This is a genomic window from Flavobacterium beibuense (genome assembly GCF_004151245.1).
Taxonomy (GTDB): Bacteria; Bacteroidota; Bacteroidia; order Flavobacteriales; family Flavobacteriaceae; genus Flavobacterium; species Flavobacterium beibuense_A.
Window position 1 is genome coordinate 1 of the sequence record NZ_JUIW01000001.1, and the last position, 57,671, is coordinate 57,671.

A 57,671-nucleotide genomic window follows, 5' to 3' on the forward strand; every position below is an offset into this window, starting at 1 on the left:
GGATAGGGTTTTTTGTTTTGTACGCGTTTTTAATACACAAAAAAAGTGTAGAAATTCTACACTTTTTTTGTGTATTTCCACACTTTAAATCAATTGTTTTATTTCTATATTAAATTTAATTGATTGTTTTTCAATTGTTTAATATGTGTTGGTGTTTCTTTTTTATTTTGGTATGATTCTTTCATTTGTATAAATGTCTGACTGATAAAACAGCTATGAAAAAGAAAAATTTATTATTAGCAGTATTATTCTCTCTTACATTATCTGTAGGAGCGACAACTTGTGTGCCTTGTTACTCAAATGTTTTTGAGATTAATCAGGAAAAGGAATATAAGAAGATAGGTGTTTCACAAGTTCCTGCTGACGTGTTAAAATCGATAAGTGCTAAATATGCTGGGTATTCTCTAACTGAAGCATTTGTTTCGGAGGATGCAGAATATAAAGTTGTTTTGTCAAAAGAAGGAAATAAAGTAACAGCATTTTACAAAGCTACAGGTGAGTTTGTGAAAGAGGCTTAAAAATATATAGTAAGGTGATTTGAAGAATCTGGTAAATTCTTCGACAGAAGGAGATGTTAATTCATCTCCTTTTGTTTTTATTAACACTTTAAAGATAGCAAAAGCATTAAATTTGTGCCTATAGATTTTAATTAGATGAGTATAAAAATTCTGGTTGTTGACGACGATACTGCTTTCTGCATAATGCTTAAAACCTTTTTGCAAAAAAGAGGATATGAAGTAGTAAATGCTTTTAATGGTAATGATGCTCTCCAGGAACTTAATAAGGGCTTTTTTGATATTGTATTAACTGATATCCGCCTTCCGGATAGTGATGGACTTGAGATACTTAAAAATGTTAAGCAATTATCCTTAAAAACTCAGGTTATTTTAATGACAGGATATACAGATATTAAAACAGCTGTTAATGCTATGAAATTGGGAGCCTATGATTATGTAGGTAAACCTATAAACCCTGATGAAATACTTTATACAATACAACAGGCACTTTTAAAATCAGAAAATAAAAATGCATCCTCTTCAAAAGCCAATACAGTAAAGAGCTCCTCTTCACTATTAAATTTTGTAAAAGGTATCAGTAACGATTCTGCGAAGCTGCATGATCATATAAATCTTGTAGCGCCAACTAACATGTCTGTTCTGATAATAGGAGACAGTGGTACAGGAAAAGAATATATTGCACAGTCAATACACCTGCAAAGTAAGAGAGCTGATAAGCCTTTTATTGCTGTAGACTGTGGCGCCATACCCAAAGAACTTGCTTCAAGTGAATTTTTCGGACATTTAAAAGGATCTTTTACCGGTGCAGTAACTGATAAGACAGGTCATTTTGAAGCTGCTAACGGAGGAACACTTTTTCTGGATGAAGTAGGGAACCTTTCTTATGAAGTACAGGTTCAGCTGTTACGAGCGCTTCAGGAACGTAAAATAAAGCCCGTAGGTAGTAATAATGAGGTACATGTAGATATACGTGTAGTTGCGGCTACGAATGAAGATTTAAACGAGGCTGTTAAGCGCGGTGACTTTAGAGAAGATCTTTACCACAGGCTTAATGAGTTTTGTATTCGTGTGCCTAAGCTTAAGGAGCGTAAAGAAGATATAATGATGTTTGCGAATCATTTTCTGGCGCAGGCTAATGATGAACTTGAAAAGGATGTAGAACGTTTCGATCAGAATGTTATTGATTTGTTTTTGAGTTATGCTTGGCCGGGCAATCTTAGGGAAATGAAGAATATCATTAAGCGTTCGGTATTATTAACCAGAGGCACTGCCATAACATTAGATGTTTTGCCTCCCGAAATGGAGCAGGCTGCTAATGAGGATATACAATCTGATTATTCTAATATCAGCGAGGAGGAAGCGATACGCAAGGCACTTGAAAGGACAAATAATAATAAGTCTAAAGCAGCTAAACTGTTAGATATTGACAGAAAAACTCTTTACAATAAGCTTAAGTTGTATAATATAGATCTTTAGGCGATTTCTGTTCTAAGCTTCTCCAATAATACGTCAATGCTGTTGCATACATTGTATATCTGTAACTGAATTTTATTCCAGTCTCCACTGTAATGTCGTTCTTCCAGAGTATCTAATACTTCAGATATATGGAAAGCTTCAATTTGTTTTAGCATTGGTATCATTTTGTGTGATACTTCTATAACCTTTTGCTCATTCATTTCTGACAAAGCTTCATTTAGATGTGTACAGTTTTCAATTGAACTTTGAATAAAAGTTTCAATAATCATTTTAAGTGATTCAGGATCATTTTGGGTAAATTGTGAAAGGCTTTTTAAATCATATAACGGTCTGTTTAGATTTTCGATTTCCTGTGTTTCTTTGTGTATGATTTTATTGTCGCCAAATATATTTGACACCAATGCCAACAGTTGGTTTACATTAACCGGTTTAGCATGAAATGCAGTAAAGCCCTTTTCTTTAAAATATTCGTCTGTCAAATCCTTTCTTCCTGATAGGGCTATAATAGGAAGATTAAAATCACTTTCCTGTAATCTTTCCAGTAATTCAAAACCATCTATACCCGGCATTTGTATATCGGTTAGAATGATGTCAAAATTGGATTTTGTAACTATATCAGGAACAGCTAAAGCATTAATCTCAATAGTTACAATAGCCTTTTTATCTGTGAATACTTCTTTAAGTAGTGATAGTTGTGTTTTGTCATCATCCACTAAAAGTATTTTTTTGTCCTTTATGTAAGAATAGGATGTATCCTCTTCGTTTGTTGTATCAATCGTAGATCGAATACCTTTTATATAAGGAATAATTATGGTAAATACCGATCCTTTTCCTTCTTCACTTTCCAAATCAATTGTTCCTCCAAGAAGCTCAATTATCCTTCTTGAAATGGTTAATCCAAGACCTGTTCCTCCAAATTTTTTCTCAATACCCGGATTTGCCTGTGTAAATTCCTTGAAAACATTAGACTGACTTTCTTTTGCAATACCAATACCTGTATCGACTACACATATTTGTATACTCTCATTTTTTTTCACAGCAGTTACTTCTACCGATCCCTCGTTAGTAAATTTTATGGCATTACTGATAAGGTTGGTGAGTACCTGTTTTATTCTGTAAGGGTCGGAAATAATTGTGGTATCAAGGTCATCTTCCACATCCCAGTTAAGCTCAATGCTTTTATTTTCTGCCGAATGCTCCAGGGTTCTGCATGTATTTTCAATGAGTGTTTTTAGGTTAAAAGAAGAGTCTTCAATTGTGATACGGTTGTTTTCAAGCTTGGAGAAGTCCACAAGGTCGCTAACCAGTTTTAGTATATAGTCGGCTGACTCTTTAATGTTTTGAAGATATTGTTTTTGTTTCGGGTTTATATCTGAATTGTCAATCAGGTCTGAAAAACCTATAATACTCCCTAATGGTGTCTGTAAATCGTGTGTAACAGTAGCCATAAGCATTGTTTTACTTCGCAACAGTTTCTCATTTTCTGTATTTAACAGTTCCAGCTGAGTACGGTATTCCTGGCTCTTGGTCAGGTCATTTATAATAATCCATGCAAACAGTATTATTATAAGTAGTGCCGCTCCGCCTATCCAGGCCATTTTGTCAAGAGTTGAAGAAATGGCCGCCTGAGAGTCGGTAATTTTGCGATACGATTTTTGAAGGATTTCATTCTCTACAGAAGAAAGTATAACCCTGAGCTGCTCGGTAATAATGCGGTTTTCCTCCAGTAAGATCTGTTCTTTCTGATTGAGTTTCCTGCGTTGGGCAAGGTCATCATTAATCATTTTGTTTACGACCTTATTGTAAGCTATGGTAAGTGAATCGTTTGAGGCAAATTTTCTTATAGAGTCAAGCATTTTAGGAGTAAGGGCTGCGTTTACAACTTTACTCCATTCATACCTTTCTTCCGGTTTTAATGGTTTGGCTTTACTAACAAGGGATTCTTTTGTTTCCTTTATTTGTTCCTTGCCCTTTTCGTATAAATTTTGAGGATTGTTTGTATTACGGTACTTTATAATACTATTTACACTAATTCTCTTTTGATTTATAAGTAATTGTATAGAGTCAAATTTTGCGGTTTGAGCGGGATCGGCTTCTTGTTTTAAGATGTCGATGTCTTTACCTATACTGTCAATTAGTTTGGAATAGATGTTATAATCACTTTCCTCACCTGTAAGCATAGCTGTCCTGCCTAATGCCTCTGATGCATAAAGATTAGTGATTACATTACTTATCTGAATGACTTTTGTGTTGTCATTTCCCGTAATGTTTTTAGATGCTGCTTTTGATATTTCGGTATAAACGAACCATACCGCAAGTACTGCAAATATAAAAAGCAGCAGGTACCCGGTTATGACTTTATATTTTACTGATTTTGTTTGATGCGCCATATAATAAAGATACCAATTAAAGTATCTAAATTAAAACGCTCTCAGGCAGTATAAAGTATAAAGAAGTATTTTTTAAGAATATATTAGCTTTTTACAATTACTCTTAAGAAGTTTATTTCTTCTTTAAGGTGTTGTATTTCTGCCTTAAGGCTTTCTACTAATATTTCGTAAACTTCTTTATTAGCTTGGTTAAACATATCTTCTCCCGGTTCAGTCTCGCTGATTATCTCATTGAACAGGTAGTTAATGTTTACGTCAAGAATCTGAACAATTTTTAAAAGCTTTACTACATTTAATCTTCTGTCATCCTTTTCCAATCTTCCGTAGTTACTTTGTGTTACATCAAGATGGATAGCCATGGCTTCTTGTGTGATTCCTTTTTCTTCTCTAAGTTTCTTAATTTTTTGGCCTATTACGTTCATGGTTTAGTTGGCAATAATTAAATTATAACTAATATTCAAGTTTGTTCGTTTGATGGTTATAAATAAGCTTTTTTAAAATGCTATAAAATATTGCAGTAAGGTGTGCAAAACCGTAACTCCTTTTAGTATTATAACTTGGGTTAAGCTACATTTATTTTATAAAAATAGAAAAGATGAGTTCGTAGAGGAAAGCTTACCCTAAATAATCGATGTAAAGCATATTTTTCCCGTTAAAAAGTAAATATATAGTTAAAAAATGATAGTTATATTTTAGATTATTTTTTTAACAATTGAATTTTTAAGCATTATAATATAAAAAAAGCCGGCTTCAAGCCGGCTTTTTTGTTTATTTATTTGAAAAGATTATTTTGAAAGAATGGATCTTGAAATTACAATTTTCTGAATTTCAGATGTTCCTTCATAAATCTGAGTGATTTTAGCATCACGCATAAATCTTTCTACATGATATTCTTTTACATATCCGTTACCACCATGTATCTGTACTGCTTCAACAGCAGTATCCATTGCTACCTGAGAAGCATAAAGCTTAGCCATTGCCCCACTTAGATCGTAGTTGTTGTGGTTGTCTTTATCCCACGCTGCTTTCATACAAAGGTGACGGGCAGCCTCAATTTGTACTGCCATATCGGCCAGTTTAAAAGCAATAGCCTGGTGATTACATATTTCTGTACCAAAAGCTTTTCTTTCCTGTGAGTATTTAAGGGCAAGTTCGTAAGCTCCTGAAGCAATACCTAATGCCTGAGAAGCGATACCGATTCTTCCTCCTGCAAGTGTTTTCATTGCAAATTTGAAACCGAATCCGTCTTCACCTATCCTGTTTTCTTTAGGAACTTTTACGTCGGTAAACATTAATGAATGTGTGTCAGATCCGCGGATACCAAGTTTTTGCTCTTTTGCACCTATTTCAAAACCAGGCATGCCTTTCTCAACAATTAAGGCGTTAATACCTCTGTGTCTTTTTTCGATATCAGTTTGAGCAATAACTAAATAAACATCAGCAGTGCTTCCGTTTGTAATCCAGTTTTTAGTACCGTTTAGTAAGTAATGGTCTCCTTTGTCTATAGCTGTTGTCTTTTGTGAAGTAGCGTCACTACCTGCTTCCGGCTCTGAAAGGCAAAATGCACCTATAATTTCACCTGATGCCAGGCGTGTAAGGTATTTTTGTTTTTGCTCTTCGGTACCAAAAGTTTCAAGGCCCCAGCATACAAGAGAGTTATTTACCGACATAACAACTGAAGCAGAAGCATCAACTTTAGAGATTTCCTCCATTGCAATTACATAAGACAGGGTGTCAAGTCCGCTACCTCCGTATTTTGGGTCAACCATCATACCAAGAAAACCAAGTTCTCCCATTTTTTTAATTTGCTCAGCAGGGAAAATTTGTTTCTCGTCTCTTTCAATAACACCAGGAAGTAATTCATTTTGGGCAAAATCCCTGGCTGCCTGCTGAATCATCAGATGCTCTTCGGTAAGTTTAAAATCCATAACTATCTAAATTGTAATGTTGTAATTTTGTTTATTTGCGCCCAAAAGTAGTTATTTAATGTGAATTTTTCAATATCAATGTTTAATTTTAGCGCATGATTGGAGAAAACTACAACGTTTTAGGGATTATGTCGGGAACTTCGCTTGACGGGGTTGATTTGGCACACATTATTTTTGCTGTTAATAATGGTAAATGGTCTTATACTATTTCTGAATGTCAAACAGTTGCCTATAGTGATGAGTGGGTTAAGCAATTAAAAGAAGCTGTAAATTATACTGATGACGAATTAGCAAGATTAAATACTGAATATACTTTGCTTTTAGCAAGTATTATAAAAACCTTTATTGAAGATAATGCAATAAAAGACCTGGATGCGGTTTGTTCTCATGGACATACAATTTTGCATCAACCTGCTAACGGGCTTACATTGCAAATAGGTAATAAAAAAGAAATTGCCGATATAGTTAATGAGACCGTAGTTTGCGACTTTAGGGTGCAGGATGTAAAAATGGGAGGGCAGGGTGCTCCGCTTGTTCCTATAGGTGATAGGCTTTTGTTTGCAGACTACACTTATTGTCTTAACCTGGGTGGATTTTCCAACATTTCTTTTGAGGATAACGGTAAGCGTCTCGCGTTTGATATATGTGCTGTAAATACGGTGCTAAATTACTATGCAAACAGTCTTGGGTTACCTTATGATGATGGAGGGAAAATAGCTGCCGGAGGAAAAATGATTCCTGAACTGTTTAATAAACTTAATGCTTTAGAGTTTTATAGTATGCCTTTTCCTAAGTCGTTAGGTTTTGAATATGTGAAAGAGGTATTGCTCCCTTTAATGGAAAGTTATAATGATAGTATACAAGATAAAATGCATACGTTTACTAAGCATGTTGCGCTACAGATAAGCAACGTGCTCAAAGATATGCCTACAGGTAAATTGCTTGTTACCGGTGGCGGGGCCTATAATGCTTTCCTTGTAAAAAGTCTCGGGGATTTATTACCGGAGAATACTGTCGTTATTCCTGATGATAAAACGATACAATATAAGGAGGCGCTTATTTTTGCCTTGCTTGGTGTGTTAAAGCTAAGAGGAGAGGTGAATGTGCTTTCCAGTGTAACGGGGGCTAGTAGGGATCATAGTTCGGGGATTGTGTTTGGGGATTAAATAATGCCTATTTTCTTTATGGCTTCAATGAGGTCGTGATCGTCTCCACTGGTTCCTTCAAGAAACATGTTTTTGAGGTTTGCCTTTCGTTTTTCGATGGCGCTTAGGGAAAGTGGTACGTAGTTGGGGATGTTTTTTGTAAGTATTCCTTCACTAAGCCTCATGAGTATCTGTCTGTCGTAGCTGTCGAGGTTGTACTTGTCAAAGTCTTTATCTCTTAGCGATTTCATGATTTTGTTACTCATGTATTTTTCGCCGTCAAAAATTATCTTGAAGGCATTTACAAACTCATCAATATCAATGTCGCTTTTACATAAAATACCTTCCGGATTAATATCTTTAATCAAACGGTCAACTAAAGACGCCTCGCTGTGCATTGTTAGTATAATAATAACACAGTCTGTAATGGTTTTTCGAATAAGCACACCTAAATCAAAGCCCGATGTTATGTTTTTTTCTTCATATGGGGGTAGGCTAAGATCGAGGTAAGCAATGTCGAAATGCTGGCTGGTAATAAGGTCGTAAGCCTGTTTGCAGTCCAGTGCTTTAGTGAATATAAGATTATGCCCCTCAATGTTTTCATCTGATAAAACATTGATGTAACCGTTAACCGTCATGGGGTGGTCGTCAACGATAAGAATTTTTAAATCTCTCTGCATATACAAATCTATTAGGACAAATTTAACAAAAATTACGGTTAAACCGTAAATGTCCTAAATCAAATTTAATATATTGCCGTGGTTATTTTAACATTTTCAGGATAGGTGCAATATTCATATCTAATAATAGACGAAGATATTAGCGCGAAAGACACGCTGGCGCAGCTTGAGGGTTTTCCTGAATATTTTTGTGCAGGGGTGGCGAGTAGTAAGGATGAGGCTGTAAACAAAATACTTGAGTTACAGCCGTTATTGGTATTTCTTGAAGTTTCCCCTAAAAATAAAAAATCACAACTGTCCCTTTCCATTATTACAGAGCTGCATCAGTATATTGACACGCTTCCTTATTTTGTAATAACGACTTCCAATACAAAGTTTGCATACGATGCTATTAAAGCAGGTGTTTCTGATTATTTGTTAAAGCCACTTAATCATTTTGAATTAAGAAAAGCTTTACTGCGTTTTGAAAAAACAAGTCCGTTGGCATCAAGAGATACTATATGTATTAAATCATACGGTGACTATCAGTTTATCTCGCTTAATGATATTGTATATCTTAAGGCTGATAATAATACAACTGACTTTTATCTGCAAAACGGTAAAAAGCTTACGGCTTATAAAACACTTAAGCATTATGAGGCAAACCTGCCATTTTTCTTCTTCAGGATCCATAATAGCTATATAGTAAACAGTAATTATATTTCAAGAATTAATACAGGTAAGGCACTATGTTATTTAAATAACAGCGATGTGTCTATCTCGTTTTCTAAAACATTTAAGGATAATATTGATACTATTATCCGAAAGATTGCTCCCGAGAATTTATAAAAAACAGCATTTTACCCTTCAAATCGGTCGAGTTACTCGTATGGGGGTGTCATTCACTAAAACTGCTGTAAATCATGGTGATAGGTAGCGTTTTCTCGCTTAGTTTTGCTTCAGAAATAAACAAATAAGCAAAACAGAATTAATTAAAAAATTTAAAAAACCCTATCCAATTTAAAAAAATTTAACACCATGAAAAAATCACTTCTTACTTTAGGTCTTATCGCTTTTGTTGGTTTAACAGCAGTATCTTGTTCAACAGATGACAGCGCATTAGAAGATACATCTGCAGATACCACGTTAACACTAACTCCAACCCCAGTAGATAATGGAGATATCGAGCTTCCGAAACCACCGGCAGGCAGAAACTAAATAAGTTAAAAAAATATATTATTTTTGAGGAAGTAGTAATAACAACTACTGCCTCAAAAATTTTGAACAACTACCAAAAAATATTCTTCTTTCTCGTTTTTTTTATCCTTGTTATTTCCTGTAAGGATAGGGAAGAAGAATTGTCTATAGAAGATAATACAATACACAGTTTCTTTAAAAAAGCAGATGATGCCACAGATAGCAGTATAAAGAAAGTATATCTTGATTCTGTAATGATAAAAGTAAAGGATTATCCGATTGAGGATAGTTTGCCTAAATTTTATCACAGGGCATGTAAAGGGTATTACAATTCTGATTTTTATGATGATGCGCTAATTTCGGGACGAAAAAGTCTTTACTTGTATACTAAAGCAAAGGATAGTCTTAATTCGGCTGAAGTTATGTATCTCATGGGGAGTATTTTCTACCATGGAAAATCTGAACGGGACAGCGCATTTGCTTATTATACCCAGTCGGAAAAATTATATCAGAAACTTCATGATTATGATGGCCTTGGGAGGAGTAAACTTTATAAGGCTTATATTTATTACAATAGTGGTGAATATCAGTTATGTGAAACCGAAGCTGTAAGAGCTTTGGCGCTTTTGCAGGGTAAAGATGTTATCGATCTGTATAACTGCCATAATCTTATTGCGGCCGCGCTTGCGGGGCAAAAAATGTATTCTCAGGCTATAGAATATTATGAGTTTGCTATGAGGCAGATAGAGTCTTTTTCTAAAGCGGGCTACAGTCAGGAATATATTAATTACTACAGGGCCAGTTGTTACAACAATTGGGGTGAGGTATATGTGGATATGGAAGAGTATGATAAAGCTATTGATTTGTATAGCAATGCACTTAAACTTATATCCGAAAAAGATTTCGCTTCCTTATATGCTAAACTACTAAACCATCTTGCTTATGCCAAATTTAAAAAAGGGGATATGAGGGATGTGGAAGCAAACTTTCTGAAGTCTTTTAAAATTAGAGACAGTATCAGTAATGCTTATGGTATTATATCGAGTGAAATAAAGTTAGGGGAATTTTATGCCTATAAAAAAGATACAGTACTTGCTGTAGACTATTTAAAGGAGGCCTACCATAATGCTAAAGAACTTAAAAGCGGAGACGATATACTCAAGGCGTTAGATAAATTGGCTTTAATTGACAAAAAGCGTTCTGATCTTTATTATTCCAATTATAAGGCTGTTAGCGACAGTTTACAATTAGTGGCGCAGGAAAACAGAGATAAATTTGCCCGTATAGAGTATGAGACTGACAGGCTTCAGGATGAAAAAGAAGCACTGGTAAAACGTAATGGTTTTATAATAGGTGTCTCTGCTATGGTTATGCTGTTTATTGGTGCGGTCTTCATTATTTACTACCTGAACTCCAGGAACAAAAAACTATTACTGGAACAGGAACATCAAAAGGCCAATGAGGAGATCTACCAGCTGATGTTCGAGCAGCAAAACAAAATTGACAAGGCAAGGGAAGAGGAGAAGAGTCGTATAGCTATGGAGTTGCATGACGGTATACTTAATAATATATATGCGGTTAGGCTGAATCTGGAGTTTATAAACAGAAAATCGGATGATGAATCTGTAGTTAAGAGAAAAGAATACATAAAACAGCTGCAAACGGTAGAGAGTGAAATAAGAAGCGTTTCGCATGATCTTAGCCGTAATGCGGTATTTCAGGATAAGAGTTTTAAAGATGTTTTGGAGTCGCTTGTTATGAGTCAGAAGAATAAATTTAAAACTGCTTTTGATGTTGCTGTAGATGGTACCATTAACTGGGATGATATGCCAAACATTCAAAAAGTAAATGTATACAGGATTATTCAGGAAGGGCTGCAGAATATTAATAAGTATAGTGTTGCCCAAAATGCTATGGTAGAAATTAATAAAAATGGCAATGCAATAAGCATTTATATTAAAGACGATGGTATTGGCTTTGATCCTGAAAAAGTTAAGGGAGGTATAGGTTTAAGGAATCTTAGAAAAAGAACTTCTGTACTTAACGGAAAACTGGATATACTTTCTTCTCCGGGGCAGGGTTCAAAAATTAAGATTGTCTTCCCTAATTAATAAGATAAATAGAGAATTCTCATTTATTTGTTTTATATATTTGTGCCGATTTAAAAATGTTCAACGAATGAAAGATTTATTAAAGAAATACGAAAATAAACAACCTGAAATAGTTTTTAACTGGAAAGACTCTGAAACAGAAGCAGAGGGATGGACAGTGATTAATTCACTTAGAGGTGGTGCAGCCGGTGGAGGTACCAGAATGAGAAAAGGGCTTGATATGAATGAAGTGCTTTCTCTTGCAAAAACTATGGAAGTTAAATTTACGGTTTCTGGCCCTGCTATTGGCGGAGCTAAATCGGGAATAAATTTTGATCCGGCAGATCCAAGAAAAAAAGGCGTTTTACAACGTTGGTATAAAGCGGTTTCTCCATTATTAAAAAGCTACTATGGTACGGGTGGTGACCTTAATGTTGACGAAATACATGAAGTAATCCCAATGACTGAGGAGTGTGGTGTATGGCATCCGCAGGAAGGTGTGTTTAACGGACACTTTAAACCAAGCGAGGCAGATAAGATTAACCGTATCGGTCAGTTAAGACAAGGTGTTATTAAAGTAATTGAAAACCCTGCTTTCTCTCCGGACGTTGATAAAAAATATACTGTAGCCGATATGATTACAGGTTATGGTGTTGCAGAAGCTGTACGTCATTTCTACTCTATTTACGGAGGTGATGTAAAAGGTAAAAAAGCAATCGTTCAGGGCTTTGGTAACGTAGGTTCTGCTGCTGCTTTCTACCTTGCAAAAATGGGAGCTAAAGTTGTAGGTATTATAGACCGTGACGGAGGACTTCTAAATGAGAACGGATTTACTTTTGAAGAAATAAGAGAGCTTTTCCTTAATAAGGACGGTAACAAGCTTGTAGCTGATAACATGATTCCGTTTGAGGAAATCAATGAGAAAATATGGAAAATAGGTGCAGAGATATTTACACCTTGTGCAGCATCAAGACTGGTAACAAAAGAGCAGTTAGATAATATGATTGCTGCTGGTCTTGAGGTTATTTCTTGTGGTGCTAACGTTCCGTTTGCAGATAAGGAAATTTTCTTTGGTCCTATTATGGAGGAGACAGACAGTAAAGTGAGCTTAATTCCTGACTTTATTTCTAACTGTGGTATGGCAAGGGTATTTGCTTACTTCATGGAGAAAAAAGTAGGTATGACAGATGAGGCTGTATTTAATGATACATCGGAAACAATTAAAAAAGCAATTGAAAGAGTACACGAGCAAAACAGCTCTAAGCTTAATATAAGCAATACTGCTTTTGAAATAGCTTTAAAGCAACTGGTATAATACATCAATAAAATTTATACATTTAATGACAGATATCTTTATCTGTCATTTTTTTATTATGACCTATCAGCAAACTATAGAATGGATGTTTAAGCAGCTGCCCATGTATCAGACTCAGGGAGCATCTGCCTTTAAAAAAGACCTTACTAATACAGTATTACTGGCCAAACATTTAAAAAATCCTGAAAACGGATTTAAATCGATACATGTGGCCGGTACCAACGGAAAAGGTTCGGTGTCTAATATGCTGGCTTCAATATTGCAGGAAGCGGGCTACAAAGTCGGGTTGTATACCTCGCCGCACCTTAAGGATTTCAGGGAGCGCATAAAGATTAACGGGGAAGATATCTCCGAAGAGTTTGTTTGCAGCTTTATGGAGAAAAACAAAGTTTTTTTTGAAGAGAATCATCTTAGCTTTTTTGAGATGACCGTTGGCCTGGCTTTCGATTATTTCACTAAAGAGAAAGTTGATGTAGCTGTTATAGAAACCGGGATGGGAGGAAGGCTGGATTCTACCAACATCATTAAGCCATTGGTTTCGGTTATTACCAATATAGGTTTCGATCACATGCAGTTTTTGGGTGATACCCTGGAAAAGATAGCTTATGAAAAGGCGGGTATAATTAAAAACAATGTTCCTGTGATTGTAGGGGAGTATAAGTCCGAAACTAAAGTGGTTTTTGAAACCAAAGCAAAGGAAATGAATGCCGATATCACTTTTGCTTCTGATAAGGACTTTCCGGAATATGAATCGGATCTTACGGGTGATTATCAGCAAAAAAATAAGAAAACTGTTTTAGCAGCCTTAAATGTTTTAAACAATCACTTTAGTATAAGTGATGCGAATATTAAAGATGGCTTTTTAAATGTTGTAAAGAACACAGGGTTTATGGGCAGATGGCAAATACTGCAACATGACCCGATGGTGGTTTGCGACACGGCTCATAATGCAGACGGGCTTAAAATTGTGATTAATCAGATTGCAAAGCAAAAATTCGATGTTTTAAGGATAGTTTTCGGGGTGTTAAACGACAAAGACCTAACCGAAATTTTACCCTTAATGCCAAAAAATGCGATTTATTATTTTTGCAAGCCAAATTTAATGCGTGGGCTCGATGCAAATATTCTTCAGCAAGAATTTGCTAAGTTTGATTTGAAGGGTAAAGTATATGCTTCTGTTGCAGATGCTTATAAAAGTGCATTGAATGATGCGGGTAAAAATGACTTTATTTATGCGGGAGGAAGCACATTTGTGGTAGCAGAAATTTTATAATTTTTTAAAATAATGTTTGCAAATACAAAAAAACGGTCTATATTTGCACTCGCAATAAGGAACTAAGCAAGGGACGAAATTGCAGACATATCGGGCGATTAGCTCAGTTGGTTCAGAGCATCTCGTTTACACCGAGAGGGTCGGGGGTTCGAATCCCTCATCGCCCACTTTTAGGGATAGTCGAAAGATTATCCCTTTTTTTATTGTATATCAAGTACCCCTTTTCCTCCATTTTACTGGCATTATGAGATAGTAGGTCGAGCATTGTAGGTGTTCGATAGATACCTTCCTGATAGTACAAATTGCCGTCGAACACCTTGTTTACAAACTCACGTTTCTGTAATGTTGTAGCCTTGTCATAGATATATCGTACATCGCTCAGCATATCAAGATTGTTATCCAGTAATTCAAAAGCTTTATTCGGATTTATACTCAACCTCTCTATGGCAGCTGTAAGGTTTAATATATGGTCGCTATATGTTGAATACCACCTGTCATAGGTATCTTTGTTTATTTCATCTTTAAACCATTTTTCTTCAACAGCGTGTAAGCGTTGCTTTACTTCTTGTAGTTCACGGTTCTTCTCAATGGCCTTTTTCCTATTGGTTTTCATTTCCTCTTCAAGAGAAGTATAACAGCCGTTTCGGATTTCTTTTATTTTCTTTTCAGGAATACTCATGAGGTTGCAGGCATTCAGAAACTGTTCATGTGCTTTGACAGCACTAATGTTATTATGTTTTGAATGCTTGCATTTGTAGTAGTAAAAATATTTACCGGATTTACCTCTTGAAGGCGCACCTGTAAGGGGTACGCCGCAATGGCATTTCACTACACCTCTCAATGGTATTTCATCATCAACAACCACTTTAACCTTGTCCGCTATTTTCATTTTGGATTGTACCATCTGCCAAGTCGCCTTATCAATAATAGGCTCATGTACGGCAGGGAAAAGTCCTCCCGGTAGATCTTTGAATGGTTCAACCCGTACAAGTCCGGCATAAACAGGGTTAGCCAATACGCGTTCTACAGCCATATTGCCTTTTCTGTCAAATCCCATTTCGTAAGCTGCTTCCTTGATTTTATACAACGGAACATCCCGCAGGAACATATCATAGATTTGGCGCACCACCTTTGCTTCAAGTTCATTTACTTCGAGGTGGCGTTGTTTGCCTTCCCCAACTTTTACGTAGCCGAAAGGTTTTTCCCGGGTCAGGAAACGGCCTTCTTTTGCACGGGCTGTATAGATGCCACCACGCACTTTTATACTGCGGTTAATATTGTCCTCTTCGGCAAGCAATAATTGTAGGCCTGCCCTGAAAAAGCTTCCCGGCGTATCGTAGTCGAAAATAATCCCTTCGGTAACGCTAATGATTTGTATGCTGTATTTTCTTTGGAACTGTTTTACCATGTTCATGGCTTCGCCCGCATCACGGCTAAAGCGGTCAAGCTGGTCAACTAGTAGGTAGTCTACCGATTTGTAGTGCTTGGCTATAAATGCCTGTAATTTTATGAAGTCGGGTCTGTCAAAAGTCTTGGCACTTTTACCTCTGTCAATAAAAGTATCCACCAGTTGGATATTGTTGTATTGTAGGTATTGGTCAGTATACATTTCCTGCCTTTCAATAGAACCGTTGCTTTGCCCAAGCTGGCTAAACCTTAAATATCTAATCGCCCTCTTCATATAATTGTTTTAGTGTCATAGCGACAATGATGTCAACCATCAAATTTACAAAATCTTGTTCTTTATGTTGCTCAATTTCAGTATTAATATCATGTATTTTACATGTAGTTGACTGTGGATTTTCCGAAAATCCATATAATGTTTTTCGGAAAATCGTAACTTTTTCCTGCTTTTGCTCTTTCATATCTCACCTCCATTGATTATATCAGCGCTACTAATTCCGCAGCATCATATTGAATGTAGGTATCTATTTTAGTGAAAGAGACCAATCGTCTACTTCTGGAATTGTATGACTTTTTATGTCCTCTCAAAGGTGTTTAAAATCTTATAGCAGTTATAATCTAAATTGTAATATTTATATATCTTGTAAACTTATATCATTATATATTAATCTAAAATTATTAAGATGAATAAACCATTTATAGAAGAGGATTTTATATCAGCTTTAAATGCTGTGCTAAGACAGTTTTATCCAAAATTTAAGTTGAGAATAAGTCGTGTTTCAAGTAGTGAGGAAAAAAAATTAGGCTATGATGGTGAAGTACATTATTTAAAACCGATCTTCATACAATTCAAAAGGAGTGCTTTTTTTGATACCACATATACGGGTAAATACAAGAAAGCTAGAAAAGCCCTAACTATTCCTTACACTTCATTTTATTCATTTAAATTACATAAAAATAGCTCTGCGAAGACAGTACAAGATATACACATTCAGCATAATATGTTATTTAATCTATCTCAATCGGAAGAGGCTTTTTACTTAGCTCCGCTTTTTCATACAAAATCTGAATTAGACGATTTTAATTTCTCTATACATCATAGTATGCCAGGTAGATTCAATTACGACATTTACGACGGTACTTATCATAGTAAAAGCTATATCGATGATTTAATTTTTTCTAACACGATTGGTGTTAAGCCACACAAAATTATTAATGATAAAGATAATCATTGCTATACCTATGACGATACATTAAAAGTGGCATTTCACAGCCAACCTGAATCACTTGAAAACAATGGTTTTAATATTATGAGTTTTTTTAATAATATAAATGCAGATGATAATAAAAAATATAGTGCAATAAAAACTTTTAGAACAGTAGAAAAAATTTGCTTAGAGAGCAAGCTTAATTTTTGGACAGATATAGATTTCTTATCGGAATTTCATTTTTCTGAAAAAATAAATAGGAAAAATTTAGAAAGTGAAGATTATAAAAAACTGGGGATTTTGATAGAATACTATCTAAAAGATCATTTTAATATTGATCAGTATGTTCTGCTAGGCTAAATACTTTGCAAGCTCCTTTAGTCAGAAGAGAGAGATAATAATACAATAAATTTTCTCTGTTCATATATGTTGTAATTAGTTCTTATTGATAATAGTATTGAAAACCAAAAGGCACTCCCTTCCTTCGTCGGGAAAGCCTTTTAGTTTTTAGTTTAGCATTGCCAATTTACAACAATGCTCCTTAGTCGCTCCGCTGCAAAACGGCAGGCTGTTTTCGTGAGATAGTCCGTCTATCTCCTCATCCTTTTGACTTCTTTTTCATTTGCCGTGCAAATGCTTCTTCTTCATGATCTTCGCCTTGAGTTTGCGGCAATAGACCACTAAAAATATCGGAGAGAGTGTTGGCAACTTCCGACAGATTGGGGTTTGTTTTTTCATTTTCAGATAATGGACTTTGTTTTATCATCGGATTAATATTGGCTGATTTCACATCGCTCTGATTTTGCAACTGGATTTCAGGTTTGATGCCATTATTCCACCATTCATTGAAAACAGCCGCACTTAAATTCTTAGCAAGCTGCAACCCATTCCATACCGAACGGGATTGATGGTCAATGAACGTGATCCCATAGATTCGGTTATCGGCTGTCCGGCGAACAACCGTATTGATACCCGCTTCTCTTAAGCCATTCTTAAATTCCGTTTCATTTTTAGTCGCCAGTATTGCTTTTTCAACAGTAGAATTTAGGGTTAACCTGCTGGGGCTGTTTTGCATATGCGCTCTAGACGCGGTAAAGTGAGATTGCATTTCAGTATAACCAGCACCTTTTCCAAATAGCGACGCCTTAAATGGATTGCTTGCTTTTTCTCCTTTTTCATTCAGCGCAAAATAGACCAGTCCCTGACGGGCTATCCCATTGTATTGGCCTTTAACTTCTTCAGTGGTAATATTGAACAATGAAAGTAGCGCATTGTAGGTGCCGAGCGTTGTATATTGATAATATTTCGGGAGGTAACGGATGACGGCTGCCATCTGGCTTTTGACATCACCTGCTTTATAGTTGACTGGCTTAAAAATAGGTTCTGTTCGGTTTTGCTTTTTTTCAACAGCACTTTTCAAGTTGTAGTTATGCTCCAATTCCCTACAGGCTGCCATAGATTTTCTTTTTTCAAAAGCATCGGAGATTTTCCTGCCTTCTTCATCTACACAGACCGTTACAATATGAATATGGCTACGCTCAATATCATTGTGTATAAATATAATGAAAGGTTGTTTGCCATAGCCCATTTTCTCCATATAGTCTTTGGCTATAGCTTTGTAGTCGTTGTTGCTTACTTTGTCGCCGGGGTCAGGATTAATTGAAATATGCACTACTGGTTTTTCTGTCTTTCTATTAGCAGCAAGGTATGCCTGGAATGAATTTGAGATTTGAGCAGTGGTAAAGGTGCCATCCGGGGATCCAATAATTTTCTGGCCTGCCAATACAGTAGCGGTATTGCTCTTTACTTTATCCATGTTGTAGGATAACGCACCAAACAAACTCTTGCCCCTGCCAATCTTTGCAACCATAGCTTACTTATTCAGATGGTTCGCTTCAAATTCGGTGGTAAGCTCAATGATCTTTTTACTAATGGCAACAAGTTCAATGGTTTGCTTTTCCAGTTTGTATAAAGCAGCTGCGGCCTTTTTTTCGGTAAAATTGCTGTACAGGATCTTAATAAGTTGGTTGTAGTTGACACCAATAGCCCGGAACTGTGCAAATAGCCCCGTCAGCTTCACGTGATAGTCCATTGCTGCTTTATCAATTTTGACAGTAGTAATCTTTTTTTGGAAAATACAGGCAGTGATAAAATGTGCCATCACTTTCATGCCCGATTGTTCAAATAAGGTCAGGAACTTTGCATTTTCCACAGCAGTCAGGCTGATGGAATAACGGAACGTAGCAGGGTCACCTTTGGGATGCCTGCCGCCTTTATGCTTTTTATAAGAACTATTTCCTTCCATCTATATTTTCTGATATCAAATAGCGGTGAATATAGTTTTTGTATGCCAGTTAAAGCAGAAAGGGACTATTATTTCCCTTATTTGGCACTATCTGTCTTTCATAAGGATTCAGTATAGAGTATCGCATTAATGCCGTTGCCAGCCAAATGCTGCCGTAATTAGACAACAATGTATATCAAAGTTTCTTTTCAGGCTATTTGCGGAAAAGTTTACGTTATGCTACATAAAAATACGGTAAGCCCTGCTATGTGGGAACTCATGCAAAGGCTGATGAAAGATGAAGTACTTAAGGATTTTGTATTGGTTGGCGGCACGGCGTTAAGCCTTAAAATCGGCCACCGCCTGAGTGTGGATATTGATTTATTCAGGCAGGATGGATTTGATGCTAAAGAACTGCATATCTACCTCGAAGACAATTATAATGCCCAGTCGGCTCACGTTTTTAAAAATTCTGTCATGACATTTATTGATGATATCAAGGTTGATTTAATTTCACACCAATATCCTTACCTAAAGCCCTTTGAGACCGTAGAGGATGTCCGGTTGGTTTCTCTAGAAGACATAGGTGCAATGAAGCTACTTGCTATTGCACAAAGTGGAAGACGAATCAAGGATTTTGTGGATATGTATCAATTATTAGAGTATAATCCATTGGTAGTCTATCTCGAAGGCTACGCGAGGAAATACGGTGCTAATCCGATAGGAGCCCGTAATGCCATTAACGACTTTAACAACGTTTCTTCTAAACAAATCATGGAATATTTCCCGGGAAAAAAAGAAGAGTGGGAAAAGATAATTGAACGGTTGTGGCACGCAAAGATTAATATCAGGACGCTATTTGAACCGGTTAGGAAAGAAGATTACGGCATTAAGCCCGGTAATAATAAACGCAGGGGGTTTAAGATTTAACCACTTGTTATCCTGTATAAAAATCAGTATTTTTACATCTATGAAAAATTCAGATGCCATAATACCTAATTTCCATCCCAAATTCTTTTGGGAGTACAAGTACGAGAAAATCGACTGGGAAGAGGCATATAAAATGGTTATCGAAAGGATTGTTGAGCGTGGTGAACAAAAAGAGGTTGATGAACTGGTGCGTTTCTACGGTTATGAAAGGGTTATTAAAGCCCTTAAAGAAGAAATTTACTTTATGCCTGATTTTGGTATTGCAAATGCTATTAAGTTCTTCCCTGAACTCACCAGAGAACAAATGTATTGTTACATAAACCGTAAAGATAAACCTTACCATTGGATCTGATACTGTAATTGAAATTGCCCTATTTCATTCTGTTTTTTTTTGCTGTTATTGATTTTAGAAGGTTTAAGTTGCATAAAGAATTTATAGTTTCTGCTGCTTTTAGACCGATGCAATAACGAAATGTTGTGTGGCCATCTGTTGGATGTTCATCGCCTTTCTCTGTGTTTCTTCCAGTATTTCAATCAAAGATAACTATCGATATAATCAGTAAATCGCTTCCGGCGATTTATGGCATGAATTGGCTTTTATAGGTTTAGAAAAGAAACTTTTCCCAAGTAAACCGATAAAAGCAAGCGAAGGTATTGCTGTCAATCCAAAAAAAGACAAAAGACTACGGCATAATGGCTTTGCTCGCTCACTCACAAACCCACCCCTTGGGACTTATTCCGTTTCCTTTTGCTTTTTCCGCATTGCCTGCACCTTGTTATTGCTTTCTTTTTTCGGTTTTCTTTTTGGGAAAAAGTTATGCGGAGCGCAAGCATAGTAGGACTGTATCAGATTAGGGAATTGGAAGGAGATACAAAACAGTTGTATCATTATTAAACTCAAAAATTATGGCACATAATTTAAATTTCAACACAGCAACAGGACAGCACGCCTTTATGAGCGTAAAGCAGCCTGCATGGCATGGGTTGGGACAGATAGTAGAAAACTATCCCACAAGCCGTGAAGCGATAGCCTTTGCAGGCTTAGACTATGAAGTGGCAAAAGCCCCGATTTTTGCAAAAGGTACAGGGCTTTTCGAGAGTTTTCCAATCCCTGACCAGTTCGCCACGATGCGCACCGATACTAAAGCCATTTTTGGCGTGGTGGGCAAAGATTATCAAATCGTGCAAAATGCGGATGCATTCGCTTTCTTCGATGCCATTGTAGGTGGTGGCGAGGACATATTGTATGAGACCGCAGGCGCACTCGGCAAAGGGGAACGCATTTTTATTACCGCTAAGCTGCCCGGCTATATTCGTGTGGGCAATGGCGATGATGTAACACAAAAGTATATTTTCCTGACCACCTCCCACGATGGCAGCGGTTCAATTACGGCAGCGTTTACCCCTGTAAGGGTTGTTTGCTCAAATACATTAAATGCGGCAATGAAAACCGCCACCAACGTAGTGCGTATACGTCACACCGCAGGGGCTAAGGAACGTTTGGAGCAGGCGCACAAAGTTATGGGCGTTGCCGATAACCTATCAATACAGTTAGAGTGCATTTTTAACCAGTGGGCTAATGTGCGCATTGAAGATAAACAGGTAAAACAGTTGATACAGTTAGCGCTTTGCCCCAACAAAGAAACCTACAACCTCTTAAAAAGAGGGGCTAAGGAGGAACTTTCAACCATGTACAAAAATGCCTGTGATGCTGCCTTCGAGTATGCAATGGCAGACGATACCCAAACTATGGCTACCACTAAAGGCACCTTGTTTGGCGCATACAATGCCGTTACGGGCTACTACCAAAATGTTCGCAGCTTTAAGAAGGGCGAGGACAAACTCAAAAGCATCTGTTTGGGTGGTACGGCACAGGCGCGGGGGCAGAAAGCCTTTGACCTTTGCGGGGATTTTGCTAAAAGCGGAACAGCTGCCCTGATACTTAACTAATAGTTAATAGCAGCTCCGTTTTACGGGGCTGTTTATATTTATAGGCACATGCTTACTTATATAATAGTTTACAAACAATTAAGAAAATAGACGCGCAGGCGTATGTGTTTACACTTATACCTTTATACGCTGTTACATGGCTGCATAATTACATAGTTACATTTATACATTAGTAAAACTGTTGAAATTTATGTATGTATGTATGTATGTATGTATGTATGTATGTACGTAGCTACGCAAATAGATAATGCTGGCAATACGCCCGTCTGGAAATACTGCATTACGCTTGTACATATATGTTGCTATGCACGTCTCGTTGTAAACATATTGTTAATGTAATAACTCTTAAAAATATAATTTGACTAGACTATTTCCATGGAAGATGCCCTAGTTTAAAATATGGATTTAAGGATTTTTTTTACGCGCGGGCAGCCCACGAGGCTGCTCTTAAGTAATTGAGCTGCTTACATTTATGTAAACATACTTTTCATGATTTTATTTTTACTGTCAAAGAATGTTGCCAGTTTAGCAATTGCCCTAACGATCACTTTCTTTTCAGGTAGTATTTTTTTTAAAAGGATTTAAAATTAGTTCGCGTTCGAAAATTTTTCATAACTTCCACTCCGGTAACAGAGAATACTCAGCTTTCGTTCGCTGCTAAACGTTAGACCTCATTGTAATAAACCGTGCCGTTCACAATAATTATTTAGCACATATATGAAATTATTTATATTAGGGAATGGATTCGATATTGGTCATGGAATCGACTGTAAATATTCTGATTTCGGGAATTACCTCGAAGCAAATAGAGAAGATGTTTTAGAAGCGATGCAAAAATTTTATTACACAGGTTCAGATTCAGAACTATGGTCCGATTTCGAAACTAGTTTAGAAAGCGATATAGATTATGATTCACTAACAGAAATAATAGGTGAGAATACCCCAAATTTTGCATCTGATGAATTTAGAGATGGTGATTGGTATGATGCTCAGATATACATAGAACAAGAGTGTGATGATTTGTTAGATAGCATACGTTCCGGTTTCGAAGATTGGATTAAATCGCTAGAAATCTCACAAGTATTACCAAAATATGTATTAGATAAATCAGCACATTTTATAACGTTCAATTACACAGAGGTTTTAGAAAAAGTATATAATATAAAATGTGCAAATATTTTGCACATTCACAATAAAACAGGGGAAGAACTGATTTTTGGCCACGGGAAAAACTCTGAAGATTTTAATGTGAAGAAAGCATTATATAGTGATGAGAATGCATTCTTAACCTACGACGAAGATGGTAATATCGAATCAAGCGAAGTCGGGCATGAAAAATTTGCCGAAAATGCGGTCAGCGCATTTTATGACAAAATGAAGAAACACACGGAAGACGTTATACATAATCACTCAGGTTTTTTCAACTCCCTTTCAAATATCAATGAAGTTTTTGTTCTAGGTCATTCCTATAATGATATCGATTTTCCATACTTTAAAAAGATATCAGAATCTATTCATACAGATTCAAAATGGACACTGTTTTACTTCTCCGACAGAGATAAACAATTAGCTGAAAAAGTAATGGATGAACTCAATGTAGCTAAACATCTACAAGATTATAAACACTGTGATTTATTAAAAATTGAAGATATTCAATTTAAATTATTTGAATAAAAAAACGAGGCATATTGCCAGTTTAATATTGTCTAAACGGTTACTTTCTTTTCAGGTACTATTTTTTATAAAAAAGCTTTTAAATTTACTAAGCATTTATATACCTTCTTTTATGCTTTTAAGGTTTTATGCTTTTACATAAAAGTAAAAGGGCGCGAAGCCCTTTCCAGTTGATGATTATTTTAAATTACCATCGCGTGATGGTAGCAAGTTGTGTTTTGAGCTGCTCGAAATGCTTTCAGCTGCTCAAAACAACTTGCCCTTGCGCAGGGGGCTAAAAAATCTCCGAAGTCGATTTTTACAGATAAAAGCCAAACATTTTTTAGTCTTCATTCACTTTCAGCCTCTTTTTCTTTCAATTTCAAATGTAATTTGTAACAATTATCCAATAGCTGCGATTCTTCCATCGGCATAAGGTCAAGGGCTATTTGAAGTACTTCGGCAATAGTAAGTGCCGAAGCCAACTTCCTGTCATCACCGCTTTCTTCCATAGCATATAAGGCGGTAATACATACTTTTACAATATCCATAACAGCCAGATTAAGATCATTGTAACCACTAAAGAACAGTTTGGCCGTATACATATCCTCGCGGTTATGATACGGTTTGAGCATATTAAACTCCGTTGCTTTGGTTAGGAGGGAAGCAAAAACTTCCAGTTCCTGTAATTTTTTAATTTCCATAATTGTACTATTTAATGGGGTGAGAATCTATTTCTTTACGGAACTCTTCTTTTTTGGCATTGAGATAGTCATTGAGTTCCTTTAATGTTTGTCCGGTATCTCCGGGAAGCAGTTGCTTAATTAACTCAAGTACACTCACAAGGTGTCGGGTGGGATGACTAACAAATCCGCTGTTTTCGGACTCTGAATTATACAGCGCGTGTAGCGAGATTTCAATAAGATCTTCAATGACGATAAATACATCAAAGTAGTTACTGTAACGGAGCTTACATTCATAGCCTTCAGAATCAGTCAGCATATAAATAGGAAGTCCTATTTGCTCCAATCGTTTGGTCAGCGATATATCGCTTTCGGGATTTTTACTGTCATTCGTTTCCATCACTTTCATTTTTAGATTGTTGTTTATTCTCTTTAGCAAGCTTTTCAAGCCTCTCGATTTCCGACTCAATCAGGACGGTAGCTTTTTCATGGAAAAGTCGGCACCTGCGTTGCAATAGTTCCGTGCTTACAAAATCCATTGGGCCGAGGTGGGCGCTCCTAAGTTTGCTGATGTGCTTGGAGAGCAGCTCAAACATTTTGATTTCCTCTTGGGAATTCCTTGGAAAAAACTCTCTTACCAGGGTGCAGAACAGCGAACAGATATCAAACAGATAACCGAGGTTAAAATGAATGGGTCGGTAGCCCAGAAAAGTATTGATAAGTGCCAGTGCCGTGTTTTCCATCGCAACCTGCATCATGGCTTCCTGTACCGGTTCGGTGTCAATGCCGTCTACCATGCCTTGGGATTGCAGGAACACTTCCGAAACACGGTTGCGATTGTGCCAGTACGCTTTTATGTGCTTTACATTACGCTGAGGTTCTTGCTCAAAGGCAATGCAGGGAGGTACAACATCGTGTTCATAAAGGTTGATGCCCTTGTGCATGGCATGATAATAGAAATACTTACTTTCGGCGGTAAGCTGCCTAACAGTAGTCGCTTTGTGTATAAACAGCGTGACGGTGTACTGTCCTTTGCTTTTCTTTTTGATGATGTCGCTAAGGTCGGCCACTGCGTTCTCCTTACTGTGTATCGTGTACACCAGTAAATAGTAATGGGTGTGTTGCCTGGTTTTTACCTCTCCGCTAATGGCATTGCTGTACATTTTGTTTTTGTGGTGGATACCGAAACAGTACAAACCGGAGAGTTGTAAATTGTCCATAAGGAACGATTTAACGAACTGAAGCCCTTTGTCTTCAGTAAAATCATTGTCATTTTTTATAACCTGCTCTTGCATAACTGAAACTTTTTTAATTGAACATTAAGTGAAAAAGCTTATTTTTGTTTTATACATGGCAAGTAAAGAAGTTATGGTAAGGTACCGAACCACAGCGTGTTGTACTTTACCACTTTTAGCTTGTATTTTACCAACTAATAAATAGCTTACAGAATTTTCAATACTTTTGAATTATGGACACACCTACAAAAAACCACATAGGAAGAAAAATTAGCCGTATACGTGAACTTCGCGGTATGAAACAGGAAGCACTAGCAATTGCGTTAGGAATAAGCCAACAGGCTGTTTCTAATTTTGAGAATAGCGAAAGTATTGAAGATAACATGCTAGATAAGATTGCCGAAGTTTTAGGTGTAAGTGCTGAAGCGATCAGAAAGTTTTCTGAGGAGGCAGTATTTAATATCATAAATAATACATTCCAGGATAGCAGTTCAAATAACAATAATTATTTGTGTACCATTAATCCTATAGATAAGGTTATTTCTTTATTTGAGGAAAAAGAAAAGCTTTACGAAAGGTTACTACAGGCTGAGAAAGATAAAGTAGCTTACTTAGAGAAGTTAGTTAATAAGTAACACTTAAAGATTATCTATGGTATCAGACTCATTGGCTTCTCGATATTGTTAATAATACTTTTTCTATGGTACAATTCCAGACAATTTCACGGCCTAGGCATTTACGATACGTTTTTTTTATAGACAGTAATTATCCTTATGACAAGCTTAGGGATCTTATGTCACAGCTCCAAAAATACTGGGGAGGGCGTTATAATCCTATTGTACCCGTTGTGGCCGGAGAGATTGAAAAGAATTATCGAGTGTTATTAGCATACTACGATCCTGATTATGTGTTCTACTCTGACGGCGTTGAACTTGAAGCTATTCAAAAACTAAGACTTTTTAATCCTAAAGGTTTTTACAATCTTGATTCCATACCACGAGAAGAAAATATCTACGGTGTTGATTCCATGTATTTTCTTTCACTTTTTGATCGAAGTGAGAGAATTATCATGCCTTCAGAATTATGGCGAACTAAAAGTTTATTGTTAGATTATCTCGACTTAAATTTTGGCATTAGGTCAAATGGGACAGTAAGTGATTACAATATTTCAAAACAGTATCACCAAATAAATTTTAATGAAAAGAATTTTGATACTTTTCATGAAATAGTCTTTAAAGAGAGGCCGATTAATCGGGCATTACTTTCTAGAAATAATTTAAATACTGTTATTTTACGAAGTTTAAAAGATGCTCAATATAACGACTTTGTTTTAGTTATAGCAAAAGACACTTCGTCAATTTCGGATCTTTTATATTTTTGGAATCGTCTATTGTATCAAGGAGACAATACATATTTTGTGACTCTTGAACAGCTTAAAATTCTTGTCAATGATAAGTTTTTTGGCAGTTTACTTTATCGAGAAGCATCAAGCGATTTTATCAAGGTTTGCTCGACTTCATTCTCGAAAGCAGATTTAAAAGCCTTAATAACTGAGCTTTTATTACCTATCTCCGGAGGCAAGCCATTTATATATCACGATTGTAGTAGCTTTCCATACAAAATATTAGATGCTAACGGATTGTATGAAAGTGATTTTGGTGAAAGCGAAAACTTGCAAACATTTGTTGGTCAAAAAGCTCAATACGCAATTCCTATGTTGAGCTTTACTAATAATTTAAGCTTTTATCCACAAAAATGGGCGATTGACATAATAGTAAGATGCTCTGTGGAAGACAAAGCTAAAACACTTCTTATGCCTTTTACATATGACATTTACAATATCTTTCCCCATTCTGAAGGGAGGATTAATCGTCGTAGAACTGTTACTTTGTTTATTCGCGGTCAACGCAACTCAAGTCATTTAGATATTTCTATTCCTGAAACAAGACAGATAGTATCTCAACTTATTAGCAGACCTATAATACAAGGAAAGACTTATGAAACAAAATTCATAGAAACATCATTACATGATGATAGCCGTAGGCTTATTTCTTTCATAAAGTTATTTAATCATGATTTTAAAACTATTGCTGACTTTTTTTCTGATAACTTTTGGGTATCTCTTTTAGAAGAATATGCAACTACTAATAGATCAGCAGGGAGTGCTTTTACTTTTGTCGATTTAAAGTCGCGTGCTTTTAATAAATTGGTAGAAGCGGGTTATGTCTTTAAATCAAAAGAAGAATCGAGGTTTAATGAAGAAAATCTAGAACTGGGATTGAAAAATACATTGACAGAATTATGTAACTACCAAATGTTTTTCAAGGGCTATTTATTAAAATGTAAGCAATGCTCGTCTACATTCTATTATTATTTAAATGAAGTTGACGAAACAGTTAAATGTAAAGGATGTCTTCAGAGTTTTACGATGCCTGTAGAACCTAATTTCGCGTATAAACTTAATGATCTTATTAAGAATAATATCTACAGGTCACGGACTGAGAGGGATGGAAATCTGACGGTCATAAGGACATTAGCCAGTATATCTGCACAAAGCAGAAGATCTTTTGAATTCAGTCCACAAATCAATTTGTACTTATCATATTCGGACCGCAAACCTTATACAGATATTGATATTTTTTGTATATCTGATGGTAAGCTTATAATTGGAGAAGCGAAACACTCAAGTGTTGCATTCTTTGATAAAAATGGAGATGGTTTAAATTCACTACAAGTACTAGCAAATATTGCAAAAGATATCAGACCTGATAAGATTCTTATAACTTGTTATGACGATGATTCGAATAAACTTAAAAATGCTGGTAAAACCTTAGAAGGATTATTCTATATGGATTCATATGCTCCTGAAATTCAAGTCAAATTGCTGCCTAAGCCGGATGATTTTGCGTTGGGGGCACATCAATATTTTTATTATTAGTCTTTATAAAGCCTGCAGTATGTTAACCTGCAGGCTAACCAACTTTTTGGACTAATTCTGTTTTTTGTTTTTGTTCATTTCTTTCTATTTGAACTTATCTTCAGAGTAAATCTAAAGGTCTACTACCTAAAAGAATCTGTTCAGCCGTTTTTTCAGCATTTTGCAACAAAACATTATAGTAGGCAGCTAAATCTTTTTCTGTTTCTTCATTTCCCAAATTGAATCTAGGGTCAATCTCTCCAGATTCATAAAAATAGATTTCTGTCATAGTATCTAATAGTAAAAAAAGTCTAATACAATTTTGTCTGGTGGCAAATTCTTCTTCAATTAATAAATGTGACGCCACATGCCTATTAAAATGAGAATGAGCATTACCATTAGTTGTTGGTCTATAAAAATGTTCATTTAGAATCTTGTCACAAATTTGAATATACACATCATGAAATAAAATATTTGTTGGATTAGGATTTCTTAAGGCGGACTTTTTAAAAAATTTTCGAACGTCTTCAAATTCGGGTTTAACTTCACTTTGCTGAAATCCCATCCATCGTATAATGATACCTTCGATAAGAGGTATAAGAGTAAAATAGCAGCTTATAAAGTTTGTCCTGTAGTAAGATAAAACTGCTGCATCTATTAATTTGCCAAACTGCTTGAAATATTCAAATTTTTCGATCCTGCCTAGCTTTTGCAGAACTCTCATTTTAGGATGCATAGTTAATTTACCTACATGATTTAATATTGTTTTCTCGGATGTAGGTAATTCATTTTTTAGTTGTTCTAATTTGTGAAAATCAGTCATAGTAGAAAAAATGGGAAGAAGCAAAGCGTAGTTCCCCAATATTTTATTCAATTCGATAATTTTAAGAATATCCTTAACTGATGTCGAACCTACATGTCGTTTTTCTTGATCTTTTTTCCTATCTTTTCTTGCATGATCTAAGTTAATTGAATAGGCTTTTAAGCAACATGATCTCCATTTTTCTTCAGAAACATTAAACGCTTGTTTTATAAATTCCATGGATTCACCCAAAAGTTTTCTTCTGTTTATTTCCTGTGCGATTTCTGATGTTTTCATTATTAGATTCTATCTATGTAAATTTAAATAAAATCATCAACAAAATCTTCCGGCATACTGTCAGGATTTGTATTTTCATTGTGCCAAGATCATGCCCCAGAAGTATGCCCTTTTAGCTATTTGTATTTTGTATAAACTGAAGATTCTTTCATTTTATACTGCACCTTTTCCATTACGAAACGGTAAAAAAAGGCAGCTAAGTTATTGCAGGATCTATTTATTATAGTAGGAGTGGAGCTAGGGAAGTATTTGGCTTGGAAAAAGTTTACAAGAGTTAGAAGGAATATGATTATTTTAGCATTCTTTAAAGATTAAGAATCTCTAATCTAAACCATTCGAACAATGTCAGAAGAGCAGAAAAAAATACTGGAACAACAGCTTTGGAATATTGCTAATACTTTAAGAGGTAAAATGAATGCTGATGAATTCAGGGATTATATTCTAGGCTTTATATTTTATAAATACTTGGCTGAGAAAATGGAAATCTATGCTAATTCCATTTTAAAGCAGGACAATCTTCAGTTTCGGGAAATAAAAGAAAATACTACTAAAGGTGAGGAGTACATAAATGCTATACGCGAAGAGGCTCTTGAAACCTTGGGTTATTTTTTGAAACCTTCTGAACTATTTAGCGAAATAGCTAAGCGTGGAAGCAGTGATAGTAATACATTTATACTTGAGGATCTCCAAAAAATTCTTATCAATATACAGTTGAGTACTATGGGGACTCAAAGTGAAGAAGATTTTGATAATCTCTTCGAGGATATGGATTTAAATAGTACCAAACTGGGAAAAACTGCCGAAGCAAGAAATGCTATTATTGTGAAGGTGCTTGTACATTTAGATGAAATTGATTTTAAACTTGAACATACTGAGCTTGATGTACTAGGCGATGCGTACGAGTACCTGATCGGTCAATTTGCAAGTGGTGCAGGCAAAAAGGCAGGCGAGTTTTATACACCTCAAGAGGTTTCGAAGATTTTGGCTAAGATAGTTACTACAGATAAGAATAGATTAAAGTCTGTATATGATCCTACCTGTGGCTCGGGTTCTCTATTATTGCGAGTAGCCAGGGAAGTGAAAGATGTTACCAACTTTTACGGGCAGGAAATGAACCGAACTACCTACAACCTTGCAAGGATGAACATGATATTGCATGGTGTACATTACTTGAAGTTTGATATTAAACAAGAAGACACTCTTGAACATCCACAGCATTTAAACGATATGCCGTTTGAAGCGATAGTCGCTAATCCTCCGTTTTCGGCTAAATGGAGTGCTAATCCTTTATTTTTGAGCGACGACCGATTTAGCCAATACGGCAAATTAGCTCCGGCAAGTAAAGCAGATTTTGCTTTTGTTCAGCATATGATCTACCACCTTGCTGAAAATGGAATAATGGCTATTGTTTTACCACATGGTGTTTTATTTAGAGGAGCAGCAGAATTGCATATTCGTAGATACTTGATTGAACAAAAAAATTACTTAGATGCCGTAATAGGTTTACCGGCCAATATATTTTATGGTACGAGTATTCCTACTTGTATATTAGTGTTTAAGAAATGTAGAGAGACACCAGATGACATCTTATTTATTGATGCAAGTAAGGAGTTCGACAAGGTAAAAAATCAAAATATGCTCCGTGAAGAGCATATTACCAAAATTGTTGACACTTACCGCAATAGGACTGTTATAGAAAAATACAGTCATTTGGCAACTTTGAAGGAAGTTGCGGATAATGATTACAATCTGAATATTCCGAGATATGTGGATACTTTTGAGGAAGAAGAGGAAATAGATATTCAATCTGTAATGCGTGAAATCAATGAACTAGAGGCTAAAAGGGCCGAACTCGATAGTGAGATTGAGGTTTACTTTAAGGAGCTTGGACTTGTTTTTTAATATCCTTAATGTAATTACTAACGAAAATTGAATAGTCGAGATGGCAAAAGAAAATAAAAGTAAGGGCAATGTTCCAAATTTGAGATTTCCAGGGTTTGAGGAGGAATGGAAAGAGGTAAGACTGGGAGAAATAGCAACGTTTCAATCTGGTTATGCTTTTAAAAGTGAACACTTTTCTGAGGAAGGCATAAAACTAGTTACCCCCAAGAATTTTACAAAAAATGGTTACGGTAACTTTGAAAGTAGTATATCAAAATGTTCAGTTGAAAAACCTCCAAAAAACTTTCTTTGCAGTAAAGATGATTTATTAATTCTGCTAACAGATTTAACCCCATCATGTGAATTGCTTGGAAAGCCTTTATTAGTACAGCAAGAGGATGGTGAAATATGGCTAAATCAACGAATTGTTAGACTAGATTTCTCTACTAATGTTTCAAAACACTGGATTCTCCAATTTTTGCAAACTGATAGGTACCATAAAGTAATAAAGGAGACTGCTACAGGATCCACAGTCCGACATAGCTCTAACAAGATAATTGAGAATATTAATTTACAGATTCCTAATCTCAATGAACAAGATAAAATTGCATCATTTTTTTCTCTGATAGACCTTCGAATTCAAACCCAAAACAAAATAATTGAGGAATTAAACGTATTAAAAACTACCATTACCAAAAGAATATTTTCTTGTCAATTAAGATTTAAAAATGCTCGCGGAGACAACTACGAAGACTGGAAGACAAAGAAATTGGGAGATGTGACGACTCTAATAAATAAGAGAAATAAAAATAATGAAAAGCTACCTGTCTATTCTATAAATAATAAGTTAGGATTCGTTCCGCAAAGTGAGCAGTTTGAGGGAGTTGATAGCGAAGATAGAGGTTACGATATTACATTATACAAAATAATTGATAAGAATACCTTTGCATATAATCCTGCAAGAATAAATGTTGGTTCTATTGGTTACAGTGGGAATTTGGAAAATATTATTATCAGTTCATTATATGTTTGCTTTAAAACAGAGGAGTTTGTAAATGATAATTTTCTATTTCAATATTTAAAGACAGATTTTTTTAATAAAGAAGTTCTAAGAAATGTCGAAGGAGGAGTAAGAGATTATCTTTTCTACGAGAATTTTGCGAGAATTAAATTTGATTTACCTTGCGTCGAAGAACAAAGAAAGATTGCTAATTACCTTTTGTCTATTGATATGAAAATAGATATAGAAACTCAATTTTTGAATAAATTAGAAGAACAGAAAAAGTTTTTACTGCAGCAAATGTTTGTATAGAAGCTTATACAAACATTTGCTGTAACAAATATTTCTTTTGCATTTCCAATTGTTCTAAAGTTGCTTTTTCAATTTGAATTTTTCCGTCAATTGTATTAAGGAATTGTGAAACTACTTTTTGCTCCTCCAGAGAAGGAGTCTGTACTTTTATTTTTTCTATAGTAGTTTTTGATAAACTTGGGACGCCAGATGCCTCATTATATTCCAACCAATTAATTGTTTGAAAAAGATAAAAAATGAATTTGGGAATACAGTCTTGGAAAGAATGTGTATAAAATAGCGTATCTACAGTCCAAATTTTTCCATCATAATACATTGGCTTATCAATTGTTCCTTTTCGTCCAATACAAACTGTTTCACCGTCATTAAGAAAAGAGTCAACATATGTCATTAATCCCCCTGTTCCAAATACAGGAATATCGCCTTTTTCTAAGTGCTTATAATCTCTTCCACTTCCAATATTGAGAATATCGCCAACATATTTACTCTCCCAGTGTGGATAATCATTTCCATTACTATCTTTAAACCTTATTTTCTGGATAAATATTTTTTTGCTAGTCGCTTTAATTAAGGTTTCTAATTGTTCAATTATTTTGTTTTGGGTTTGAATACGTTCGTCTATCAGTGACAGGAATGAAGAAATCTTTTCCTGTTCTTGGATTGAAGGGGAACTAAATCTTGTTGATTTTAAAATGTTATTATATAATCGTTGAATTGTACCACCCTCTGTATTATATTTCACTATTTGTAGAATGTAATACAAAAATTCATTCGTGATATTTATATTATCATTATCAATCCAAACAATATTAGAATCTTGAAAGTAAGCATCTTCTCCGTTATATACTACAGTTCTTCCAATTGTTCCAGCAGCAGAAATTAGAATATCTCCTTTTTTAGGAAATGAAAATCGTGTTTTATAATCGGAATATAATTCTTTAGAAATAAAAGCATCAGCTTCCCTTCCAAATGAACCGATTTTAAAAAACGGAATGTCGCCAATTTGCGAAGTTTCGTCATTAAAAATTCTCCTGCACATCTTTACTTCTCCAATCTCACCCAATTTCTTCTTTTCCCATTCATCCTCAAATCCGGAAAATCTCAAATTTGGAACCTTTACACCTATACATCTCTAATGCTGTAAGAAATCACTTCCTTTAAGGTTTAATAATATTTAAATCTATAATGAATCAACAAAAACAAATTTGTGAAGTAATTGATCTGTGGAAAGCAGATAAGAAACAGTATGTAAAAAAATCAAGCTATGCAGCGTATTTACTACTTACAGAAAATCATTTATTACCTGCCTTTGGACAGAAAAAAGAAATCGAAGAAACAGATGTGCAGGCATTTGTATTACAAAAATTAGACTCCGGTTTGAGCCAAAAGACGATTAAGGATATTCTTATAGTGCTTAAAATGATTCTCAAGTTTGGCGCAAAAAAGAAATGGACTACCTATACTCCCTTCGATGTACAATTCCCTACTGTTCGGGAAAGTCAAAGCATGGAAGTCTTAAGCCGGGCTGATCAGAAAAAGATAATGAACTACATACAGGAGCACTTTACTTTTCGGAACTTAGGTGTGTACATCTGTCTGAGTGCCGGCATGCGTATTGGAGAGGTCTGCGCCCTTACCTGGGAAGATATAGATACAGATAGCGGTATAATTAACGTAAGACGTACTATACAACGAATTTATGTCATTGAAGATGGTATGCGCCGGACAGAACTAATCTTAGATACGCCGAAAACTAAAAACTCAATCCGTGAAATTCCTCTTAGCAAAGACTTATTGCGTATCCTTAAACCCTTCAAAAAAATAGTAAATCCATCATTTTTTGTATTGACCAACGATGCTAAGCCTACAGAACCCCGGACATACAGAAGCTATTACAAAAACCTTATGAGGGATTTAAAAATGCCTGAGCTTAAATTTCACGGGCTTCGGCATAGTTTTGCGACACGATGTATTGAGAGTAAGTGCGATTATAAAACTGTAAGCGTACTATTGGGACATTCAAATATCAGCACTACCTTGAATCTTTATGTACATCCTAATATGGAGCAGAAAAAGAAAGCTATCGAGCAGATGTTCAAAACTTTAAGATAGAGGTTAATTATGAATTAGGAGGTGTGAGTGTGTAAAGTTTATTTTGTTAAATTTGTTTAACAATAAATACCAACCTCCTAATTCATAATAATTTTGAGTAAGCAATCTGAACAGGTTTTAGAAGAAAAGCTAATCACCCAACTGCAAAAACTAGGATATAAATACGTTTCAATTCCAAACGAGAAATCGTTAATCATAAATCTTAAGGCGCAGCTCGAAAAACACAATAACGTTACGCTTAGTGATGCTGAGTTTGATAAGATACTGAACATTCTTAATAAGGGTTCTGTATTTGAAAAGGCTAAAACATTACGAGAGCGACAACATATAATAAGGGATAATGGAGATAACCTTTATTTTGAGTTTCTAAACGTTGAGCACTGGTGCCAGAATGAATACCAAGTGATCAATCAAATTGAACAGGAAGGAAAATACAGCAACCGTTATGATGTAACCTTACTCATTAATGGATTGCCATTAGTGCAGATAGAGCTTAAAAGGGTGGGATTGGAGATGAAAGAAGCTTTTGATCAGATAAACCGCTATCAAAAACATAGCTTCGGTGCGGGTAAAGGATTATTCCATTTTGTACAATTGTTCATTATTAGTAATGGGGTTAATACCAAATACTTTAGTAATTTCGGTACCAATCCTCAGGAATATCTTCAAACATTTAACTGGACTGACGAGAGTAATAAGCCATTAAATAATATTCTTAACGGATTTACAGATGCCTTTCTTGAACCCTGCCACGTTAGTAAGATGATATGTAAATACATCGTGTTAAACGAAACTGACAAAAGATTGATGGTCATGCGTCCCTACCAATATTATGCTGTTGAGAGTATTATAAAGAAGGTAACTGACAACCAGAAATTAAACGGTTATAATATTGAGAAGAACGGTTACATATGGCATACTACAGGAAGTGGTAAAACCTTAACCAGTTTTAAGGCCAGCCAAATTTTGTCGAAAATCCCCACAATTAAAAAAGTAGTTTTTGTGGTTGACAGGAAAGACCTGGATTACCAAACCAATCAGGAATACGATAAGTTTAGTAAAGGTTCTGTAAGTTCTGCAACAAATACAGATGACCTTATACAGAAATTTAATGATCCCAATGTAAGGATTATCGTTACGACTATCCAAAAACTAAACAATGCAATATCGGGCAGGAATCTTTTTAAAATGAAAGCTATTAAAGACCTGCGCATGGTATTTATTTTTGATGAATGCCATCGTTCCCAGTTCGGCGATACTCATAGTAATATTGTTGGCTATTTTACTAACATCCAGCTTTTTGGTTTTACCGGCACACCAATATTGGCAGAAAATGCAAACGGCGAGAAAACTACGTCGAGCTTGTTTGGTAAATGTCTTCATAAGTATGTGATTACCGATGCTATTCGTGATGAAAATGTGCTTAAGTTTTCGGTTGAGTATATCCAGACATTTAAACAAAAAGAGCATATTATAGATCTAAAGATAGAAGAGATTGATGAGGCAGAAGTGTACGAATCTTCTCAGCGTAAAGAAGCTATTGTAGATTATATCATTCAGTACCATGACCAAAAAACGCAAAGCAGGAACTTTTGTGCGATGATGTGCGTGCAGGATATTGACGCTGTTATTCAATATTATGAAATATTCAATCGTAAAAAGATTCTGGGTGAGCACAATCTGAGAGTTACAACTATTTTTAGTTATGCCCAAAATGAAGAAGAGATTGAAAATAATGTAGTAAAGCAATATAATATTGCTGCCGAACCACAAGCCGAATATGGTTATACCCCCCACAGGCGAGAACTTTTAGAGCGCTATGTGCATGATTTTAATAATATGTTCGGCATGGCTGAAAATGTCCGTGATACAGAAGGATTCTACAATTATTATAATGCTGTCGCCAAGAAGTCTAAAAATAATGAAGCTGACATATTACTTGTTGCCAATATGTTTTTAACCGGTTTTGACAGCAAGCACCTCAATACATTGTATGTGGACAAGAATCTCCAGTATCATGGATTAATACAGGCTTTTAGCCGTACTAACCGAATTTTAGACAAAAATAAGACACAGGGAAACATAATATGCTTTCGGAACTTAAAAGAAAAAACAGACGAAGCGATAGCGCTATTTAGCAATAAGGAGGCGATTGATGAAATTATTGTTGAGCCTTATGAAACCTATGTTGAAAAATTTAACCAGGCAGTTCACAAATTAATAGAATTAGTACCGGAAGTTGATAGTGTAGATGATTTATATAGTGAAGAAGATAAATTGAAATTTATATTGGCTTTTAGGGCAATGATACGTTTGCATAAAAAAATGAGCCACTATACAGAATTTACATGGGAAGATCTGGATATTGAGCAACATCTTTTTGATGGTTATACAAGTAAGTATTTAGACTTAAAAGAGACTATAAATGGCAGTCCTACTATTGAAAAAACTTCTATTCTGAATGATATCGATTTTGAGCTAGAACTAATCAGAAGAGATACAATTAATGTATCCTATATACTTCAATTGCTTATAAAAGCAAAACAGAATTCAAACGATAAAAATATTAGTGAAGAGATATTCAGCCTATTGAACACAGAAGTTTCATTAAGGAGTAAACGTGAATTAATTGAGAAGTTTATTCAGGAGAGCCTTCCTAACATAGAAGACACAGATACGATTCCTGAAGAGTTTGAAAAATTTTGGAATGAAGAACAAGAAAAGGCTTTAAAGGTGCTTATCAAAGATGAAAATCTTTCTGAGGAAAAAACTGAAAGATTAATCGAAAATTATCTGTTTGCTGAACGTGAACCACTTCGTAACGATATTTTAGATCTCAGGAAAGAAGGAAGGCCAAGTGTACTTAAATCGAAGGAAGTTGGTGATAGGATACTGAATAAGATTTTAAATTTCGTTGATACGTTTGTTAATGGGATAACCGGTTAGTTGAAAATTAGAGTGAGTACCATATTTGACATTTATACAACCAATGATTTACCTTATACTGGACACAAATATTTGGATTTACCTAGCCAATGGATTTAATTCAATGACTAATGGATTAAATTCACATTCAACAACACATTTTGAACTGTATGAAAAATTGAAACAAAAAGTTGATGATAGAGAGTTTATAATTTTAACTAATTATATTATCAAGTTAGAATGGGAAAGAAGCAAAAAATGTGCTAAGAAAAATGTAAGCGAACTTGAACGCCTTAAGAAGGAAGATCTTTTTCTATTAGTAAAACAAAAAGAAACAATAGAGAATGATGTCTTTAAAAGACAGTTTGAAAAAGTGTCCAATTACTACAAACAACTCATAGAGTCGAATAATAACCATATAAATAACATTAATAACTTCATTAAATCTTGTACTGAAATTCCAGTTTCAGATAGAGTGAAGCTTGAAATCGTCGACCGGGCAATTAGAAAAGATAAAGCTCCCTTTCTTAACAACAAGAATAACTTTCCAGATGCCGCAATTTTGTTTAGCGCAGCTGAATACCTGAAAAGAAACATGGTTCCCTTATCGTGTGCAGTATTTGTATCAAGCAATTACAAAGAGTTCGGTAATGCTTCAGATTTACCAGGGTTTCATTCAGATCTAAAAGATTTTTTAAATGAGATCAACATTGAATATCACAAGCATTTGGCAGATCTATTAGAACTGACAGAAGATCTTCAGTACAACTTAGAGGTTTTCTACGAGCATCTTAGAGAACAGGAATACTATTTCAACTGTCGCTCACCATATTGTGAAATGGAGAATGAATACGGATCATTTGGATATTTGGAAAGCGAAGTACGTATAGCTTATAATTCTGAAGAAATTGATAATAACCAATATAATTTATTTGAAGGATTAGATATTGAGAGAAATCATCGTGTAAAAATTGTTTGGGAGGGAAAGTGTATAACATGTAAAACAAATCATGTAGAGTGCCCGGGTTGTAAATCTTTACTAATGGATGTTAATGATGATAATCAATATTTCTGCAAAGGATGTGACCAAGGTTATAAAATTACAACAAGCTCAAAATATAAGGACAAAATTATATATCACATAAATGAAGATGAATTTCATTTATAAATCAACACATCAATTGGAAAGAAATGAGAATGAAAATTTGATGGCTTCAACAGAAGTTGAGACAAATCCATTTATGGTTAAAATATTAGAAAAAAATGAGTTTATACAGAAAGGTAAAACTTAGAAAAGTGTAATACATGGAAAAAATCTTGGACTTTTTCTTAGAAATAAAACAATTATTAAATAACTAAAATTAATCATATGCAACCGAGAATAATTGCAGTTTCACATAAAATGAATGGAGACTTAGATGATGATTATACTTTGTATGAAGATGGTAGTGTTCTTCATGAATATGATAGACATAGATACCCTGGAGGTTATAATCTTAAAGAGACATTAGAAGCGAAAAACATAACGGACAGTGCTAAAGAGCGTCTTCTAAATGCAAGTAGTGAAGAAGATAAAGAATTGGTAAAAGAACTTTTAGGACTTTAAAAAACTGGCTACATCAGCTAACTGATTTGCTGCATACGCAATATGAAGCATTATAAAACTACGAATTAAGTTAGGAAATTAGTTATTATAGTTCTTCCCAAACTATGCTTAAAACAGTATTATAGATAGGTGTGATTATGCAGTATTCAAAAAATTTATAATTATTATCATTTTCCCAGTTTTTTAATTCGAACCATGTTGATTTCCAAATAGGCTGTTTACTTTGTTCTTTTGAATAAATTTTTCTTTTTTCAAAGAACTCAGTGGCAACTGAATCGTCTGGAGGAGTTAGTTTTGTTCTGTCATTGATAAAATGAGGATAATTATCCGGACGTTTCCAATATAAAACTTTATTGTTGTGTGAATAAAATAAGCATATAGGATGAGATCCTAATTCAAAGTATTTATATGCTACAGAAGTGATACTGGTTTTAAATCTATCCGAAAGCTGTCTGAGTAAATCAGGGCTGAATTTTTTACCGGCGCATTCCTTCTTGAATAAGTGTTCAGGCATTAATAGTTCAGAGGCAAACTCATTAGCTTCGGTTTCTTGATGACCATTTTTAAAGAACTCCAAAGTAGCATCAGTATCGTTATGAACCGTAATTACATTTCGATGCATTTCAAAATGACCCAATTCATGTGCGGTAACAAAGCGTTTTTTGCCTTCATAAGGTATATCAGAGTTTATTGTAATAATAGCAGAATTTTTCCCGAAAACGATTCTTCCCTCCGAGTTTTTTAATGATTTTTCAACAAGTGTGGCACCTCTACCAAAGACAATTAAGTCCAACGGGATTTCTGTCGGATCATCTATACCGCAGTCATTCATTAATCTTTGTGCTGCTAATTTACCTTTTGACATTGAAACTACTTTTCTTTTTTTAATTCTTCGATTAGTTGAATTAAGTCAACATCGGACAGTACATCTCGAATTTCATCATCAGACCAACTTTCTAACTTTCTATAATGAATAGCTGGTGTTTTTTTATGTAGTAAATTGATTAATGCTTCAGACGCTCTTTCAGAATTCTCCTTTAACACTTCTTTTAACCTATCGAATGCAACATCTAGCAATTTTAAATCACGTTGCTTATTAGACATACCTAATGCCGTAAATCGGATTTTTTTCATGAATTGCCCTGAGAACTCGATTTCTTTATCTGGATCAATACCCTCTTCCATTAGAAACTGTTTAGCATATTCCGTATCATGCTGCAGCAACTCTAATTCAACTTTATCCAGTCTATCTAAGATGGTTTTGTTTTTTTTATTAGTATCCATTTGCCGCTAATTTTTGTTTTATTGTATTTCTTTTTCTTTTGAACCGCCTCCACGCATTATGAAATTCATCTTCATTAAGTCCAATAGTTGACCGTATATCTTCTGGTTTCTCTATACCATCACATAAACATTCAAATATAAGTAACTCGTCATCCGTTGCGTTGGCTTCTTCTAATAGTTTATAGAGCTGATTTTTCAATTCCTTGCCAATGATAATCTGTTCTATTGAATGGTCAAATTCTTGATTTTCAGCAGACAATAGATTTTCATCGTCAACACTTATTTCTTTTTTTGACTTCTTTAATGTATTGTTTATATGACTGTCAATTGCACCTATTATAAAATCTTCAAAATCTTGATAGTGGTCAATATTCCACTTTCGACTCCTTTTAATAAAGATTTGGTTTATAACTTCACTTATTGCATCGCGAGAAAATGTCTTTAGTTCATCATTTGCCCATTTAACTTCGTAACGCTTACGTAATATCCATGCACATCGCCCCATCAACCGCAACCAGAATTTATCCCAGTCACGATTGCTTAGCTGTTCCATTAACAGCTCGTCAGAAGCAATAACTTTTATCTCCTCCATAAAGCCTTATATATATAAAATGCTATTCAAATAAAAAAAAATACCATCTCGTGGTAAATTTTCAAAACTTAATAGCATTTATTACTAAATGATTTCAAGCAAAGTAAAAATAATAAAAATTAAACAACAAAAAGGCACTTAAATATTTGAGGCTAAAATAATTAAAACTAAAGTAAAATGGCAAAAGGTAAAAATCAACATGTCGTTCCTAAAGGAGACGACTGGGCAGTAAGAGGGGCTGGTAACGAAAAGGTTACAAAAATAGTTTCAACACAAAAAGAAGCTATAAAGATTGCAAGGGATATTGCAATTAATCAAGGTTCAGAAATGTTCATTCATGGAGAGAATGGACAAATAAGAGAGCGAAATACATATGGTAAAGATAATTTTCCACCTAAAGGCTAGAACAAATGAATGTTAAAGTAAAAATAAGTTTTGTTCTTGGCTGTGTAGGGTTGCTCTCTTGTTTGTTTCTCTCTAGTGGTGACGTGCAAAGTACAATTTTTAAAGTTGCTCTAGGTCTTGTTATTGCAAGTGCAATTGAACTTATAGTATTCATTTATGAAAACAAAAAAAAGTGGAAACTATTGGTAACCAAAATATGGAAGTATAATAAACCCGTACGTGTCACGGTAGCATATCTGTTCAGGATTGAAGACAATGGAAAGTACATGCTTATAAAACGACATAAGAAAGATTTTGTAGGTTTTCAACCTGTAGGCGGTGCTTATAAATACTTTAAAGAAGAAAATCGAGAGCTGTTTGACAGCCTGGGAATAACACCCTGCAATAATGTTCCTCGTGATAATCATACTGAGAACGATTTAAGAATAATAGTTAATAAACGTAAAAAACTAGTTGAATTTTTCAAATGGTTTAATAGTAGAAAAAATAGAGAGATTGATCCTTGGCGTGAGTTTTTTGAAGAATTAATAGAACCTGGTCTGTTACCGGCAGAACATTTTAGGCATATCAAATACGCATATATCTGTGAACACCAAGAAGGCATCCTCAAGACAGATGACTATCCTATTGATCAATTTAGACATGCAGACATATTTGAATTACGCTTAGAAACTGATGCTCAAAAAAAGGCGATAAAAGATTTAATAACTAACGAAAGTATAGCCTTTGTAACAGCAGAAGAAATTAAAAAGGGAGTAACAAATTCAGGAGTTAGAATATTACCCCACACATTTAAAATATTACCAAAATGATACCATTTCAAAATAAATACGTGCAGTTGGACGACTTACTCGACAGGATGGCTGAATCTTTGCAACTGGATAAAACGCGTTATGAATTAATGATTCAGCATTATGAAGCAATAAAAAAATGGATTGAAGCAGATGAACTTTTTTTCAAACCATTTAAATATGAACTATATCCACATGGTTCTGTTAGAATCAAGACAACTGTAAAGCCCATAGGCAAAGATGAGTTTGATTTGGACATTGCTTTACATTTGAAAATACAATGGAGTAACCATACTCCCGAAAGAATATATTCTGAATTAAAAAGACGACTTTCTGAACATTCTATTTATAAAGAAAAAATGGAATTGAAGAACAGATGTATCCGCTTGAACTATTCAGGAGATTTCCATATGGATATTTTGCCGGGCATTCAGGAAAATGAATGGGATGAAGATAAGTTGCGAATTCCAGACCGACTGTTAGGTTGTTGGGTAAGTTCTAATCCTAGGGGGTATGCCAAATGGTTTTTGGATAAAGCCAATACAGTTAAGATTAGCTTATTGGAAAAAGCATTACGAGCTGAAAATTTACCATCCAATGACTATGAGGATAAAAAACCTCTTCAACGTGCCGTGCAATTGATTAAAAGGTATAGAGATATTTATTTTCAGGATAATGATACTTTTAAAACTTCAAGTATTGTTTTAACAACTATTGCTGGTCTCAATTACAATGGAGAGGAAAGTATTTTTCTAGCCGTTGAAAATATTATAAATCAGATTCGTCAGCATACATTTTATAATTCAACGAGAATTAAGGTTTTAAATCCTGTAAATTCTGAAGAAGACTTTACAGATAAATGGGAAAAAGAACCGAGATATTATGAAGCATTCCGAGCATTTTGTGAGCATTTATATGAGCAGTGGCTGGAACTCAAAAAGGATAACGGAATTATTTCTGAAGGGCACATACTTAAAGGCTTATTTGGTGATGATTTGTATTCAAGGGCACAAATTTCGCAAGCGGATATTATTGAGAAAGCCAGAAATTCAAATCAATTAGGGATCAGTAGAAGTTCAGGAATAATTGGCGGAATTGGAGCAGCTACAACCACATCGGTTAAAGCAAATACTTTTTTTGGTGATGATGCGGATTAAAAACCTAAACAGAAATAAAACAATTGTACAACAGGTAAATGCTATTAGAGTGAAATATCCTGATTGGAAAGTAAGTTTTGATTCTTATCAACTTAAGGCAGTAGGCTCACTACAGCCTACACCTAGAAGTGAAACATACACTATTGAGATTAAGTTCCATATTTTGAAACCAATTCAAATTCGGGTACTTAATCCGGTTTTGGTAAAAAATAAAAAAGGCGAGAAAATACCACATATGTATTCGCAGGAAACATTATGCTTATTTATGCCTAAATATGCAGAATTTACGAGGAAAATGTATATTAGCGATACAATTATTCCATGGACTTCTTTATGGTTATACTATTATGAAGTCTGGCATGCTACTGATAAATGGTTAGGCGGAGGTGAACATCCTGAATAAAATTGTAATTATGAGAAAACAAGACAAATATATTTTTACTGGAGTTGCTGTAGCAGCAGGAATTGTTGGGCTTATCGATTATTTTCGGCAAAAGGAAAAGCTTAAGCGAATTGGTCAAAAGATGACTTGGGAAAATTATAATGGACTTCAGGCATTCAAGAAAATAACCGTTTTTGGAGTCATAGGAGGAATTGTAGGCAATGAAGTTTATAAATGGGAATTTGGAGAAGAGAGTAAAAAAGAATTTTCGAGCGATAATTTTCTGAAAAATTTGGTAAGAGAAGAGAATCCAAATTTAAACCCTATGAAATTGCAAGAATTGAAATCAATAACTAAAGAAGTTAAAGACAAACTTTATAATGAATTTTCAGATCAACTTGTATGCTATCCCGAAACTGTTGGTTCATTAAGTAAAAAGATAGCCATTACCAATACCTATGACTCTGATATAGTCATGCCTGTTAAAAAAGATAACCATTTAGGTAATATGAGAAATTTATCAAATGAAATTCATAATACAATAGAAGATTTATTTGAAGATAACGCAGAAGTGATAAAAAGAACGCGAGCTACAAGGCTAATATTCGAGGGAAATGAAGGTACTCATAAAATTGATATAGTATATGGTAGAGAAATTGGAAACTATAAAGACGATAAAAACTTAAATTTATACATTCGACGTCCATTTTTTTGGCAAAAAGGAACAACTTTTAAAACAAATATTGATATTCAGAAAAATCTACTTAGAAACAAGCCTAAAGTTAGGGAATTAATAAAGTTATTAAAATCTTACAGAGACAAGAACAGTTTACTTATCGAGAACACGCTTCTAGAACAGTTAGCTCTTGAATCTTTTTCTGTTTATAATTATGGTAAAGAATTTTCCGTTACCGAAAATTTCGTAGGATGCATGGAATATATTGTGGAAAGATTATCTAGGACACGAATTTTAGATTATGCTAATTCAAATAATAATCTATTAAATAGAATACATCTAACGGACAGGCAAACAGCTATTCAACAGATTAATAGTGACCTAATAAAAATAAATTCTAATCCTTGTTACATTAAAGAAATGTTTCATAAATGATAGAGGAATTCTATTAGCAATTTAAGAATATCTCAATTTTTAGTTGCTGATTGTGATAGGGGTGTAATTGCATTATCTTATGTAAACAGAAACTTGGAAGTCCACAATATACATTAAATAAGCTGCCATGTCTGTAACAAATACTGTAGTATTGTAAAAACTTCTGCTTGGTTACATTGCCTATATATCCATAATAACTTAAGTGCACTGTCGTAGCTGGCAAGTAATTGTTCAAAACAATAATACTAAAAATAACTTATGAATGCTGTTCACGGATCAATTATTGAAAATTTACAACAAATAGAAATCATTTACGAGGAAACTATTGATGCATTTAAAAAAGATAGAACAAATACTGGAGACTCAAGAGAAGTTACAGTAAGTCAATTTATAGCTAGTTTCTTTCCAATGATTATTAAGTAAAATCTACAAATAAAATCTATTCTAGAATCCAAGAAACAAATAATATCGATTGTGTTGTTCTATCTCCAAATCATCCAAGATTAATTACGCCGAAACGTGAAGTAATATTAGCGGAAGGTGTTTTTGCGGCAATCGAAGTAAACCTGATATTTCAACTTTGACAGAAAAAAGCGAATTTCATCGTGGATTATATCAAATCAAATCAGTAAAAATTATTATTAGAGATGTAGATCGATTAGAACTTACTGGATTTCCTGGCAAAGAATCAACACCGAAGTATTATGATAAAATTCCTAGTGTAATTTTCTCCTCAAAGTCAACAGAACTAAGAAAAACAGTGGATTACATTTGTGAAAATGTCAGAGAAGGAAAATTAGACTATGAAGAAATACCAGACTTAATTGTCTGCCTAGATAAAGGACTAATTTTTTATTCTCCATTCTTTTCTTCAACAGGCATTGGGCAAAATTTAGAAAGCAAATTGCCTTCAATTCCACAAAATGCATTTGTTACATATGCTTCATCGGATAAACCAATGATTTTAATTATGTTTTTGAGATACTTTCTTAATTTTACTTCACCACATTTGTTATTAACCGATTTTGTTGTTAAAAAATATTTAACTTATATTGAGACAAATTTTGTAGTTAAACTTCTTGACGCAGATAAGATGTTTATTAAAAATAAAAGCTATTACAGCTAATAGGCGTTTTTGCTAGATTACGAATTTAACTATATATTCATATTTGCGCTTTACAAGAAATTTATTTTTAGCAGAAAATAAATGGTTAGGAAGTTCGCAAGCTCGCAAAGCGCTTAAACGTAATGAATACTTCATTTTATATTTTCGAAAAATATCAGAATAGGCACAAGGTGTTCGACTACAATCCCTGACAGCCCACAAGAAAAATAAAACCTTCAATGAAAACTGGAGGTTTTTTTATTTAGAATACTTTTGGTGATTTTCAATGATTTATTGCCATTAAAAGGAAAATTATTTTACACTTAAAAAGCTTTGCTACTTTTTAGTGATATTCACGTTTTTAATTTCGCCGCTATTTTTGTCTTTTAGAGTTATTGTGGCAGTGTCTGTCTTGGGTTTTAGATTCAATTTCATTGCTTCGCATGGATCGAAATTTGAATAATCAATTTCTCCAAACTTTATTATTTCATCGCCTTCATTAATTGTATCGTTATATAGTGAATCCCAAACTATGCCAACAACTAATTTATCCTCTTTGATTACCGGCTGAACAGGCCAGCTCTTTTCGGTAAGATCTATTACTTCATTTGTGTAAGGGTTGAAGTATAGGTATCTATGAGGATAATCAATAATAACATCTCCATATTGAAGTATTTGACTGCCTATTCTTGAAATTTCACCACTGGTAGTGGTGGTTGTAATATTTTTAAATGCAGCTCCGGCAAAATTTAATTCAGGAGTCAACAGCATGTAATGTTCTTCTTGGTTTTCAACACCATGTATGCCTATAGAATATGCTCCCTTAGCCTGATGTAATACAGAAAATATATTAAATTTTTTAATTGTGTCGTAAGCAGATAATGATAAATCGTATAACCCCATCATTCCCGAATCGAACAAAACTGATTCACTCCCTACAATATCATTGTTTTTTAAATAAATATATAAATAAGGATTGCTTTGGAATTTATCTTTCAATAAATCGGTGCGATTTTCTTTATTAGTATCAAAATTTTTTCTCTTATTAGTAAAGCTTACTGTTTTATCTTTATATGAAAATTTAACTACACAATTGCGAAGCATATTGCTTCCAATACATCCGTCAACACCCAGACATTGAAAAAAATGAGTATTATTGGCAACCATAGCAGGTATTTCCTTAAAGATGATATCGCCTACCTCTACAGGTGGTAATGTTGTAAGTTTCATAGGCTGCTTCAGGTTGCTGGAGTCGCTAACGTTAAGTTCTGAACTGGATTTTAACCCTAACTCATCATACAATTGTTGAGATATGGCGCTTATTGCTCCTGTATCAACAATAAAATTATAGGTTTTACCTTTTATAATAACTTCTACTACCATTAAACCTTTTATGTCTTTGTAAGGTACGTTTGTATTATAATTTTTTTGGATAACCTTACCCGTGTTCAAGGTTTTAATGTTTTGGGCAACAGATAGATTTAAGCAAAAGAATGCTAAAAAAAGATAAAGGAATTTCATGAGTTAATTGGTTAGATTGTATATGATTTTTACATAATCTATGCCAAAGCATTGTTTCGACTTTCTTTATTTTAAAAATAATTTTTACTTAGTTCTTTTCGTTATATTAGTTTGTCTATCTCAATATGTCATGTTAAAGTCAATAAAAAGAATAATTGTTTTTTCATTACTTTTTTTACAAAGTTTTATCATTGTGGGTTGCGATAATCAGTCATTAGAGAAATGTATCATTAACGGCAAGCAGGATTATTGGTTGCTTTACGATGAAGTTGAGCCAGGATATCTTGGAGGTCCCTATTTTAAATTTAATGATGATGGAGTTTGCAGGCGCTATCAAAAAGATTTAAATAATGAGTTTACTCAAATAAACAGTCAGGGAGATGTGGTTTTTTATGACACTGCCTGGTCTGTATCAAAAGATAGTATTTTGACTTGGGGCGAGCACTCTCTCGATATTGTTGATTATAATGAAAATACAATTACCCTCTATTTGAACAGGCAGGATAGATTTTTGTTTTTATTTAGGGTTAATGAAAATTCAGCAAGAAAACCACTCCAATATTATATTGATAAGCGTAAAGAATATCCTGAAAAGTATCCTGAACCTTATTCAAAGTTGTGATTTTAATCCTAAAAATAATTTTTATTCATATCTTCCAGCATTCCTATTTGTTGAGGTTTCCAACCAAGTATGCTTCTGGTTTTTTCGCTTGAGGTATAACCATCCATACCTGCAAAATGAGTAAACCAAGTAAAATGTGCTTCTGCCTCATCATGATTTAGGCTTTTTAGAGGTAGTGAAATGCCTTTGCTAATAGTTTTAGCAATTTCTTTAAACGGTATTCCTTCCTCGGCTACAGGGTGAAAAACTTTTTGCTCAGGTTGTTTCTCGACAATAAGTCGGTATAGGCTGGCGGCATCCTCTCTATGTACAGCAGGCCACCTGTTAAGTCCTTCACCTATATAGCTACACTGTCCTTTCTCTTTATCCATTTCTATAACAATAGGAATAAATCCGTGGTCGTTTTTACCGTGCACAATAGGAAGGCGAACAATATAGGTGTTCACTCCTTTAGCCAAGGCAGCTAATGCCGCTTCTTCTGATGCTGCCCTAGGAACGCTTGTAGAGCTCGCTGGCTTGTCGTCTTCGGTAATTGCTTTTTCGCTACGAAGTATACCTACAGCCGAAGTAATAACCAATGGTTTTTGTGTTCCTGCAAGTGCATCGCTAAAGATTTCGATTATTTTTCTGTCTTCTTCACAACTATCCGAATACTTGGAAAAATCATGATTGAAAGCGGTGTGGATTACGGCATCGCAGGAAGTTGCTCCTTTACGGATAATATCAGGGTCATGTATGTCTCCCATAAGTATATCGGCCCCTGTTTCTTTTAGCTTTTCAGCTGAACTTTCCGATCTTACCAGTCCGAGCACTTCCATGTCGGCATTTAATAATTCATTTACTATTGCTGAGCCTACAAAGCCTGAGGCTCCAGTTACAAATACGCGCATAATTTTAAGTTTTTAACTGTAACAAAGCACGTTAAAAACAAGGTGATAAACGTGGTCATTTGACCATAATTGAAATTATCGGTGCAGTTGTGTGTGGCGTATTCTGGTAAGTGTTTTAATTGACATGCCCAGATAGGATGCTATCATCCGTAAAGGCAATCGGGACAATAAATTTGGAAAACGTTGGATGAAGTCATCATATTTTTCTTCAGGTGTGCCACTAAGTGTGGTTAGTATGCGTTGCCTGCTGTAGTATATGTTTCGGGATATAATTTGCTGCGACAGCTTACGGAGTTCAGGGATTTCATTCAGTAATCTGTTAAAGTCATCCTTTGTCCATAATAGTACTTCTGTAGGTTCAGTGGCTCCTATGTTTATTAAGGAAGGGGTTTCCTTGTCATAGCTTTCTACGTCAAGTGTCCAGGTGTGTTCGGGCGAAAACTGTACTATGTGTTCGTTGCCGTTTGCATCTGTACTGTACATACGAAGCAGTCCTTTTGCTATAAAAACCTTATGGCGGCAGATATCTCCTGCCTGTAATAAAAGTTCGTTGCGACGCAGTGTTTTAATTGTCGCAGTATTGCCAATATTCCGGATGATATCTTCCGTAAGGGAGGTATTGGCTATTAGGTATTTTTCAAATTCAGGATGCATTATATAAAAGTAATAAATTAAAGCATTGAATAAAAAACTCCGGCAATACCGGAGTTGAAAAACTGTAAGTTTTTTGATTGATGATGTTATATAGCGACTTCGGTTACTCTTTCTTTCGGATTAACCATTGAGTCTACCCTTTGTATAAGTAAGATGGATACAAGGGTTATAATACTTATTACATAGCCCAATATATCATAATTTATTAGCGGACTGGTTTTGGTTTGCTGATGAACTATAAAACCGGCACAAACAGCGGCAATACCTCCGGCAATTTGCTGTAACGATGAGGTAATGGCCATATAGGCTCCCCTGTCCTGAGTTTCGGGTACAGCCGTGTTTAAGGTTGTAGAAGGAACCATCCTGCTCATAATTCCCATAAACAATATCATGTTTATTATTATAATTTGCCATACAGGAATAGGAGGTAGGTTAGTATATATTAAAATCATGATTATTGAAATTAATGAACCTACGGCAAAAAGCTTCAGCTTACTCACTTTGTCACTTAATCTACCTATCATTGGCATTATGATTAAGACCGATACTCCTGTAAAAAAGAATATTATCGGGAGCTCCTCATGGCTAACATGAATGTTGTTTACTAAGTAAGCCGTTCCAAATGGCTGCAGCATAAATCCGCCAACTGAAAGTATGGCAATAGCGGTAAAGCCTACCTGATATCTTTTGTTACTTAATGTATTGAACAGGTGTAAGAATGGGCTTTTATCCGATTGTAACTCCAAATGTTTGTTTATAGGTTGTAGTTTAATAACAATTACGGCAAGTGTAATTACTGCCAGTACTACAATCATCAGGAAAGAAGAGTGCCATCCCCAGTTATTTGCAAAGTACAAGCCTAATGGGATACCTAAAATCTGACTGCTGGCAAAAGCCATTTGAATAAAGCCCATAACACGTCCTCTTTGTTGTAGAACAAATAAATCTGTTACAATAGCGAGTGATATGGATCCTATAACCCCTCCAAATAGTCCTGTGAATATCCTTGCGGCAACAAGCGTCCAGTAACTGTTTGCCATGGCACAGAAAAATGTTCCCAGAATAAATCCGGTATAGAAGAATATAAGCAGTTTTTTTCGGTCAAACTTATCGGCAAAGCCTGCTGCCAACAGGCCCGATGTTCCTGCGCTGAAGGCATATGCCGAAACAGCAAAGCCAAAATTTGATGTAGACATATTTAGGTCTTTCATGAGTATATCTCCTAAGGGAGAAATTACCATGAAGTCCAGGATTACTGTAAACTGTGCAATTGCCAGTAAGGCTATCACCAGTTTTTGATGCGGTGTAAACTTAGGGATTTCTGATTTTGATTTCATTTTTTGATTGATGATTGATTTCGTTTTATACTAATTCTGCACAGTTATGGCCGGCAGAAACTACCAGCTCTATAATGTCGTTAGTATTTATATTGTTGCTAATAACTCTTAACACGCAGTCAGTGTCGTCACAGTCTATACTCCAGTCCTGTATTTCAGGATGATTGTTTAGTTTTTTTGTGACTTCACAATTGCTGCAATGTTCAGTTATGTCGGTTTTAAAAACGTGTATTTGGGGTTGGTCCTGTTTCATTTTTTATTTTTTTAGTCCTTTTATCATTATGTCAAATGTCTGTTTTAGTACTTCATCGGTTAATACAAATCTTTTACCACCCATGCTTTTACCATCACGATTAAAGTTTATCAAAGCATATAAAGGTCCGTATGCCGCACACCAGAATATTTCCGGAGGCATAGGTGTAAGCTCTTTTCTGTCAACTGCATTTTTAAAAAAATTCATCATGAGCTGCTTGAATTTTTGGAGCGCTTCAGTCTGCATTATTTCTTCAGCAAAAGGGGAGTGTTTCATTGCTTCAAAGCAGGAAACTTCGGTTGGGTATTTTATGGCATAACCAGCCCGGTTTTGCCATTGTTTCCACATACCTTCTTCAAAAGACATGTCGGCACTGAAACCATCCACTACCATCTCGAAAAATTTGTCACCCAGTTTACCCCCTACCTGCTTTATTAGATCATCCTTGTCTTTGTAATATATGTATAGGGTAGCTACAGATATATTGCATGCCTTTGCCAGCTTGTTCATACTAAAGCCGTCAAAGCCATGTTTTACAATTTGTTCAATAGTCTTTTTATAAACCAGTTCTTCTTTATCGGTATCCCTTGTCCTCATGTGGTAGTTTTTCTGATGACAAAAATAATTAAATAAATGAATGTTCATTCATTTATGACAACAAAAAGTTGTAAAATAAACAAAAAACGCTCTCAATGTGAAAGCGTCTTTTGTTTATAAAATATCTAATGTGCGTTCTAGTGCCATGCCTCTGGAACCCTTTATCAATATTGTTTTTTGAATGGGTTTTATATTGCTGAGGTATTCTTTAAAGTTCTCGAAAGTATCAAAAAAGAAAAGATGGTTACTGCTAATTTTATTAGCATAAAAATCTTTGCCGATAAAATATGTTTCCACCTGATGCTTATCAGCCATCTTGTCTACAAGTTTTTTGTGCTCATCAAGACTTTCGGTGCCCAGTTCAAACATATCTCCCAAGATTGCAATTTTTGATTTTGCATCCAGCTGTAAAAGATTATCCAGGGCGGCATTCATGCTACTTGGATTAGCATTATAGGCATCCATAATAATGCTGTTGCTGTTTTTTTCTATCAGCTGTGAGCGGTTATTGTTAGGGATGTAATTTTCTATAGCGTCCTTGATTTTTTTATCGCTTATTTTAAAGTAAGTGCCTATGGTTATTGCGGAATTTATGTTGTTTGCATTATAAATACCTATTAGGTTAGAGTGTATGTCCAGATTATTATATTTTATTGTAACCATAGGGTTGGCATGAACTGTATCAATCCTAACATCACAATTATAATCATCTACTGCAAATGTAAAGCGTGACATGTCTTTAGTCTTTTCATCCTGAATGGAATCGTCAAGGTTTACAAAAACCGTTTTTGTGTGTGATTTCAGATATTCGTAAAGTTCGCTTTTTCCCTGAATTACACCTTCAACACCTCCAAAACCTTCAAGGTGTGCTTTACCAAAATTGGTTATATACCCAAAGTTAGGTTCTGCAATGTTGCATAAAAATTCAATTTCTTTTTTATGGTTTGCGCCCATTTCCACAATGCCTATCTCTGTTTCATTAGTGAACGAAAGCAGGGTCAAGGGAACACCTATATGATTGTTAAGGTTGCCTATAGTCGCTGTGGTGTTATATTTTTTGGAAAGAACCGCATTAATAAGTTCTTTGGTTGTGGTCTTGCCATTGCTGCCGGTTAAGGCTATTATTGGCAGGCCTAATATATTTCTGTGGTGATTGGCAAGCTGTTGTAAAGCCGTAAGTCCGTTATCAACTAAAAGTATTCTGTCGTTTGTTTTGTATTCGGGATTGTCTACTACGGCATAAGCGGCTCCTTTAGCAAGAGCTTCTTCTGCAAAAGTATTTGCGTCAAAACGATCTCCCTTTAATGCTACAAACAGGGAATTGGCTTCAATTTTTCGGGTGTCGGTAGTAACCGAACTGCATTTAATGAAGTACTGGTATAGTTCTTCTGTAGTTGTCATAGGTGTATAAAAAAATAAAGCCCTAAGATAGGGCTTTATTTTTTTATTTATAAGAAATTAATCTTTTGATTAACCTTTGTGTCTTGCTGTTTTCTTAGTAGACTTAGGACCTACTTTAGACATTGCACATCTGAATCCGATGAAGTCAGTTGCCATATCTTGTGGGTAGTATCTTCTTTGAGCAGGATCTAACCAGTAAGCTCTGTCTCTCCAAGATCCACCTTTGTAAACTCTTACGTTGTCATTGATAAGGGTACTCCTCTTGTTAGATTTGTCCCATTCTCTTATCATGTTTCCTAAGCTGTCAGTTTCTACTGTGTGCTGAGGAGAGTCATACATCTGGCTTGTAGTGTTTACACCTTCTTCAGAAGATCCTCCGTAATCGTAGAAACGAGTAGACTGTCTGTCACCATCTCTGTAGTTACGGTTATCACTCTTCGTGTAGTTTTGTCTTAGGTAAACATCTTCTTCAGTAACAGCAGTTCTTGCAATTTGACCTGGAAGATTTCTGTACTGGATTCTACCGTTACTTAAAGTGTCATACTCTATAGTTTCAGAAGTAACAATTTCTGCTCTTCCGTCTTCACCAATTTGGTTTTTCATGTAAACGTTACCTCTGTAGTAGTTGAAGTCACTTGCTTCATCATCTATAATAGGACGGTATACATCGGCTACCCACTCGGCTACGTTACCTGCCATATCGTAAAGACCAAAGTCGTTTGGTGGGTAAGATTTAACCGGTGCAGTAATATCTGCGTTGTCATCAGACCATCCTGCAATTCCTCCGTAGTCACCTTTACCTTGTTTAAAGTTAGCCAACTGGTCACCTCTTTTCTGTCTTTTTCCAGAACGAGTGTATTGACCTTTCCAAGGATATTTTTTGTTACCACGGTAAATGTTGTACTCACGGTTACCTACAAGTGCGATAGCAGCATATTCCCACTCAGCTTCAGTTGGAAGTCTGTACTCAGGTGAAATTAAACCTGAAGTTCTTTGAGCATATACGTTAACAGCCTCTTCGTCACCTGATTGTTTGTTGTTACGACCTCTTAGAACAACCTCTTCGTTACCTCCGTAAGCTTTAGTTGGGCTTTCAAGGTAAGTTTCAGTGTCAAAGTTGTTTTCGGCAGTTACGTCAAGAATTTTTGCATCTCTTTTAAGATAACCTTCTTTTTCAAGAATAGACTCATTAACGCGGTTTGTTCTCCAGTCACAAAACTCAACTGCCTGAATCCAGTTAACTCCTACCACAGGGTAGTTAGCGTATGCCGGGTGTCTTAGGTAGTTATTAGTCATGGTTTCGTTATAGCCAAGGGCACTTCTCCATACTAATGTATCAGGTAGAGCGCCTACATAAATGTTTTTGTAGTTCTCTTCTGTTGGTGGGTAAACTTTCTTCAACCACTCAAGGTACTCCATGTACATTACATTAGTAACCTCGGTTTCGTCCATATAAAAAGATTGAACATGCTGTTGGTTTGGAGTGTTATTCCAATCATGCATTACATCATCCTGAACTCTACCCATGGTAAAAGTTCCTCCTTCAACCTCTACAAGTCCCGGAGCTGGCTCCTGTTGTTTGTAGTTAGAGTTGTGTTGGAAACCACCCTTTTTGTCATTGATTTTCCAACCAGTCGCAGAGGAAGTATTGCTACCGCCTTTCTTGCTACAACCGGTAAAACCAACTGCTACTGCAACTGCAAGTAGCAATTTAAAAGCTGTAATCTTGTTAATCTTCATACTTTTTGCAGGTAATTAATTTCGTGGCGCAATATAATAATTAACCATTAAACCGCAACACGTTTTTAAAATTTTTAATAAAATTCCAAAATTATGTTAATAGTGTCTTTAAATAACGCATGAATTGAAGTAATATTGCAATCCTGATAAATAAAAAAAATCTTTTTATTACCGTAATATATTTTTGGTATTTACGTTGTCACAATTGATGAAAAATAGAATACTCTTTATAATACTGTTTTTTTCTTTGCTGTCTTATGCTCAGCAGGGTACTGTAAATATTATCTGGAAGGATAATGCAAAGTTTCCTTTAAATGAGGGTAATTCAGTAAATATCCCACAGTTTGACTATTCTAATATGGAGTACAAGGATGATACTTCTGAGCTTTTTTTCAGGCAAAGATTTCCTGTTTCAGGTAGGGTAAACCCTGCTTCTTTTCAGATTACTAATATAGTTTATGAGAGTATTTCGGCCGATTTACTGGGTGAGCTTTCTATAAATAAAATTCCGACTTCAATTAATCAGAAGCTTGAAAGTGCCCATGCCCGTAATAAATGGTATGCAGAAATGAGGTTTTCTCCTATTATAAAAGATGGCTCGGGCTATAAAAGGGTTAAGTCATTTTCTTACTCCTATAATATAGGTGGAGGGGCATTTAATTTTAAGGATACCCAAATTATAACGAATTCGGTTTTGGCTTCCGGTGAATGGCGCAGGTTTTATGTGGAAAAATCGGGGGTGTACAGGATATCAAAAAGTTTCCTGCAACAAATAGGTGTTAATGTAAATGTAGATCCGCGAAAGATTAAGATATATGGTAACGGCGGCCGTATGGCTCCGTTAAAAAACAATATTGCTTATCCTGATGATCTGGCTGAAAATGCTATACTGTTTGTAGGAGAAGAGGATGGTAATTTTGGGGATGGTGATTATATACTTTTCTATGCAGAAGGTGTGGATAACTGGAATGATGAGAGTGGTACCAATAATAATTTATATGCTAACAAGACATATTATTATGTTACTTCTTCCGGGACAGACGGTAAAAGGATTAATGATGTTGTTCAGCCAACAGATCCTGCAACGGTAACGGTTACTTCTTTTGATGATTATTATTATCATGAAGAGGACTTGGTAAGTATTGCAAGACTGGGCAGAAAATGGCATGGAGAACAGTTTAATGTTAACAATAGCCAGGACTTTGAGTTTTTTGTTCCCGATATCGATTTGACTTCGCCTGTAACTATTAACGTAAGTGCTGCGGCTACTTCGTTAACCGCCACGACAATGGGAGTTAAGGCAAATGGACAAAATGTAGGTACTGTTACTTTTGGTTCCTCGAGTGGTAGTAATGTTGCCAGAGAAGGAATGAATTCTAATCAGGGTTTTGTTGGGACTTTTACTCCTGCCGGGGGTACAATTACTATAAACCTTACTTATAATAATAATGGTGTTCCCGGGTCTAATGCCTGGTTAGATTATATTGTTATAAAGCCTAAGCGCTTTTTAAAAGGTAACGGAAAGCAATTCAGGTTTCAGTATGATGCTGCCGGAGGTAATACAGGAGTTTTAGAATATCAGCTAACCAATGCATCGGGTATAAGTGCGGTTTGGGATATTACCGATATATATAATGCAAGAAAAGTTACCAATGAATCTAATCAGGGACAGTTTTCTTTCAGGGCTCAGGCCGGTGAGGTGAGAAAATATATTACAGTTGTTCCTTCAGATTATTATTCTCCGTTAAGGGATAGTCAGACGGCAGTTGCTAATCAAAATATAAAAGGTACGATTTTTAATAATTCACAAGGGCAGTTTCAGGATATCGATTATCTTATAGTTACACCTGCCTATCTTAATTCGGAAGCAGAGAGACTGGCTAATATACATAGAACAAGTTCAGGTTTGAATGTAAAGGTTGTTAACCTTGAAAACATCTATCAGGAGTTTTCTTCAGGTAAACAGGATATTGCAGCGATAAGAAATTTGGTTAGGTATATATATTTTAATGCGTCTTCAGATGATAAACGAATAAAATATGTATGCCTTTTTGGTGATGCCTCTTTTGATTATAAAAACAGGATACCTAATAATACTAATATTGTTCCTACTTTTCATGCCTATGGAGGTAGTATATCTAATTATAGTACATCTACTACATTTGTTTCGGATGAATTTTTCGGGTTAATGGATGCTAATGAGGGGTCGATTACCGATAATGCTGAATCTGCAGATGTCGCAGTAGGGCGTATGCTGGTAACCGATGCTACTGATGCCAGGGAGATGGTAGATAAAGTTGCGGCTTATCTGCACGAAGAGTCCTATGGCAGATGGAGAAATGAATATATTCTCGTGGCTGATGATCCGGATGAGGTGGTTTCCGACTTTGTTCCTCAAATGGAGGGTGTTTATAATATGGTTGTTGCTAATAAGCCATTTATTAATGTAAGGAAAATATATTCTGATGCTTATATTCAGGAATCTTCTTCCGGAGGGTACAGGTATCCTAAGGCTAAGCAGCAAATAATAAGAAGTATAAATTACGGTTCGCTTATCGTAAATTATCTCGGTCACGGTGGTGAAGACGGTATGGCGGCTGAAAGAATTTTTGAAAAATCCGATGCGCAGGAGCTTAATA

54 protein-coding genes and 1 tRNA gene (1 of these 55 running past the window's edge) are annotated in these 57,671 nt (G+C 35.1%); 31 read left to right on the forward strand and 24 right to left on the reverse strand.

The window, feature by feature from the left end:
- Positions 1-215: 215 nt before the first annotated feature.
- On the forward strand, positions 216-518 hold the full coding sequence (locus tag NU09_RS00005) for a hypothetical protein (protein ID WP_129749200.1): 303 nt from the start codon (positions 216-218) through the stop codon (positions 516-518).
- A gap of 135 nt (positions 519-653) precedes the next feature.
- Positions 654-1,994 (forward strand): sigma-54-dependent transcriptional regulator, encoded by a 1,341-nt coding sequence (locus NU09_RS00010; protein ID WP_129749201.1) that lies wholly within the window; start codon positions 654-656, stop codon positions 1,992-1,994.
- Here the strand turns inward: NU09_RS00010 and NU09_RS00015 are convergent.
- The 3 genes from NU09_RS00015 to NU09_RS00025 all read right to left on the reverse strand — a co-directional run bounded on the left by NU09_RS00015 (position 1,991) and on the right by NU09_RS00025 (position 6,312).
- A complete protein-coding gene (locus NU09_RS00015; protein WP_129749202.1) occupies positions 1,991-4,384 on the reverse strand; it encodes an ATP-binding protein in 2,394 nt (797 codons plus the stop codon). The genes NU09_RS00010 and NU09_RS00015 overlap by 4 nt on opposite strands.
- Before the next feature lie 83 nt (positions 4,385-4,467).
- Entirely contained in the window at positions 4,468-4,806 is a 339-nt protein-coding gene (locus tag NU09_RS00020) for a helix-turn-helix domain-containing protein (RefSeq protein ID WP_129749203.1), read from the reverse strand.
- A 363-nt stretch (positions 4,807-5,169) separates the two neighbouring features.
- The gene (locus NU09_RS00025; protein WP_129749204.1) at positions 5,170-6,312 is read right to left on the reverse strand and encodes an acyl-CoA dehydrogenase; all 1,143 of its coding nucleotides are present in this window, start codon (positions 6,310-6,312) and stop codon (positions 5,170-5,172) included.
- 95 nt (positions 6,313-6,407) lie between these two features.
- Between NU09_RS00025 and NU09_RS00030 the strand changes: the two genes are divergently transcribed.
- Positions 6,408-7,478 carry an anhydro-N-acetylmuramic acid kinase gene (locus tag NU09_RS00030; protein ID WP_129749205.1) on the forward strand — a complete coding sequence of 357 codons (1,071 nt, stop codon included), beginning with the start codon at positions 6,408-6,410 and terminating at the stop codon, positions 7,476-7,478.
- Here NU09_RS00030 and NU09_RS00035 read toward each other — a convergent pair.
- Positions 7,475-8,137 (reverse strand): response regulator, encoded by a 663-nt coding sequence (locus tag NU09_RS00035; RefSeq protein ID WP_129749206.1) that lies wholly within the window; start codon positions 8,135-8,137, stop codon positions 7,475-7,477. The genes NU09_RS00030 and NU09_RS00035 overlap by 4 nt on opposite strands.
- 105 nt (positions 8,138-8,242) lie before the next feature.
- On the opposite strand from NU09_RS00035, the gene NU09_RS00040 reads away from it, so the two are divergent.
- The 6 genes from NU09_RS00040 to NU09_RS00065 all read left to right on the forward strand — a co-directional run bounded on the left by NU09_RS00040 (position 8,243) and on the right by NU09_RS00065 (position 14,158).
- Positions 8,243-8,965, forward strand: coding sequence for a LytR/AlgR family response regulator transcription factor (locus tag NU09_RS00040; RefSeq protein WP_129749207.1), 723 nt, complete (start codon positions 8,243-8,245; stop codon positions 8,963-8,965).
- A 189-nt stretch (positions 8,966-9,154) separates the two neighbouring features.
- Entirely contained in the window at positions 9,155-9,334 is a 180-nt protein-coding gene (locus tag NU09_RS00045; protein ID WP_129749208.1) for a hypothetical protein, read from the forward strand.
- A 62-nt stretch (positions 9,335-9,396) separates the two neighbouring features.
- Positions 9,397-11,424, forward strand: a complete 2,028-nt coding sequence (locus tag NU09_RS00050; protein WP_129749209.1) for a tetratricopeptide repeat-containing sensor histidine kinase — start codon at positions 9,397-9,399, stop codon at positions 11,422-11,424.
- Between the two features lie 67 nt (positions 11,425-11,491).
- On the forward strand, positions 11,492-12,718 hold the full coding sequence (locus NU09_RS00055; protein ID WP_129749210.1) for a Glu/Leu/Phe/Val dehydrogenase dimerization domain-containing protein: 1,227 nt from the start codon (positions 11,492-11,494) through the stop codon (positions 12,716-12,718).
- A gap of 58 nt (positions 12,719-12,776) precedes the next feature.
- A complete protein-coding gene (locus NU09_RS00060; protein WP_129749600.1) occupies positions 12,777-13,991 on the forward strand; it encodes a bifunctional folylpolyglutamate synthase/dihydrofolate synthase in 1,215 nt (404 codons plus the stop codon).
- A 92-nt stretch (positions 13,992-14,083) separates the two neighbouring features.
- Positions 14,084-14,158 (forward strand) — tRNA-Val (locus NU09_RS00065).
- Here NU09_RS00065 and NU09_RS00070 read toward each other — a convergent pair.
- Both NU09_RS00070 and NU09_RS00075 read right to left on the reverse strand, forming a co-directional pair.
- Entirely contained in the window at positions 14,149-15,672 is a 1,524-nt protein-coding gene (locus NU09_RS00070) for a recombinase family protein (protein WP_129749211.1), read from the reverse strand. The genes NU09_RS00065 and NU09_RS00070 overlap by 10 nt on opposite strands.
- Entirely contained in the window at positions 15,656-15,856 is a 201-nt protein-coding gene (locus tag NU09_RS00075; RefSeq protein WP_129749212.1) for a hypothetical protein, read from the reverse strand. The genes NU09_RS00070 and NU09_RS00075 overlap by 17 nt, the downstream gene beginning before the upstream one ends.
- 222 nt (positions 15,857-16,078) lie before the next feature.
- Between NU09_RS00075 and NU09_RS00080 the strand changes: the two genes are divergently transcribed.
- Complete coding sequence (locus NU09_RS00080; protein ID WP_129749213.1) at positions 16,079-16,963, forward strand: hypothetical protein; 885 nt, start codon at positions 16,079-16,081, stop codon at positions 16,961-16,963.
- A 238-nt stretch (positions 16,964-17,201) separates the two neighbouring features.
- On the opposite strand, the gene mobB is transcribed toward NU09_RS00080, so the two are convergent.
- Together mobB and mobA are read right to left on the reverse strand one after the other, a co-directional pair.
- Complete coding sequence (mobB, locus tag NU09_RS00085) at positions 17,202-18,473, reverse strand: conjugal transfer protein MobB (RefSeq protein WP_129749214.1); 1,272 nt, start codon at positions 18,471-18,473, stop codon at positions 17,202-17,204.
- A gap of 3 nt (positions 18,474-18,476) precedes the next feature.
- Positions 18,477-18,908 carry a conjugal transfer protein MobA gene (gene mobA, locus NU09_RS00090; protein ID WP_129749215.1) on the reverse strand — a complete coding sequence of 144 codons (432 nt, stop codon included), beginning with the start codon at positions 18,906-18,908 and terminating at the stop codon, positions 18,477-18,479.
- A 216-nt stretch (positions 18,909-19,124) separates the two neighbouring features.
- On the opposite strand from mobA, the gene NU09_RS00095 reads away from it, so the two are divergent.
- The 4 genes from NU09_RS00095 to NU09_RS00110 all read left to right on the forward strand — a co-directional run bounded on the left by NU09_RS00095 (position 19,125) and on the right by NU09_RS00110 (position 23,441).
- Positions 19,125-19,817 carry a nucleotidyl transferase AbiEii/AbiGii toxin family protein gene (locus tag NU09_RS00095; RefSeq protein WP_165357624.1) on the forward strand — a complete coding sequence of 231 codons (693 nt, stop codon included), beginning with the start codon at positions 19,125-19,127 and terminating at the stop codon, positions 19,815-19,817.
- Positions 19,818-19,857: 40 nt separating this feature from the next.
- The gene (locus NU09_RS00100) at positions 19,858-20,169 is read left to right on the forward strand and encodes a DUF6922 domain-containing protein (protein ID WP_165357625.1); all 312 of its coding nucleotides are present in this window, start codon (positions 19,858-19,860) and stop codon (positions 20,167-20,169) included.
- Positions 20,170-20,723: 554 nt separating this feature from the next.
- On the forward strand, positions 20,724-21,767 hold the full coding sequence (locus tag NU09_RS00105; RefSeq protein ID WP_129749217.1) for a DUF932 domain-containing protein: 1,044 nt from the start codon (positions 20,724-20,726) through the stop codon (positions 21,765-21,767).
- 717 nt (positions 21,768-22,484) lie between these two features.
- Positions 22,485-23,441 carry a bacteriophage abortive infection AbiH family protein gene (locus tag NU09_RS00110; protein WP_129749218.1) on the forward strand — a complete coding sequence of 319 codons (957 nt, stop codon included), beginning with the start codon at positions 22,485-22,487 and terminating at the stop codon, positions 23,439-23,441.
- Between the two features lie 329 nt (positions 23,442-23,770).
- Here NU09_RS00110 and NU09_RS00115 read toward each other — a convergent pair whose 3' ends face one another.
- The 3 genes from NU09_RS00115 to NU09_RS00125 are packed head-to-tail and all read right to left on the reverse strand — an operon-like array spanning position 23,771 to position 25,398.
- The gene (locus tag NU09_RS00115) at positions 23,771-24,124 is read right to left on the reverse strand and encodes a hypothetical protein (protein ID WP_129749219.1); all 354 of its coding nucleotides are present in this window, start codon (positions 24,122-24,124) and stop codon (positions 23,771-23,773) included.
- A gap of 7 nt (positions 24,125-24,131) precedes the next feature.
- A complete protein-coding gene (locus tag NU09_RS00120; protein ID WP_129749220.1) occupies positions 24,132-24,503 on the reverse strand; it encodes a hypothetical protein in 372 nt (123 codons plus the stop codon).
- Entirely contained in the window at positions 24,490-25,398 is a 909-nt protein-coding gene (locus NU09_RS00125) for a hypothetical protein (protein WP_129749221.1), read from the reverse strand. Before NU09_RS00125 ends, NU09_RS00120 begins: the two co-directional genes overlap by 14 nt.
- A gap of 173 nt (positions 25,399-25,571) precedes the next feature.
- Between NU09_RS00125 and NU09_RS00130 the strand changes: the two genes are divergently transcribed.
- Positions 25,572-25,973, forward strand: a complete 402-nt coding sequence (locus NU09_RS00130) for a helix-turn-helix domain-containing protein (RefSeq protein ID WP_129749222.1) — start codon at positions 25,572-25,574, stop codon at positions 25,971-25,973.
- 158 nt (positions 25,974-26,131) lie between these two features.
- Complete coding sequence (locus NU09_RS00135) at positions 26,132-28,276, forward strand: hypothetical protein (protein WP_129749223.1); 2,145 nt, start codon at positions 26,132-26,134, stop codon at positions 28,274-28,276.
- 100 nt (positions 28,277-28,376) lie between these two features.
- Here the strand turns inward: NU09_RS00135 and NU09_RS00140 are convergent, their stop codons facing one another.
- Positions 28,377-29,354 (reverse strand): hypothetical protein, encoded by a 978-nt coding sequence (locus tag NU09_RS00140; RefSeq protein WP_207209738.1) that lies wholly within the window; start codon positions 29,352-29,354, stop codon positions 28,377-28,379.
- A 342-nt stretch (positions 29,355-29,696) separates the two neighbouring features.
- Here NU09_RS00140 and NU09_RS00145 point away from each other — a divergent pair, with 342 nt between their 5' ends.
- Positions 29,697-31,256: a type I restriction-modification system subunit M gene (locus NU09_RS00145; protein ID WP_129749225.1), complete on the forward strand. Its 1,560-nt coding sequence runs from the start codon at positions 29,697-29,699 to the stop codon at positions 31,254-31,256.
- Positions 31,257-31,296: 40 nt separating this feature from the next.
- The gene (locus NU09_RS00150; protein ID WP_129749226.1) at positions 31,297-32,547 is read left to right on the forward strand and encodes a restriction endonuclease subunit S; all 1,251 of its coding nucleotides are present in this window, start codon (positions 31,297-31,299) and stop codon (positions 32,545-32,547) included.
- Between the two features lie 4 nt (positions 32,548-32,551).
- On the opposite strand, the gene NU09_RS17140 is transcribed toward NU09_RS00150, so the two are convergent.
- The gene (locus NU09_RS17140; protein ID WP_207209739.1) at positions 32,552-33,652 is read right to left on the reverse strand and encodes a restriction endonuclease subunit S; all 1,101 of its coding nucleotides are present in this window, start codon (positions 33,650-33,652) and stop codon (positions 32,552-32,554) included.
- 80 nt (positions 33,653-33,732) lie between these two features.
- Here NU09_RS17140 and NU09_RS00160 point away from each other — a divergent pair, with 80 nt between their 5' ends.
- From NU09_RS00160 to NU09_RS00175, 4 genes are all read left to right on the forward strand, one after another.
- Positions 33,733-34,659: a tyrosine-type recombinase/integrase gene (locus NU09_RS00160; protein ID WP_129749227.1), complete on the forward strand. Its 927-nt coding sequence runs from the start codon at positions 33,733-33,735 to the stop codon at positions 34,657-34,659.
- A gap of 93 nt (positions 34,660-34,752) precedes the next feature.
- The gene (locus NU09_RS00165; protein ID WP_129749228.1) at positions 34,753-37,605 is read left to right on the forward strand and encodes a type I restriction endonuclease subunit R; all 2,853 of its coding nucleotides are present in this window, start codon (positions 34,753-34,755) and stop codon (positions 37,603-37,605) included.
- A gap of 43 nt (positions 37,606-37,648) precedes the next feature.
- The gene (locus NU09_RS00170) at positions 37,649-38,752 is read left to right on the forward strand and encodes a PIN domain-containing protein (protein ID WP_129749229.1); all 1,104 of its coding nucleotides are present in this window, start codon (positions 37,649-37,651) and stop codon (positions 38,750-38,752) included.
- 201 nt (positions 38,753-38,953) lie between these two features.
- A complete protein-coding gene (locus NU09_RS00175; protein ID WP_129749230.1) occupies positions 38,954-39,190 on the forward strand; it encodes a hypothetical protein in 237 nt (78 codons plus the stop codon).
- 85 nt (positions 39,191-39,275) lie between these two features.
- Here NU09_RS00175 and NU09_RS00180 read toward each other — a convergent pair whose 3' ends face one another.
- From NU09_RS00180 to NU09_RS00190, 3 genes are read right to left on the reverse strand one after another with little or no spacing between them, the layout of a single operon-like run.
- Positions 39,276-40,055 (reverse strand): ImmA/IrrE family metallo-endopeptidase, encoded by a 780-nt coding sequence (locus tag NU09_RS00180; RefSeq protein WP_129749231.1) that lies wholly within the window; start codon positions 40,053-40,055, stop codon positions 39,276-39,278.
- A gap of 5 nt (positions 40,056-40,060) precedes the next feature.
- A complete protein-coding gene (locus tag NU09_RS00185) occupies positions 40,061-40,474 on the reverse strand; it encodes a hypothetical protein (protein WP_129749232.1) in 414 nt (137 codons plus the stop codon).
- On the reverse strand, positions 40,464-41,066 hold the full coding sequence (locus tag NU09_RS00190; protein WP_129749233.1) for a hypothetical protein: 603 nt from the start codon (positions 41,064-41,066) through the stop codon (positions 40,464-40,466). Before NU09_RS00190 ends, NU09_RS00185 begins: the two co-directional genes overlap by 11 nt.
- Before the next feature lie 177 nt (positions 41,067-41,243).
- Here NU09_RS00190 and NU09_RS00195 point away from each other — a divergent pair, with 177 nt between their 5' ends.
- The 7 genes from NU09_RS00195 (at position 41,244) to NU09_RS00220 (ending at position 46,038) form a co-directional block, all read left to right on the forward strand.
- The gene (locus tag NU09_RS00195) at positions 41,244-41,471 is read left to right on the forward strand and encodes a DUF2188 domain-containing protein (protein ID WP_129749234.1); all 228 of its coding nucleotides are present in this window, start codon (positions 41,244-41,246) and stop codon (positions 41,469-41,471) included.
- A 5-nt stretch (positions 41,472-41,476) separates the two neighbouring features.
- Positions 41,477-42,283, forward strand: a complete 807-nt coding sequence (locus NU09_RS00200; protein WP_129749235.1) for an HU-CCDC81 and SPOR domain-containing protein — start codon at positions 41,477-41,479, stop codon at positions 42,281-42,283.
- Complete coding sequence (locus tag NU09_RS00205) at positions 42,280-43,419, forward strand: nucleotidyltransferase (protein WP_129749236.1); 1,140 nt, start codon at positions 42,280-42,282, stop codon at positions 43,417-43,419. The genes NU09_RS00200 and NU09_RS00205 overlap by 4 nt, the downstream gene beginning before the upstream one ends.
- On the forward strand, positions 43,406-43,822 hold the full coding sequence (locus NU09_RS00210) for a hypothetical protein (protein WP_129749237.1): 417 nt from the start codon (positions 43,406-43,408) through the stop codon (positions 43,820-43,822). The genes NU09_RS00205 and NU09_RS00210 overlap by 14 nt, the downstream gene beginning before the upstream one ends.
- Positions 43,823-43,832: 10 nt before the next feature.
- Positions 43,833-44,912 carry a hypothetical protein gene (locus tag NU09_RS00215; RefSeq protein ID WP_129749238.1) on the forward strand — a complete coding sequence of 360 codons (1,080 nt, stop codon included), beginning with the start codon at positions 43,833-43,835 and terminating at the stop codon, positions 44,910-44,912.
- A gap of 258 nt (positions 44,913-45,170) precedes the next feature.
- Entirely contained in the window at positions 45,171-45,335 is a 165-nt protein-coding gene (locus tag NU09_RS17030; RefSeq protein WP_165357626.1) for a hypothetical protein, read from the forward strand.
- 157 nt (positions 45,336-45,492) lie between these two features.
- Entirely contained in the window at positions 45,493-46,038 is a 546-nt protein-coding gene (locus NU09_RS00220; protein WP_129749239.1) for a hypothetical protein, read from the forward strand.
- Positions 46,039-46,353: 315 nt separating this feature from the next.
- Here NU09_RS00220 and NU09_RS00225 read toward each other — a convergent pair whose 3' ends face one another.
- On the reverse strand, positions 46,354-47,538 hold the full coding sequence (locus NU09_RS00225) for a retropepsin-like aspartic protease (RefSeq protein WP_129749240.1): 1,185 nt from the start codon (positions 47,536-47,538) through the stop codon (positions 46,354-46,356).
- A 130-nt stretch (positions 47,539-47,668) separates the two neighbouring features.
- On the opposite strand from NU09_RS00225, the gene NU09_RS00230 reads away from it, so the two are divergent.
- Positions 47,669-48,160: a hypothetical protein gene (locus NU09_RS00230; protein ID WP_129749241.1), complete on the forward strand. Its 492-nt coding sequence runs from the start codon at positions 47,669-47,671 to the stop codon at positions 48,158-48,160.
- Positions 48,161-48,168: 8 nt separating this feature from the next.
- Here NU09_RS00230 and NU09_RS00235 read toward each other — a convergent pair whose 3' ends face one another.
- The 7 genes from NU09_RS00235 to gldJ form a co-directional block, all read right to left on the reverse strand.
- Positions 48,169-49,050 carry an SDR family oxidoreductase gene (locus NU09_RS00235; protein ID WP_129749242.1) on the reverse strand — a complete coding sequence of 294 codons (882 nt, stop codon included), beginning with the start codon at positions 49,048-49,050 and terminating at the stop codon, positions 48,169-48,171.
- A 75-nt stretch (positions 49,051-49,125) separates the two neighbouring features.
- Entirely contained in the window at positions 49,126-49,704 is a 579-nt protein-coding gene (locus NU09_RS00240) for a Crp/Fnr family transcriptional regulator (protein ID WP_129749243.1), read from the reverse strand.
- An 86-nt stretch (positions 49,705-49,790) separates the two neighbouring features.
- Positions 49,791-51,041, reverse strand: coding sequence for an MFS transporter (locus NU09_RS00245; RefSeq protein WP_129749244.1), 1,251 nt, complete (start codon positions 51,039-51,041; stop codon positions 49,791-49,793).
- A gap of 25 nt (positions 51,042-51,066) precedes the next feature.
- Entirely contained in the window at positions 51,067-51,294 is a 228-nt protein-coding gene (locus NU09_RS00250) for a hypothetical protein (protein ID WP_129749245.1), read from the reverse strand.
- A gap of 3 nt (positions 51,295-51,297) precedes the next feature.
- Positions 51,298-51,891, reverse strand: a complete 594-nt coding sequence (locus tag NU09_RS00255; RefSeq protein ID WP_129749246.1) for a TetR/AcrR family transcriptional regulator — start codon at positions 51,889-51,891, stop codon at positions 51,298-51,300.
- Between the two features lie 114 nt (positions 51,892-52,005).
- Entirely contained in the window at positions 52,006-53,292 is a 1,287-nt protein-coding gene (locus tag NU09_RS00260; protein WP_129749247.1) for a UDP-N-acetylmuramoyl-tripeptide--D-alanyl-D-alanine ligase, read from the reverse strand.
- Between the two features lie 69 nt (positions 53,293-53,361).
- Positions 53,362-55,032 (reverse strand): gliding motility lipoprotein GldJ, encoded by a 1,671-nt coding sequence (gene gldJ, locus NU09_RS00265; protein ID WP_129749248.1) that lies wholly within the window; start codon positions 55,030-55,032, stop codon positions 53,362-53,364.
- 208 nt (positions 55,033-55,240) lie between these two features.
- Between gldJ and porU the strand changes: the two genes are divergently transcribed.
- Positions 55,241-57,671, forward strand: the 5' portion of a protein-coding gene (gene porU / locus NU09_RS00270; RefSeq protein WP_129749249.1) for a type IX secretion system sortase PorU. The gene runs 1,412 nt beyond the window's last position; 2,431 of the gene's 3,843 nt are visible here — the first part of the coding sequence; its start codon is at positions 55,241-55,243; its stop codon lies beyond the right edge, outside the window.

Coding starts and splice junctions, on each gene's coding strand:
- NU09_RS00005 (WP_129749200.1), top strand. CDS start 216: ATGAAAAAGAAAAATTTATTATTAGCAGTATTATTCTCTCTTACATTA.
- NU09_RS00010 (WP_129749201.1), top strand. CDS start 654: ATGAGTATAAAAATTCTGGTTGTTGACGACGATACTGCTTTCTGCATA.
- NU09_RS00015 (WP_129749202.1), bottom strand. CDS start 4,384: ATGGCGCATCAAACAAAATCAGTAAAATATAAAGTCATAACCGGGTAC.
- NU09_RS00020 (WP_129749203.1), bottom strand. CDS start 4,806: ATGAACGTAATAGGCCAAAAAATTAAGAAACTTAGAGAAGAAAAAGGA.
- NU09_RS00025 (WP_129749204.1), bottom strand. CDS start 6,312: ATGGATTTTAAACTTACCGAAGAGCATCTGATGATTCAGCAGGCAGCC.
- NU09_RS00030 (WP_129749205.1), top strand. CDS start 6,408: ATGATTGGAGAAAACTACAACGTTTTAGGGATTATGTCGGGAACTTCG.
- NU09_RS00035 (WP_129749206.1), bottom strand. CDS start 8,137: ATGCAGAGAGATTTAAAAATTCTTATCGTTGACGACCACCCCATGACG.
- NU09_RS00045 (WP_129749208.1), top strand. CDS start 9,155: ATGAAAAAATCACTTCTTACTTTAGGTCTTATCGCTTTTGTTGGTTTA.
- NU09_RS00055 (WP_129749210.1), top strand. CDS start 11,492: ATGAAAGATTTATTAAAGAAATACGAAAATAAACAACCTGAAATAGTT.
- NU09_RS00060 (WP_129749600.1), top strand. CDS start 12,777: ATGACCTATCAGCAAACTATAGAATGGATGTTTAAGCAGCTGCCCATG.
- NU09_RS00070 (WP_129749211.1), bottom strand. CDS start 15,672: ATGAAGAGGGCGATTAGATATTTAAGGTTTAGCCAGCTTGGGCAAAGC.
- NU09_RS00075 (WP_129749212.1), bottom strand. CDS start 15,856: ATGAAAGAGCAAAAGCAGGAAAAAGTTACGATTTTCCGAAAAACATTA.
- NU09_RS00080 (WP_129749213.1), top strand. CDS start 16,079: ATGAATAAACCATTTATAGAAGAGGATTTTATATCAGCTTTAAATGCT.
- mobB (WP_129749214.1), bottom strand. CDS start 18,473: ATGGTTGCAAAGATTGGCAGGGGCAAGAGTTTGTTTGGTGCGTTATCC.
- mobA (WP_129749215.1), bottom strand. CDS start 18,908: ATGGAAGGAAATAGTTCTTATAAAAAGCATAAAGGCGGCAGGCATCCC.
- NU09_RS00095 (WP_165357624.1), top strand. CDS start 19,125: ATGCTACATAAAAATACGGTAAGCCCTGCTATGTGGGAACTCATGCAA.
- NU09_RS00100 (WP_165357625.1), top strand. CDS start 19,858: ATGAAAAATTCAGATGCCATAATACCTAATTTCCATCCCAAATTCTTT.
- NU09_RS00105 (WP_129749217.1), top strand. CDS start 20,724: ATGGCACATAATTTAAATTTCAACACAGCAACAGGACAGCACGCCTTT.
- NU09_RS00110 (WP_129749218.1), top strand. CDS start 22,485: ATGAAATTATTTATATTAGGGAATGGATTCGATATTGGTCATGGAATC.
- NU09_RS00115 (WP_129749219.1), bottom strand. CDS start 24,124: ATGGAAATTAAAAAATTACAGGAACTGGAAGTTTTTGCTTCCCTCCTA.
- NU09_RS00120 (WP_129749220.1), bottom strand. CDS start 24,503: ATGGAAACGAATGACAGTAAAAATCCCGAAAGCGATATATCGCTGACC.
- NU09_RS00125 (WP_129749221.1), bottom strand. CDS start 25,398: ATGCAAGAGCAGGTTATAAAAAATGACAATGATTTTACTGAAGACAAA.
- NU09_RS00130 (WP_129749222.1), top strand. CDS start 25,572: ATGGACACACCTACAAAAAACCACATAGGAAGAAAAATTAGCCGTATA.
- NU09_RS00135 (WP_129749223.1), top strand. CDS start 26,132: ATGTCACAGCTCCAAAAATACTGGGGAGGGCGTTATAATCCTATTGTA.
- NU09_RS00140 (WP_207209738.1), bottom strand. CDS start 29,354: ATGAAAACATCAGAAATCGCACAGGAAATAAACAGAAGAAAACTTTTG.
- NU09_RS00145 (WP_129749225.1), top strand. CDS start 29,697: ATGTCAGAAGAGCAGAAAAAAATACTGGAACAACAGCTTTGGAATATT.
- NU09_RS00150 (WP_129749226.1), top strand. CDS start 31,297: ATGGCAAAAGAAAATAAAAGTAAGGGCAATGTTCCAAATTTGAGATTT.
- NU09_RS00160 (WP_129749227.1), top strand. CDS start 33,733: ATGAATCAACAAAAACAAATTTGTGAAGTAATTGATCTGTGGAAAGCA.
- NU09_RS00170 (WP_129749229.1), top strand. CDS start 37,649: ATGATTTACCTTATACTGGACACAAATATTTGGATTTACCTAGCCAAT.
- NU09_RS00175 (WP_129749230.1), top strand. CDS start 38,954: ATGCAACCGAGAATAATTGCAGTTTCACATAAAATGAATGGAGACTTA.
- NU09_RS00180 (WP_129749231.1), bottom strand. CDS start 40,055: ATGTCAAAAGGTAAATTAGCAGCACAAAGATTAATGAATGACTGCGGT.
- NU09_RS00185 (WP_129749232.1), bottom strand. CDS start 40,474: ATGGATACTAATAAAAAAAACAAAACCATCTTAGATAGACTGGATAAA.
- NU09_RS00190 (WP_129749233.1), bottom strand. CDS start 41,066: ATGGAGGAGATAAAAGTTATTGCTTCTGACGAGCTGTTAATGGAACAG.
- NU09_RS00195 (WP_129749234.1), top strand. CDS start 41,244: ATGGCAAAAGGTAAAAATCAACATGTCGTTCCTAAAGGAGACGACTGG.
- NU09_RS00200 (WP_129749235.1), top strand. CDS start 41,477: ATGAATGTTAAAGTAAAAATAAGTTTTGTTCTTGGCTGTGTAGGGTTG.
- NU09_RS00205 (WP_129749236.1), top strand. CDS start 42,280: ATGATACCATTTCAAAATAAATACGTGCAGTTGGACGACTTACTCGAC.
- NU09_RS00210 (WP_129749237.1), top strand. CDS start 43,406: ATGATGCGGATTAAAAACCTAAACAGAAATAAAACAATTGTACAACAG.
- NU09_RS00215 (WP_129749238.1), top strand. CDS start 43,833: ATGAGAAAACAAGACAAATATATTTTTACTGGAGTTGCTGTAGCAGCA.
- NU09_RS17030 (WP_165357626.1), top strand. CDS start 45,171: ATGAATGCTGTTCACGGATCAATTATTGAAAATTTACAACAAATAGAA.
- NU09_RS00225 (WP_129749240.1), bottom strand. CDS start 47,538: ATGAAATTCCTTTATCTTTTTTTAGCATTCTTTTGCTTAAATCTATCT.
- NU09_RS00230 (WP_129749241.1), top strand. CDS start 47,669: ATGTTAAAGTCAATAAAAAGAATAATTGTTTTTTCATTACTTTTTTTA.
- NU09_RS00235 (WP_129749242.1), bottom strand. CDS start 49,050: ATGCGCGTATTTGTAACTGGAGCCTCAGGCTTTGTAGGCTCAGCAATA.
- NU09_RS00240 (WP_129749243.1), bottom strand. CDS start 49,704: ATGCATCCTGAATTTGAAAAATACCTAATAGCCAATACCTCCCTTACG.
- NU09_RS00245 (WP_129749244.1), bottom strand. CDS start 51,041: ATGAAATCAAAATCAGAAATCCCTAAGTTTACACCGCATCAAAAACTG.
- NU09_RS00250 (WP_129749245.1), bottom strand. CDS start 51,294: ATGAAACAGGACCAACCCCAAATACACGTTTTTAAAACCGACATAACT.
- NU09_RS00255 (WP_129749246.1), bottom strand. CDS start 51,891: ATGAGGACAAGGGATACCGATAAAGAAGAACTGGTTTATAAAAAGACT.
- NU09_RS00260 (WP_129749247.1), bottom strand. CDS start 53,292: ATGACAACTACAGAAGAACTATACCAGTACTTCATTAAATGCAGTTCG.
- gldJ (WP_129749248.1), bottom strand. CDS start 55,032: ATGAAGATTAACAAGATTACAGCTTTTAAATTGCTACTTGCAGTTGCA.